This window comes from Isoptericola sp. NPDC057191 (genome assembly GCF_042670225.1).
Classification (GTDB): domain Bacteria; phylum Actinomycetota; class Actinomycetes; order Actinomycetales; family Cellulomonadaceae; genus Isoptericola.
Window position 1 is genome coordinate 1 of record NZ_JBHUWC010000010.1, and the last position, 51,124, is coordinate 51,124.

The window sequence follows — 51,124 nt, forward strand, 5'->3', positions numbered from 1 at the left end:
GGTGGCCGGCGGTGCCGCGGGCGCCGCTCCGCCGAGCAGGCCGCAGCCGCCGTGCAGCAGCGCGGCGGCCGCCACCCCCGCGGTGCCGGCAGCCGCCGGCGTGCCGCGGGCCGTCACAGCCCCACCTTGCGCAGGAACTCGTCGAACGCCGCGTCGACGCCCGCGAGCGCACCCTCGTCGTGCAGCTCGATGACGGCGGTGACGGGCGTGCCGGACATGACGAGGCCGTTCTCCGCGCCCCGGACCAGACCGTCGCTGCGCACCTCGACCGTCGCCTCCGCCTGGTTCCGGGTGTTGCGGACCGCGACCGCGGACACCGTCCCCTCGAGCTCGGCCTGGTCGGGCAGCACGACCGTGACGGGCGCGCCGTCCCGGACGCGGGCGAAGTCGGCGGGGTCGAGCACCAGCCGGGCGTCGACGAAAAGCGAGCCGCGACGCTCCACCGAGGCCAGGACCTCCCCCGCCTGGGCGAAGCCGCCGAGCCCGACTGCGACGTCCGTGACGGTCCCGTCGGCGGGCGCGACGACGGTCATCCTGCCGTCGTCGGTGACCTCGTAGGCGGAGGCCTCCTTGCCGACGAGTCCGACGGCCAGGTCGTGCTGGAGGGTGAGGCTGCGCAGCACCAGCAGCGGGTCGCCGGCGTGCACCTCGTCCCCGGGCTCCACGAAGGACCGGGTGACGGTCCCCGCGTAGTCCGTGCCGACGTCGAGGGTCTCGGCGGCGATCGTCGCGGTCGACGATGTGGCCTGGCCCTCCCGCCGGTTCAGCACCAGCGTGAGCGCCGCGCACAGCAGCACCACCCCGAGCAGGCCCCCGACGAGACGCAGGCGGTTGGTCCAGGTCATGCGGCACCTCCGGTGGCCGGGACGAGCGCGGGAACGAGGCCGGGCGTCGTCGTCCCGGGGGTCGTCTCGGGGGGCGCCGCGGCGTGCCGGGCGGCCACCGCCCCGCGGCGCGCCTGACGAGCCTCGCGGCCCGCCGTGACGACGAACGCGCCGAGGATGAGCGTGTTGGTGACGTTCCACGCGAGCGCGAGGCTCGGCCACGGGTCGCCCCACTCCTTCCACACCCCTACCGCCGAGGTGATGAGCAGGAAGGCGAAGAACAGCACCTGCGGCACCATGAAGTTGAACGGCGACTCGGCCCGCCCGGCCCGGCCCGTGACGTGCCAGGCCTGCTCCTTGCCCGTCAGCGCGTTCCACAGGGCCTTGGTGTAGATCGGGAAGGACACCGACGCGAGCATCAGCACCTCCCAGCGGAACGAGCCGAGCGTGAAGAACGCGATCGCGATCTGCATGGCGTAGAAGCCGGCGTAGTACAGCAGCCACGTGCCCCACGAGATCGTCAGGTCCATCGGCGTGAGGTCCAGGTAGATCTGCAGCGGCGGCACGAGGAGCAGCACGAGCGGCGCGATGCCGGTCAGGTAGTGGGTCGCGGTCACCGTGTACTGCAGGCGCTGGTCCAGGGTGAGCCGCCGCCGGGGGCTGAGCGGGTTGTGCTGCAGCATGATCTCGAACCCGCCCGTGGCCCACCGCAGCTGCTGCTTCGTGTACGCCTCGACGGTCTCCGGGGTGTCACCCAGCGCGAGCACGGTCGGGATGTAGACCGTCCGCCAGCCGCGCTCGTGCAGGAGCAAGGACGTCCACACGTCCTCGGACTTCGAGTCCGTGTACATCCCGCCGACGTCGTCGATCGCCGCCCGCCGGAAGATCACGTTGGTGCCGACGCAGAACGCCGCGTTGAACCGGTTCCGGCCGGGCTGGACGAACCGGTAGAACACCGCCTGCATGTATCCCGCCCCGCGGGAGACGAGGTTGTCGAGGTTGCCGTACGTCTGCGGCGTCTGCACGAACGCGACGTCGTCCTCGGCGAAGAACGGCACGGTCTCGACGAGCAGGTCCGGCCGCGGCACGAAGTCCGCGTCGAGGATGACGAAGTACTCGCCCTTGGCGATCGTGAGCGCGTGGTTGACGTTCCCGGCCTTCGCGCCGTGGCTCGACAGCCGCCGCACGTAGCGCGCGCCGAGCGTGGCGGTCAGGTCGCGCACCGCGTCGGACCTGCCGTCGTCGAGCACCCAGGTGCGGTGCGCGCCCCGCATCGCGACCGCGGCGCGCACCGTGCGCGCGATCGTGTCGAGGCTCTCGCCGTAAGTCGTGATGAAGACGTCCACCGTGACCGGCCGGTCGTGCAGGTACAGCCTCCAGCGGCTCGGGTCGTCCTCCGCCTCGTCCCGGACGATCTCGGGCAGGTCGAACAGGCGGTCCTGGGCGTGGTGGAACGCGAAGCCGCGCGGGTCGTAGCCGCTCGACAGGACGGTCCACATCGCGAGGAGGGCCTGGGCCACGAGGACCGTCTCCGCGGTGATGACCATGACGTACGGCAGCGCGTCGCCACGGTTGGCCGGGTTGAGCAGGAACACCGCGTAGGCGACGACGCCGAGCGTCGCGAGCATCATGATCAGGCCGAGCGACGGGGACCGTGCGGCGGCGTTCTCGTCGCGCGGCGGGGCGGTCGGACGCCGTTCCTCGGTGGGCCCGGTGGGCCGTGGTCGGGACCGGACGTGCTGGGTCCGGCGGGGGGTGACGACGAGACGGTCGAACTCGGAGACGGACATGACGTGTCCTCCGGGCGCAGCAGCGACGGCCCGTGCCGGGCCGTTCGGTCGACCGGGCGCCCGCGTCCTGGTGCGCGACGGCGTGGGGCCGCGCGCCCGGGACCGCCCGGTGTGATCGACCTCGTCGTCGGATGCGTCGTCATGACGTCGTGACGGTGCTGCCCCCTGAGACGGCACGAGGTGCCCCGCTCGAGAGCGGGCCACCTCGTCGTCCGATCGTCAATATAGTCACGGCGCCGAGGCGTGTCACGGGTTGTCGGCGGGCGCGTCCAGCGGCTGAGACCATGGCCTCGGCAGACTGTTGCCGCAGGTCACAGCATCGCGCCACGCTCGGCCAGCCCGGCAAGGCTGGGTCAGTCGCTGGCCGCCGCGGCGCGCTCCTCGACCCTGCGCCAGAACTCGACCATCGTGAGCCCGAGGGCGTCCACGGTCCTGATGAGGACCGGGGTCGGCACCTCGCGGCGGCCGCGCACGTAGCGCGTCATGGACTCCTCGGAGACGCCCACCGCCGCGGCAAGCTGGGCGTTCGTCAGCCCGGACGCCGCGCGCTCAGCGATGAGCGTCTTCACCAGCGCATCTTGCGTCTGTTGCAAATCCACGGGGCCACCTTGCCAGCCTCCGGGCATCCTCTGGTGCGCCACGGCCCGGCAGGTGGGCGACGGCCGAGCTGTTGTCTCGAGCGTGCATTGACGCTATGGCCGGACTACCGTCCGCATGGGAGGCCAACCAGCCATCCCGTCAGATCGGAGGGAACGGGAGAATCGAATGAGAGATCACCTGCCCTGGGGCGTCACCGCACTGACCGCTCTCGGAACCGCGCTGGTTCTGGCCGGCGCGACAACGGTCACCGCCACCCCGGCAATCACAGAGACGCCTCCGACCGGCGTGCCCCCTGCGTCGGCGCCGACCGTCGCGACCACCGGCTACGACGCTGTCATCGACGGCACCCCGCCCGCGGAGGACCCTGACACCATCGGGTTCGCGGTCACGGGCGACACCACGATCGAGGACGTCGTCGACAGCATCGTGAAGCAGGAGGGGAAGCGGGCAGCCGCCGCCTTCTTCGACGAAGCGGCGGACCAGGGCCTCGCGTTCCCGGGCCTGAGCGCGGTGGACAGTACCGACCAGCTCGACGCCATCGCGGACTCCCTGACCAGCGACACCCCGCTCGACTCGGACGTCGCCGACCGGATCGTCGGCCCCGGTTCGGCACCCGTCGACGAGTTCGCGCCCGCGGAGCAGCCGACGGCCGTGGCCGCGACGTTCACCGACGCGCCGTCGTTCCAGTCGGACCCGTACACCTCGGGCGCCGCTACCACCATGGCGATCGGGCCCGGTGTGAAGACGAACCACGCCACCTCGAACGGGTACGCGTGGCTGATGAGGGACTACCTCGCGTACTACACCTGCAAGATCGGGGGCATCCTGTTCTGCACGATGCAGGACCGGATCGACTTCCGGTTCACGATCAACCCGGCAACGAGGACCACCAAGGTGGACGAGAACTTCAGGCGGGTGGGCAACCGGAAGATGAGCCGATACGTCACGGTGAAGGCTCAGGCCTACGCTGTTTCGAAGTTCCGCGGCACCGACTACGACGAGTGGCGCACCCCGGGCGACGCGATCCAGTGGGTCCGCACCTCCAGCAGCATGGGAGGGAAGAAGGTCAAGTTCAAGATGACCTTCACCGGCCTCACGCCTAGCGGCACGATCACCGGCAGCGGGTGGACCAACTACACCAAGCCGTGCAGCAAGAAGAACTGTCGCTGGCCCTCCTAGGATCAAAGCCATGACCCGTGAGGACGACCTGCGTGCCTGGGCGCGCTCCGCCGATATTGAACAGCGGTTCGCGGCCGCAGACGCCGATGACCTTCCTGTCGCGGTCATGCGCGAACTCCTGCACGACCCCGACCCGGAGGGACAAGTAGTGATGTCGCTACTCGCGAACTACGCCGTCCCGCGCGAGGTGCTCGACGAGGCGCGAAATTTGCCCTTGAGCAGCGCGCGCATGGGGCAGATCGCCAACCATCCGAACGCGCCGTTCGACCTCGCCGAAGCGCAACCGCTGTGGAAGCACACCTACCTGTCCATCACCTCATACTGCGAGGGGAAGGGGCTCGGGGAGGACGTACGCGACCGCATCGCGGAGGTGTGGGCCGACCTCGTGCCCGGACAGGGCGGCACCCTCGCGGAGGCGGTCGCCGCCGCGCGCTGACGACACACGCGCGCGCCCCGCCCCCGCCGTTGCAGGGGACGGGGCACGCCCGGCCGGGGCTCGGTGGTCGGTGCTCGGGTCAGAGCTGTGTCGCGACCTCGCGGGCCACCAGGTCCAGGTGGTCGAGGTCGTGCAGGTCCAGCACCTGCAGGTACACCCGCTGGACGCCCTGGTCGCGCAGCGTCCCGAGCCGGTCGACGGCTTCCGCGACCGTGCCGGCGACGCCGTGCTCGCGCAGCTCGGCCGGCTCGCGCCCGATCGCCGCGGCACGACGCGCGAACTCTGCCTCGTCCTGGCCCACCGCCAGCACGAGCGCCACGGACTGCACGATCGAGTCGGGGGTCCGGCCTGCCTCCGCCAGGGCGTCGTCGATCACCGTGATGCGCGTCGCCACGGTGTCGAGCTCGGGGAACGCCTGGTTGTACTCGTCGCCGAACCGTGCCGCGAGCGCCGGCGTCCGGCGGGGACCGCCGCCGCCCACGATGACGGGGATCTTCGCCTGCGCCGGCTTGGGGAGCGCCGGGGAGTCGGTGAGCGTGTAGTGCTCGCCCTCGAAGGAGTACGAGCCGCCCACGGGCGTGCCCCACAGCCCGGTGAGGATCTCCAGCTGCTCCTCCAGCAGGCCGAACCGCTTCGCGGGGAAGGGGATGCCGTACGCCTCGTGCTCGCGGGCGAACCAGCCTGCGCCCAGGCCGAGCTCGACGCGGCCGCCGGACATCTGGTCCACCTGCGCGACCTGGATCGCCAGCACCCCCGGGTGCCGGAACGTCGCGGAGGTGACGAGGGTGCCCAGCCGCACGGTGGACGTGTCGCGGGCGAGGCCGGCGAGCGTCGTCCAGGCGTCGGTCGGGCCGGGCAGGCCGTCGCCGCCCATCGTCAGGTAGTGGTCGGAGCGGAAGAACGCGCTGAAGCCGAGGGTCTCGGTCGCCTGGGCGACGGCGAGCAGGTCGTCGTAGGACGCGCCCTGCTGGGGCTCGGTGAAGACACGCAGGTCGAGGGTCACGGGTTCGCCTCTCGGGTGGAGCGGTGGACGGCGGGGATGGCGCGGCGGGTCAGTCGAAGGTCGGCGAAGAGGTGCGCGAGCGCTTGAGCTCGAAGAAGTCGGGGAACGACGCGAGCGCGACCGCTCCGTCGAAGATCCGCACCGCGTCCTCGCCGCGGGGCACGCGCGTCAGCACGGGGCCGAAGAACGCGACGCCGTCGACGTGGATGGTCGGCGTGCCGACCTCCTCCCCCACGGGCTTCATGCCCTCCTCGTGCGAGACGGCGAGGTCGGCGTCGTAGTCCTCGGACGTCGCAGCGTCGGCGAGCGCGGCGGGGAGCCCGGCCTCCGCCAGCGCCTCCCGGGCGACCCCGTCGAAGTCCGTGCGCCCGCCGGGGTGGATGCGCGTGCCGGCCGCCGTGTAGAACGCGCTGAACGCCTCCGGGCCGTGGTCCGTCTGGACCGCGGCCGCGACGCGGCCGATGCCGCGCGACGCGTCGATCTTGGCCCGGTAGTCCGCCGGGAGGTCCCGGCCCTCGTTGAGCAGGTACAGGCTCATCAGGCGGAACGTGAGGCGCACGTCGCGGTGCTCGGCCACCTCCAGCGCCCAGCGGGACGTGATCCAGGCGAACGGGCACAGCGGGTCGACGTAGACGTCGACGACCGGCACGGTCGACGGGGCGGACGTGGTCTCGGGCGCGGTCTCGGGGGCCGTGGCGGTCGCGGAAGTCACGCCCGCCACCCTACCCACGCCCGCCCACGCCGCCCCGACACCGCCGCCCGGGCACCTGCAGCGGTAGCCTCCCCCCGTGCGCAACGTGCGGTGGGCCAGCGTCTGGACGGTCTTCGGCGCGTGCGTGGTCGCGGTCGCGATGCTCTCGATCGTCCTGCGCGGGCGGCTGTGGGCGTGGATCCCGTTCTTCCTCGCCGTCGGCGTCGCCGTGCGCGAGATCCGGTACCTGCAGCGCTCCCGCCGTCCTGCCGACGCCCGGTTCGACGAGCCGCGGCGCGACCGGCGGGACGACCGCCGCAAGCACGGCTGACGCCCGCGGGCCCGGGGGCGAGCGGACGTCCGCGGGTGGGGACGCGCCGCCGGAGTAACCTCCGTGACATGACCGCCGTCCGGACGCACACCCACGCCCAGGCCGTCGACGCCGCGATCGACCTCTTCTCCCGGCAGGGCTACGAGCAGACCACCGTCGAGGAGATCGCCGACGCGGCACGCGTCAGCCGTGCCACCTTCTTCCGCCGCTTCCGCTCCAAGGAGGACGTGGTCTTCGCCGACCACGAGCTGCTCCTCGAGGAGGTCGTGGTGATGCTCGCCGAGACGCGGCCCGAGGCCCGCGCGAGCGAGGAGTCCGGCCGCGCGCCCGAGCGGGCGTGGGACCCGGCCACCGACCCGTACCTCGAGGTGTGCCGGGCGGCACGGCTCGTCTTCGACCACCACGTGGGCCAGCGCGAGACGTCGATCGCCCGCCACCAGCTCCTGCAGCAGGTGCCCGCGCTGCGCGACCGCGAGCTCGTCACCACCCACCGCTACGAGCGCGCCTTCACCGCCTACCTGCGTGACACGCTGCCCCCGGACCGTTCCACCACGACGATGTCGATCGCGTTCGCCGCGTCCGTCGTCGCGGTGCACAACGCGATCCTGCGGCGCTGGCTGCGCCACCCCCACCTCGACCTGCGCCCCGAGCTGGAGGAGGCCTTCGCCGACCTGCGGCGCGCGGCGATCGCCCCCTTCCCGCACACGGACGAGCAGCTCGCCGCGGCGAGCGAGGTGCGTGCGGGCGAGACGGCCGACGCCGCCGACGCTGCCGACGCTGCGCCCCGCACGTCCGCGACCGGCTCCGACGGACGGCGCGTCGTCGTCACCGTCCTGGAGCCCGGCGCGGGGCCCGACGACGTGGCCCGCGCCGTCCGCGACGCGCTCTCCTGAACACGCCGGAATGACCCTGTGGCATCCTGCGTTGTGCAGGACGCCGCCGGGACCTCCGGCGGTGGAAGACACGCACGTACGTGCTCCGGGGTCGGTGAAATTCCGAGCCGGCGGTGACAGCCCGCGACCCGGCCTCCTTCGGGAGGCCGGCTGACCTGGTGAGATTCCAGGGCCGACGGTCAAAGTCCGGATGGGAGGAAGCACGTGCGGCACGCGCCCGGCCACGGGTGGGTGCCGCCGGGCGTCGTGTCGTCGGCGACGGCCGTGAGCCGTCCTCGGCGAGCGTCAGCCCTCACCCCGGACGCCCGCACGCTCGGACCGGGAGAGTGAACGATGGACGCGATCGACGCGTTCTTCAACGCCACGCTGACCATCGGCGACCAGCAGATGTCGTGGCGAGAGATCGTCGGCAACCTGTTCGGCCTCGCCTCCGCGCTCGGCGGCATGCGCCGCAAGGTGTGGGCGTGGCCCGTCGGCATCGTCGGCAACCTCGTGCTGTTCACCGTCTTCATGGGCTCGTGGTTCGGCGACTCCAGCCGCGCCGACATGCTCGGCCAGGCGGGCCGCCAGGTGATGTTCCTGATCGTGTCGATCTACGGCTGGGTGCAGTGGCGGCGCACCCAGCGCGCCGACCTCGACGTGCGCGCCGACGGCAAGGTCCCCGCCGAGGGCGGCTCGGCGGTGCACCCGCACTGGGCCTCCTGGCGGGCACGCGTGGGGATCGTCGTCGTCATGGTGGGCGGCACCCTGCTCCTCACGCCGCTGTTCCGCGCGCTCGGCTCCTACGAGCCCGTGTGGTCGGACGCCTGGATCTTCATGGGCTCTCTGGTCGCCACGTACGGCATGGCGAAGGGGTGGGTGGAGTTCTGGCTCGTGTGGGTCGCGGTCGACGTCGTCGGCGTGCCGCTGCTCTGGTCGGCGCAGTACTACGCGACCGCGCTGATGTACGTGTTCTACGGCGCGTTCACGCTGACCGGGTTCTTCGTCTGGTGGCGCGTGCACCGTCGCGAGCAGGCCCAGGCCACCGCGGCCGCCGTCGCGCCCTGACCATGATCGGAGCGGCAGTTCGTGTTCCGGGCGGCAGTTCGAACTGCCGCGCTGTGACCGAACTGCCGCTCTGACGCCGTCGGACGCGATACTGCGCGGGTGCGGATCACCCTGCTCCGGCACGCCGAGCCGGAAGTCACCGCGGACGCCCTTCCGGAGGCGTGGCCGCTGACGTGCGCTGGTCGCGAGGCGGCACGCCGCCTCCGGCTCCCGCAGGACGCCCGCGTCGTCGCGAGCCCCGAGCGCAAGGCGGTCGAGACCCTCGCCCTGGCCCTCGGCGTCGCCGACGTCCCCGTCGACCCGCGGTTCGCCGAGGTGCGGCGCCCGGCCGAGCCGGTCGCTCCAGGCTTCCGGACGGTGCGCCAGGCCTGGGTCCAAGGCGCGCACGACGGGCGTCACGACGGCTGGGAGACCACGGCCGAGGCGGCACGGCGGTTCGACGACGGCGTCCGCGACCGGGCGGGCGGGCACGACCTGGTGGTCGCGACGCACGGCATGGTGCTGACCGCCTGGCTCGTGTCGGTGGGCCAGGTGGCGGCGGGCGCTCCGGCTGCCGCGTTCTGGGACGCCCTCGCGCTCCCGGACGTCGTCACGGTCGACCTCGGACCCTGACCTCAGCTGCGCGAGGCGCTGGACATGTCTGCGTATTGAGCCGACGGATGTCGGCCCTGCTCAGCAGCGTGCGGCGCCGGCCGGAGAGCGCTCCCCGCGGATCGCAGCGGCTTGACCGACAACCGCGGCCACCTCCTGGGTGACCGGCCCGGCGACGTCGGCGCTCCGACCTGAGGGCACTGCTGACGCAGGCAGAGTCCGGGTCATCGTTGCGGGGTGGTTCGCGAAGGGTTCAGCGCCCGTCACAGACCCGGCGGCGACGTATGTGGCGCGCACGGTCCCGACGGCCACGACCGCCGCCACGACCGCGATCGCGATGGCCGCTATCGCAGCCGACGTGCGGCGCCGGCGGTCCCCCCTGAGCGCTATAACTCCAGCGGCGAGGATGACGACGAGTCCCGCAAACCAGAACGCGGCCGCGCTGGCGTGGAATGCAGGGACGAAGGCCAGGCTCACCGTCGCCACGGCGAGCAGCATGAGTGCAACTGTCGTCCTGCGTTGCCGGAGATTTGCGCCGGGTCGAGTTGTCTTCATCGTCAACTCTCTTCTCGAAAGGGGAATCCGTGCGGCCTGGCTCACCTCTCGTGGTCCTGCTGTCCAATCGGCTCAGAAGCAACTGAAACACATGCATAAAGCGCTCTATCGCGGCTAGCGCTCGTCGACGTGAGGACGCCTGGCGTGTGCACGACGACGGGGACCCGCGCGGTTGCGCAGGTCCCCGTCGTGGTGCCGGTCGGGTCAGGTCAGGCGAAGGCCGAGACCCCGGTGATGTCGCGGCCGACGATGAGCGCCTGCATCGACTCGGTGCCCTCGTAGGTGTGCAGCGCCTCGAGGTCGGCGAAGTGCCGGGCGACGCGGTTGCCGAGCAGGATGCCGTTGCCGCCGAGCATGTCGCGCGCGATGGAGGCGACCTCGCGCGCCTGCCGCGTCGTCGTGTACTTGGCGAGGGAGGCCTGCTCGCCGGTGAGGGTGCCGGCGTCCGCGAGACGGGTGATCTGCGCGACCAGCAGCTGCATCTGCGTCACGAGCGACAGCATGCGGGTCAGCCGCTCCTGCACCATCTGGTTCTTGGCCAGGGGGCGGCCGAACTGGATGCGCTGCGTGGAGTAGGCGGCTGCGGCCTCGTAGCAGGCGACGGCGTGCCCGACGGCGGACCAGGCGACGGCGAGGCGGGTCGCGAAGAGGACGGCTGCGGTCGCCTTGAACGACGTCGCGCCGGGGAGGGCGGCGTCTGCGGGGACGAACACATCGTCGAGCACGATGTGCGCCTGCCAGATGGCGCGCAGCGACACCTTGCCCTCGATGGTGGTGGCGGTGTACCCGGGGGCGTCCTGCGGCACGATGAAGCCGTGCACCTGGTTGTCGCCGTCGTCCCCGACGAGCCGGGCCCAGACGACGGTGATGTCGCCGCAGGAGCCGAAGCCGATCCACTTCTTCTCGCCGTCCAGGACGTAGCCCTCGACGCCGTCGCGGGTCTCCTTGCGGGCCGTGGTCTCCAGCGAGACCGAGTCGGAGCCGTGGGTGGGCTCCGTGAGCGCGAACGCGCCGAGGATCTCTCCGCGCGCCATCGGCCCCGCGTACCGCTCGACCTGCTCGGGCGAGCCGTGCATGACGATCGAGCGCAGCGCGAGGCCGCCCTGGACGCCGCAGATCGTGGCGACGGAGCCGTCGCCGCGGGACATCTCCATGCTGGCGAGGCCCTCGGCCATGAACGACACGGAGGGGCGGCCGGGCACGTCGACGCCGTCGCGCAGGAAGTCGCGCTCGGCGAGCTTCTTCACGAGGTCGAACGGCACCTCGGCGCGCTCCCAGTAGCCGTCGATGACGGGCAGCACCTCGTCCTGGACGAACTCGCGGACGGCGAGCTGGTGGGCACGCTCCTCGGGCTTGACGTCGGCGAACGCGCCCACGTAGTCGAGGTCCAGCGGCTGCGAGACGTCGTAGTCGGGGGCGGTCACGCCGGGCATGACGGGGGCGGTGCGGGTCATCGACGACCTCTCTCTGCGCGGGGGTCCGTCGTTCCGGGCCCGGGAGAAGGACGACCGGCGCCGCCAAGGCTGGTGGATTGGCGCCGCCGGTCTCCCCCCATCGTGACCCGCGACGGCGTCTCACGTCAAGCGATACTCGGTCTCAGCCTGTCCGGGCGAGGATGCTGAGGGCATGGCGACGACCAGCGCGGGCCTCCTGCTCTACCGGACCACGTCCGACGGAGGGCTCGAGGTGCTGCTCGGGCACATGGGCGGGCCGTTCTGGGCGCGCAAGGACGAGGGCGCGTGGACGGTCCTCAAGGGCGAGCTCGAGCCGGACGAGGAGCCGCACGCCGCCGCCCTGCGCGAGGCGGCCGAGGAGCTCGGCCTGCCGCTCCCCCCGCCGTCGACCCCTGACGTCGACCTCGGGGAGGTGCGCCAGAAGTCCGGCAAGCGCGTCCTCGCGTGGGCGCGCGAGTGGCCCCCGCCCGGGCCGGACCTGGACCAGGTGCGCAGCAACACCGTCGAGATCGAGTGGCCGCCGCGGTCGGGCCGTCGTATCGAGGTGCCGGAGATCGACCGCGTCGCCTGGTTCGGGCCGGACGACGCGCGGCGCCTGGTCGTCAGCGCCCAGGCCGCGCTCGTCGACCGGCTGCAGTCCGCGCTGGAGGGCTGACCACCTCGGCACGGCCCGCACTACCTCGGCACGGTGTGGACTACCTCGGCACGGTGTGGACTACCTCGGCAGGGCTCGCACTACCTCGGCACGGCCCCAACTACCTCGGCAGGGTGGGGACTCCCTCGGCGTCAGGTGGTGAACGTGAGCCAGAGGAGGGCGACGTTGAGCGCGACGATGACGGCCGCGACCGTCCAGGCGGCGGCCTGGGTGGCGACGCCGTTGCGGAACCCGCCGAGCAGGCCGGCGTCGCGGGTGATGCGCACCAGCGGGACCATCGCGAACGGGATGCCGAAGCTCAGCACCACCTGGCTCACCACCAGCAGCCACGTGGGCGAGACTCCCGTCGCGAGCAGGATGATCGCGGGCACCAGGGTGACCAGTCGCCGGGCCAGCAGCGAGACGCGCACCCGCAGCAGGCCGGCCATGATCTCGGCGCCGGCGTACGCCCCGACCGAGGTCGACGCGAGCCCGGACGCGAGCAGCCCCACCCCGAAGAGCACGGCGACGGTCGGGCCGAGCGAGGCCTCGATGGCGGCGTGCGCACCTTCGATGGAGTCGGTGCCGGCACGCCCCGGCAGGTTCGCTGCGGCGAGCAGCAGCATCGCGATGTTCACGCCTCCCGCCAGCACCAGCGCCGCGACGACGTCCCACCGGGTCGCCGTGAGCAGGCGGCGCACGGTCGCCGTCGAGGGCGGGCCGGGCTCGACGGCGTCCCCGTCCGCCGCACCGGCGGCGAGCAGGTGCTGCTGCCGCACGCGCGCGTCGTGCCGCACCCGGTCGCGCGCGAGCGAGGAGTGCAGGTAGATCGCGTGCGGCATCACCGTGGCGCCAAGCATGGAGGCGGCCAGCAGCACCGACTCGGGGCCGTCGAGCCGGGGCACGAGCCCGCCGAGCAGCGCGCCCAGGTCGGGCGGGGCGAAGAAGAGGCCCGCGCAGAACCCGACCGTCAGCACCACGAGCATCGACGTCACGACCGACTCGAAGACGCGCTGGCCGCGCCGCTGCTGCACCGAGAGCACCACCATCGACACGACGCCGGTGATGAGGCCCCCGAGCACCAGCGGCACGCCGAACAGCAGGTGCAGGGCGATGGCGCCGCCGATCACCTCGGCGACGTCGGTGGCCATGGCGACGACCTCCGCCTGCAGCCAATAGGCCACGCGCCCGCGGCGCGAGAGTCGTTCCCCGAGCACCTCGGGCAGCGACCGGCCGGTGACCACGCCCAGCTTGGCGGACAGGTACTGCACCAGCACCGCCATGACGTTCGCGACGACGAGCACCCACACGAGCAGGTACCCGAACCGGGCGCCGGCCGTGAGATTGGCCGCGACGTTCCCCGGGTCCACGTACGCGATGGCGGCGACGAACGCCGGGCCGAGCAGGGCCACCAGCCGCGCGGGACGCACGCCACGGCCCGCACGCCCGGGCGGTGCCGGGACGACGGCGGGGGCGGGCTCGACGGGCGGTCGGGTCACGAGGTCCTCCGGTCAGCAGGTTTCGGGTGTCCGAAACTCTAGACGTCCATCACCGTATCTCGCATCCTCCTCGCCGTTCCGGGGCACCGCCGAGGAGGGTCTGTCACCATGTCGCTCGTGCCACCCACGACGACCGCCTCTGCCCGCCGCGCCCCGGGTCCGCTCGGCGCCGCGCTGCGGTCCCGGTGGCTGCTGGCGCTCGGCTTCGTCGCCGTGCACGTGTGGGTGGTGCACCAGGCGATCCGCTGGGGAAACACGATCTACGGCGACGTCACCCTCTACGAGTGGTGGGCCCGTCACGGCCTCACCACGGGGCAGTGGCCCGTGCTCGACTACGACTGGGTGTACCCCGTCGGCGCGCTCGTCCCCGTCACCCTGCCCGCCCTCGTCTCGGGCGGCCTGCTGGGGTACGAGATCGTCTGGACCGCGATGGTCGTCGTGCTCGACGCCGTCGCCACCGTCGTGCTCGTGCGCGCCGCCCCGCGCGGCGTGCTCGGTGCCTGGTGGTGGCTCGCCTTCCTCGTCGCGCTCGGCCCCATCTTCGTCGGCCGGCTCGACGGCGTCGTCGCGCCGCTCATCCTGATCGCCCTGGTGATCGCCTCCCGGCGTCCCGCGCTCGCTGCCGCCGTCGCCACCGCCGGGGCCTGGATCAAGATCGCACCGGGCGCCGTCGTCGTGGCCCTCGCCGCCACCCGCGCACGATGGCGCGACCTGTGGCGGCAGGTCGTCGTGCCGGGCGCGGTCGTCAGCGCCGTCGTCGTCGGCCTCGCCCTCGCCGGGGGCGCCGGGCAGCGCGCGTTCTCCGTCTTCGGCCAGCAGGAGGCCCGCACCCTGCAGGCCGAGTCGGTGTTCGCCACCTGGTTCAGCGTGGCGCGGCTGTGGGACCCGTCGGTGACGATCGAGTACAACGACGTCATCTACACGTACGAGGTGCAGGGCCAGGCCGCGCAGCACGTGGCCGAGCTGCTGGACGTGCTGCTCCCCGTCGCCGTGCTGCTGCTCGCCGCCCTCACCTGGTGGACGGCGCACCGGCGCCCCGACCACGCCGGCGACATCCTGCTGCTCAGCACCGCAGCCCTGCTGCTCTCGCTCATCGTGTTCAACAAGGTCGGCTCGCCCCAGTTCGTGGCCTGGGTCGGCCCGCCGCTGGCCGCCGCCATCGCCCTCGCCGGCCCGGGCACGCGCCGCATGTGGGCGCCGCCGGCCGTCGGGGCGCTGCTCGCCGCGCTCGGCACGCAGATCGTGTACCCCGTGGCGTACGGGGAGTTCCTCGCAGGAGAGCCCGGCATGATCACCGTCGAGGGGCTGCGCAACCTGACGCTCGTCGTGCTGCTCGCGGGCGCCGTGTGGCGGATCGTGCAGCTCGGCCGCGACGGCGTGCGCGAGCCCGTGCGCGCCGACCCGGCCGCCTGACACCCACACCGCCAGGCGTTCACCGGCAGTCCGGCGCCCGTTCACTCCCGGCTCCCCCGGCGGTCATCCGCCCTCCCTACCGTCACCCCGACGGCGCGCCGCTGCGCGCCCCCGGCCGCCACGGAGGACCTCTTGCGCACCGCCCGCACCCCGCGACCCGCTGCCCCCCACCCCGCACCCGAGCCCGCCCGTCGTCGAGCCGTCGTCGGCACCTGCGCGACGGCGCTCGCCGTCGCGCTGACCGTGCCGGTCGCGCTGACCGCGTCGGCGCACCGTGACGCCCAGCCCGGCGCCGGCGTGGTCGCGCAGCCCGTGGTGCAGTCCGCCGACGGCGCCCGGGTCGCGCTCTCGCCGCTCGGCTCGTACGCCACGGGCGTCTTCGACCAGTCGGCGGCGGAGATCGTCGCCTACCACGCGCGCTCGCAGCGCCTCTTCTCGGTGAACGCGCAGGCCGGCGAGGTCACGGTGCTCGACGTCGCGACGCCGTCCGCCCCGCGCAAGCTCTTCGCCCTCGAGACCACCGGCGTGCGCGCCGCGGACGGCTCCACGGTGCCCGACGGCGCGGTCGCGAACTCCGTCGCCGTCCGCCCGGACGGGCTCGGCGTGGTCGCCGTCGAGTCGCCCGACAAGGTGTCCGACGGCTGGCTCGTGCTGTTCGACGCCGCCGGGAACGGTCAGGCGCTCGGCGCCTGGCGCGTGGGCGCGCTGCCCGACATGGTGACGGTCACGCCCGACGGCCGCAGCGCCGTCGTCGCGAACGAGGGCGAGCCCGCCGACGACTTCAGCGTGGACCCCGAGGGGTCCGTGTCCGTGGTCGCGCTGCCCGACCGTCTCCCCGGGAAGAAGCGGACGCCGGCCGTCCGGCAGTCCGCGGTGCGGACGGCCACCTTCCACGCGTTCGAGGGCGCCGCGCTGCCCGACGGCGTGCGCGTGTTCGGGCCCGACGTCGCCGGTCCGAACGGCTCGCTCGACCACCGCGTGTCGCGCAACCTGGAGCCCGAGTACGTCACGGTGTCGAAGGACTCCCGCACCGCGTACGTCGCACTGCAGGAGGCGAACGCCGTCGCCGAGGTCGACCTGCGCGCCGCCCGCACCACCGACCTGTGGTCGCTCGGCAGCAAGGACCACTCCGTGCCCGGCCAGGGCATCGACCCGTCCGACAAGGACGGGGTCGCCGCCGTCCGCGAGGTCCCGGTCCGGGGGCTGTACATGCCCGACGGGATCGCGTCGTACACGTCGCGCGGGCGGACCTACCTCGTCACCGCGAACGAGGGCGACGCCCGGGAGTGGGGCGACTACGCCGAGCCCGCGCGCGTCAAGGACCTCGGCAAGGGCGGGCTGGCGCCGGTCTGCGCCGGCTCCCCCGCCTCCGGGCTGCGCGGCGACGCGGACCTCGGGCGGCTGAACGTCACCACGGCGTCCGGCCTGCGTGCCGACGGGTCGTGCTACGAGCAGCTCTACGCCTTCGGCGGCCGGTCGTTCTCCGTGTGGACCACCGACGGCGACCTCGTGTTCGACTCGGGCGACACGTTCGAGCAGGTGACCGCCCAGGCCCTCGGCGACGCGTTCAACACCAACCACAGCGCGACGTCGTTCGACGGCCGCAGCGACGACAAGGGCCCGGAGCCGGAGAACGTCACGATCGGCGAGGTCGGCGGCCGCACCTACGCCTTCGTGGGGCTGGAGCGTGCCGGCGGGGTCATGGTCTACGACATCACCCGACCCGAGCGGTCCGAGTTCGTCACCTACGTCTCGAACCGCGACTACTCCGTGTCGGTCGAGGACGCGATCGACGACGGCGCCGACCCGGCCGCCGCACTGTCGGACGCCGGTGACCTCGGACCGGAGGGCCTGACGTTCGTCGCGGCGGCCGACTCCCCGACGCACCGCCCGCTGCTCGCCGTCGCGAACGAGGTCTCCGGCACGACCACCCTCTTCCAGGTCGACCGGCTCACCGGCCGCCGCTGAGCCCCGCCCGGCCGCGTCCTGCGGCGGGAGCGCGAGTACCGTGACCTCATGACGCTCTCTCGGTACCTCGACGAGTGCGCCGTCCGCGCCGCGAGCTCGCTCGACCACGGTGTGGAGGCGAGCGTGAGCCTGCGTGAGCACGGCATCTCGCTGAAGGCCGGGAGCAGCACTCCGGGGGCCGGGCGCTGCGACCAGGCCGAGGCCAGGGCCGACACCGGCCCCTGCATCGACGCGATGCGCCGCAAGACGGTGCTCACGACCGCGATCGCCGACGTCGTGCCCGGGTGGGACGCCTGGCGGGACGCGGCCGCGCACGAGGGGTTCGTCCAGGCCCTCGCCGTGCCGGCCGAGGTGGGACCCGGCGTGGCGGTCGCGATCAACGTGTACAGCCGTCACGCCGGGGACTGGCCGGCCGGGCTCGTGGACGCCGCCGTGGGCCACGCCGCCCTGACGGCCGACGCCGTGCGTCTCCAGCTCCAGTTCGCGGACCTGGGGGACGCCGTCGCCGGCCTGTACCGCACCATGTCGGACCGGGCGGCGGTGCAGCAGGCGGTCGGCGCCATCATGGCGTCCAACGACTGCCCGGAGGACGAGGCCCGGCGCACCCTGCAGGCCGCCGCCGACCGGCGAGGGCTCAGCGAGCGGGACGTCGCCGAGCTCATCGTGCGGACGCTCGTCCTCGGCGACGCGGGCGACACGATCGGTGGTCTGGACCGCTGAGGTTGCCGATCCGGGCACGGCGCCGTGTCGTGCATCGCGTATCGGTGGAAAACTGGCCGGACGCGACAGGACGGAGCGATCGGTGAACACCTCCGAGGTGCTAGGCCTGCTCGCCCGGACCCTGGCAGGCCTCGACGCCAAGTCGTCGGTCGCCGCACGGATGTGCCGCGCCTGCGCCACGATCCTCGGCGCGCAGGGCGGGAGCCTGACGCTCTCGACCACTCAGGGCGAGCGGATGACGGTGACCAGCACCGATGCGACGGCGGCGGGCATCGAGAGCATCCAGGACGTGCTCGGCGAGGGGCCCGGCCGTCGTGCGCTCGACGACGACCGGATCGTCTCCGCCTCCCTCGACGGTGTGCCCGACGACGACCCGTTCCCCGTGTTCTCCCAGCTCGCCGCGAACTCCGGCGCGCACGGGACCTGGTACGCCGTCCCGATGCGGGTCGGTGGCCAGCCGGTGGGCGTGCTGGGCCTCGTCGTCGCGCCCGGGGAGGTGCTGGGGCGGGACCTGGAGGACGCCCAGTTCCTCGCGGACGCGGCCGGGACCGCGCTCCTCGGCGAGATCGACCAGATCGGCTGGACCGCCCGGGCACGGGTGGACCAGGCGACGGGCATGGTGTCCGCGCAACTCCGGCTGCGCCCGGCCGACGCCCTGGCCGTGCTGCGCGCGCACGCGTTCGGGCGCGGCAGCACGCTGGACGAGGTCGCCGAGGACGTCGTGGCGCGGCGGCTCAGCTTCGCGGACGACGCCGGCGCCGTCGAGCCACGGCGGTTCGAGGACGGCTGAGCCGCCCGCCCGTCACGCGGGCGGGCCGCCGAGGAGGCGGGCGGCCGTCGCCTTCCGGTCGATCTCCGGCCGGTGGGCCAGGTCGACGATCTGCCTCGCCAGGTCGCGCACCGCCACGTTGTGGTCGTTCGACGCCTTGCGCATGAGCTCGAAGGCCGGGTCGGTCCCCATGTCGTACAGGACGGCGAGCACGCCCTTCGCCTGCTCGATCACGCCGCGGGTCTCTGCCGCGGCGCGGATGTCCGCGAGCGCGCTCTCGCGCACCCGCTCGGCGACGGCGGACGTGAGGTCCACGAAGTAGCCGACCAGCGCGAGGGGGTCGGAGTCCGAGGTGGCCTTGCGGGGCCGCCCCACGACGGTGACGGTGCGCTCGCGCTCGGTGGCGGTGAGGATCCGGTGCACGCTCGAGAACGGCTTCCCGGCGCGCCCGGCGCGCGACAGCGTCTCGCGGACGGTCTCGCGGTCGTCAGGGTGGGTGTGGGTGAGCACGAGCCCGGTGGTGGGAACGACCTCGTGCGGCTTGAAACCGTGCAGGTCGTACATCTCGTCCGACCACGTCCAGCGGTCCACGGCAGGCTCAAGTCGAAAGCGGCCTACCAGACGGGTCGGCCGGAGCGCCGACGGTTCGTCGACCTCTGGGGCGTCTGCGGACACGGTCGCCTCCGGCAGTTGGAGCAGACCAGCCACTTCTTGACCGGCGCCCACGACAATAGCAAGCACACCGCAGACGTCGACCGCTAGGTTGAGCGGATGTCGAGGCCGACGCCGCCCTCCTCCCCTGTCCTCCTGCGTGCCGTCCCGGGTGTCCTGCTGGCCGTCGCGCTGGTGAGCGTCTCCTCCGGCTGCGGGGTGGTCGACGCGCTCGGGCCGACGGCGTACTGCCGCCCGAACGACCCGGTCGTGACCCCGACGAGCGTCGTGCCGGGCGACGAGCTGGTCATCCAGATCGACGGGGTGGGCCGGCACGAGGAGTGCTCGTCGGACCTGCCCCACGGGGCCCGGTACGGGATCTCGATCCGTTCGCGCGTGGACGGGACGGGCAACAGCGACGACGGCAGCCACTACTACTCGGCCGACCTCGACATCCTCGACCCGGACGACGACGGCGCGGCGCACAGCACCGTGCGCGTCCCGGACGACATGCCGCCCGGGCCCGCGGAGATCTCCGTCGACCTGGAGGGTGCGTCGACCCTGTGCGAGATCGACCCCGCGATGTCGTGCGGCCCGGACCCCTTCGCCCTCATCGAGGTCGGCTGACGCCCCGGGACCGCCACGGCCGGTGACGGCGTCGCTGCTAGGTTGCCCCGGTGCGCAGGGTGTCGGTGGTCGGGGCAGCGGGGTCGGGCAAGTCGACGTTCACCCGGCACCTGGCGACGCACCTCGGAGTGCGGCCGGTCGAGCTGGACGCCCTGTTCTGGGGTCCGGACTGGACGCCGCGGCCGCGGGACGAGTTCCTGGCGGACGCGCGCGCCGAGCTCGCCGGCGACGCCTGGGTGATCGACGGCAACTACTCCGGCCTCCAGGGCGAGATCTGGGCGCGCGCCGACACCGTCGTCTGGCTGGACCTGCCGCGGCCGGTCGTCATCTCGCAGGTGTACCGGCGCACGCTGGCCCGTGTCCTGGACCGGACGGAGCTCTGGCCTGGCACCGGCAACCGGCAGCGGTGGCGCGACGTCCTGCTCCCCTGGGAGAAGGACTCCATCGTCCGGTGGTCGTGGGACCAGCTGCAGCGGCATCCCGAGCGCTACGGCTCCGCGATGGCCGACCCCGCCCATGCGCACCTGGCGTTCCACCGCCTGCGGTCGCGCCGGGAGGTCGCCGCTTTCCTCGCTCGCTGACCCGCGGGGGCCGGTCAGAACGGCGCGAGCGCCTCGAGCAGGACGACGGCGGCCATCGCGCCGATCGACAAGGACACCACGATCGCGGGCGCCTTGCGCCGTCTGCGGAGTGCGCCGACCTCCGCGCCGGCCACCCCGACGAACAACGCCGCCGTCGCCAGGTGCCACACGACCCCGCCCACCGTCGGGGCGTCGACGACGCGCTGGACGTGCCGCCACCACGCGCCGAGGAAGAGCCCCGCGACGCCCGCCTGGATCAGCGCGAGGCCCGCGACCGCCGCCACCCGCAGCAGGCGCTCGGTGGGGTCGTCCGCGCTCGTGCCCGCGAGCTCGTGGCCGTCCGTCACGTGGCGCGTTCCCATCGTCGGTGTCTCCTGGGTCGTCGTGCGGCGCCGACGTACCGGCGCTCGGCCGCCAGTGTCCGGCGGGCCCGCCGGGGAAGTAAACCAGCAGGGGGCGCTGTCCACCGAGCCCGCCCACGACCAGTCGCACACCGCCACAAAGTTCGCCCGCCGCGTCGCACGGCCGGGGCGTTGCGCCGGGCATCTTTGCCGCTACTGTCTGCCTCGTGAGCGACGACGTGGTCGAGTTGAAGGTCCGGGTCCGACGCCGGAGCGCGAGGATCGCGGCCGTGGCCCTGGCGGCGCTGGTCCTCCTCGTCGGGTGGTGGTTCGTCTCCGCGAGCGCCACCGTGGTGACGGGCTCGGCGTCGTCGACCGGCGCGGGGCACACCGACCAGTGCGCCTACCCGGACGACGACATCTGGGCGGTGTTCGCGAAGGACGAGACGCCCGTCGTCGTGCAGACCGTCCGTAACGACGGCCGCTGGCCCGTCGAGGTGATCAGCACCCGCCCGGAGGCGTACCGCTTCGGCCCGCTGGCGGCCGACCGCCGGGACGACGCCACGTTCCCCGACCCGGCGCTCGGCCCTCCCGCGGACGGCGAGACGTCGGACCGGGTGACCATCCCGCCGGGCCGCGAGGTCCCGATGTGGGTCATCGACCCGTTGCGTCCCACGGACCCGCTCCAGGGCAGCGCCGCGCAGGTCGGCTTCAACGCGCGGGACGGTGTGGAGAGCGCGCCGGTGCGGGTCCGGTCGCTCGGCCTCCTGCACGACGCCGACATCCCGCTCTACTCCACCCTCTGGCAGAGCGACCTCACCACCGACTCCCCAGACTTCCAGGACGAGCTCGCACAGCTCTGCGACGCCTGACCCGAGGCCCGATCACGTCGGGCCTTCCCACCTGCCAGCAGAAGGGCGATGCGGACATGGATCTGGTGCTGGGTGGGGTGCGGGTCCGGGCCGACATCTCGGCGGGACCTGAACCGCGCTCCCTCGCCGTCGACATCGCCTGTTTCAAGGACGAGATGTTCGTGGCCGGGGAGGAAGGGCCGACATCGATCGACCTTCCAGCACCGGTGGTGGAGTCGATGTCGGTCGCAGACTTCCCGGCCTACGGCTTCGCCTACGCGTGGGGGCTCTATGCCTCAACCGTCGAGCGGCTCACTGCGTCGCCCCGCTGCACGGTCGGAGCACGTGGGGTCGTGCTCGCGGACGGCGTCGAGTGCCAGGTGTTCGTGGCGCTGGTGCTCGGAGAGGATCTGGCCGAGCGGCGTGCCGCGTCTCTCCGGCTCTGGGAGGCGGGCGCCGTCGTCCAGGAACTCCCGCTGCGCACGTGACGGGAGCCCGATCGCACCCGCAGTGCGAGGGCTCCTCTCGGCCCCGGCCCGGCTCGAACGGGCAGCCACCCTCACCAAGCTGCGGGCAGGACGCGCCAGTACCGGCTTTGGACGCGCCTTGGGCGGAGTGGGTTGAGCGTAGCGGGGCGACGGTCGGCGGACGAGACTTTTCGACGGCCTGCGACGCCACGCCCGCATGACACAGAACAGCCTCTCGGTGCCGCTACTCTCGGCTCGTGAGCGACGATGTGGTCGAGTTCAAGTTCCGGATGCGGCGCCGGAACGTCAGGATCACTGCCGGCGCCATCGCGTTGCTCATCGTCCTCGTCGCGTGGTGGGTCGTCTCCGGGACTGCGTCCGTCGTGACAGGCTCCACCACGTCGGCCGGCGCGGGCCATGGCGACCAGTGCCTCTGGGGCGACGACCACTTCTGGGCGGTGTACGCGAAGGACGAGGCGCCCGTCGCCGTGCAGACGGTGCGGAACGAGTCTCGGTGGCCGGTCGAGGTGATCAGCACCCGTCCGGACGCGTACCGCTTCGAGCCGTCGGCTCTCGCCTTGGACGAATCGATCCCCGACCCGAAGGCGGGCCCACCTCCGGAGAGCGAGACATCGGACCGCGTCACGATCCCGGCCGGCCGGGAGGCGGTCATGTGGATCATCAACCCGTTCCGGGCGGAGGGCTCGACCGAGGCCGACCCACCTATCGGTGACGGGGCACGAGTGGGCGTCAGCGATGCGCCGCTGCGTGTCCGATCCCTCGGCCTCGTACACAACGCCGTCGTCCCGTTCTACGCCACCCTTTGGAAGAGCGGACTTCCCAGCGACTCGCCGGAGTTCCAGGCCCGGCTCGCAGAGCTCTGCGAGACCTGACCTGCCCGCGTCGCAAAAACACCGATCAGTGGGCTGAGACCGAGAAACTCATCATCTCCCGGTTGCTACGGCCCTCGTATCCCTCGACGCGGTACTTTTCCCGGATGAAGAGGCCGATGGTGCCCGTGGTGGTCCCCGTCCTGCTGATGAGCCTTTCAGCGTGTGCCGGCAGCCCGTCGGACGCGGAGGACGAGGCCTGCAACTCCATCGATGCGTGACAGCGCGGATTCGGATCGGGCGGCCGTCGTCGAGGACTTCCTCGCGCAGTGCAGCGACCTGGGTTGGGAACCCGCCGAGGGGTAGCAAGGAAGCATGCGCCCCCGTCCAGTAGGACCTGCAAGCGACGGAGGGCACGCCGGAAGACAAGGGCGGCGTCAGCCCCTTGCCGCCACCTCGCGCTTCAAGGTGGGGACTCCTTGGTCGGCAATCATCGCCAGGAGGTGCTCGATCGTGGCGACCTCATCCGTGCCGTCCGCGGACAGATGCCACCTGTAGTCACCTACACCGGCGACGATGCTCAGTCGCTCCCAGAAGCGGACCTGGAGCATTGCGCCTAAGTTCGGCTTGGGCTTCGCTCCGGCCCAGGGGTGCGTTTCGACGGCGCTCGCCCAAGCCACCCTGCTCACGACGCTGAGATTGACAGTGAACTCCACCGCGTCGCGGTTGCTCCACGAGAACCGCTGGAGGCCAAGCTGTGCCCAGCATGTGTCGCTCGGAAGCGTGTAGCTCTGCCCGGAGCCGCGCAGCCCCATCACGCGCAATTGGGGTGCGAGCCGATCCCGGACAGCGACGCGGAAGCGCTCCTGAGCGGTGATCACGCGGGGATCCTACAGAGGATCGCACCAACAGCGTGGTAGAGCGGCGGCGGTACCAAGGTTGCGGGTCGGCACTGAGGACGGTCTAGAAGAGCCCGAACCCCTCAAGGAGTACCGCGAAGACCAGCCCTCCGGTCGCAATGGCAGCGACGCGAACGGAGCGCATGCGGCGACGGACCAGCATGACTGCTTCAGTCACGACGATGCCGACGACGAGTGCCGCGGTGAACGCTCGGGTGATCACGGGGAACGCGGTGGGTGCTTCGGCGATGTTGCTGACATGCCAGGACCACAACTCTAGGAAGAGCCCAGTGATGGCCGTCTGGATGAACAGCAGGAAGCACACAGCGACGACCTGCAGGGTGCCCTTGGTGGATCGCGAGTCAGTCGGTGCCGCAACGTGCCGATAGGGGTCTTCCAGATCGTTCAGCTCCACTCGGCTCGCCTCTCAGGGTGCTCGTGGTGGTTCGTCGGACGGACCCGACTTCACTGAGCAAATTCTGACGGGCGCGAACAGCTCTCCGCGCCGTCACGGACACCAGACGACAAGTTCACCCACACACCCGACCATGGGGTGCCGCGTCACCTGCCTGCGCGTCGCGCTTCAGCACCTCGGTCAAGGGATGCGACCTCCGGTGGCGATGGCGGCTTGAGAACGCCGCGTTGGCCTGCTCTGCCTACCCGGACCCTCATGACATCTGCCCCGGGCCCAGGGGCGCTGCCCGTTGGAACGCCTCGCACCTTCGGGCACTGACTCGGCGAGCAATCGGAGGCAAACCGGCGGCTTCCCGGCACCGTTCGTGCGAGCATTCGGTTCCACTGCGAGGAATGGGGATCGGTCATGGACGTGAAGCAGGAGCGGTGGGCCACCGTGGGAACGGGTGCGGTCATCGTCGCAGTGATGGCCGCAACGTGGTTGATGTGCGAGAACGTCCTTGCCTGGCGCGACACCTTTCGCCTTGAGGACCTCACCTACGCCCGCAACCAGATTGACGACTTCGAGGCGTACCGGTCGGGTGGCGTATTCGAGTCGGGGATGGCGTGGGGCGCCCTGGTCGTAGCCCTGATCGCCATGGTGCTTGCGGCTGTCGCGGGTGTATGCGCCGGCCGATGGCGTCCAACGTTCGCAGCCGTCGGCGCCGCATGCCTCATGGCCTGCGTGGCCGCGGGGACGTTGCTGCCGCTTGGTCCGTTGGTCCTACTGATCGGCGCACTTCCCGCCACGGTCGCCGTTCGCAGTTTGTCGCGGTCGTCGAGCGAGCAGAGCGGCGCCGAGGCCGGGATACGTGGCCTGTAGCTGCTTCGGAGTCCGGACCCCGCCGAGGACAGGTGAACTTGCAGCCTGCGGTCGTGTCGGTCACCTCCTTCCTCCAACCGCGGCGCACTTGTCCGGACGACGACGCCCCAACTGGCTGCCGATGCTCCCGGACGACGCCGCGATCATGACCGCGGCCATGATCGTCACCCTGTTCGCAACGGCCGTGGCGACCGCCGGAGCGACGAGCCAGAACCGCATCTACTAGTGACGCCACCCTGGCGCGTGAGTGACTGAACGACGGTCGGCGTCGCGGGGAGACCGCCGGGACCACCGCAGGAACGGGTGCACATCGAGGCGTCGCATCGATTGCGGAGCACAAGAGTCGTCGGAGTTCCGGGTCCAGGGTGGCCGCAGGCCATCGCGCAGCAACACCGCTGGCGCCCTTAACCCGGCCCGGAGTCGGCCGGATGCTCGGCGGTCGGTCCGGGGACCGGACGATGAGGGATGGACGCACCTTGCACCGCCCTCTAGCATCGCGCCATGCACACCTCCACGAAGGGAAATGCCGCGTAGGCGCCCATCACAGCTGCGCATCGAAGCGCTAGCGAGAACACATCAAGATGCCGACCATCTGAGGCCCCGCCTCGGCGGAGGGCGGCTGTCAGGCACAGCCCGCAGCGCAGTCCTGCGCTACGAACGGTTGTCCGGGCACTGGCGCGGTGATCAACTTGCGGCGCTGGATGCCTGGCTCAGTGCCACTCAAGTTGCTGTCGATCCTGACCCGAACTCCACCGATCTGCCGTGCTGTCCCAGGACGACCTACAGCCCCGACCCCGAGACACGCGAGGGAATCGAGCGACTCCTTCGCTGGGCCCCTCAGAAGGCGGGCCACGAGCTGCGCAAGCTCGTGCGTGCGGCCGACGCCAGGATGGTCGGAACAGTCGACGGGTTCTGGTGGCGGGGCCCGCAGTACGAGCCATAGACCAACGGAATTACAGGATGAGGCGGCCTCTGGAAAGACCCGGGGCAGCCTTCGCCTTGCGTAGGCGGCCTGGTGGGGTGCGCGGAACGAGCGAAGCGTGGGGCCCTGACCGGTCGACTCGCGAGCGCGGCGGAGCCGCGCCCTGAACCAGGGGGAAGGTTCTCACACAACTACCTGCAGGGGTCGAGGTCGTTCAGCAGCGCGAGCACATAGCAACTGCTCCCGGCGATTGACGCTCGACGCCGGGCCCGCAATGATCCCCAGGCAGTGCACGCCACCGGAGACACGCAAGTTCCTCTTTCGAACTGCACACGCGGTGTCCTGGACCCGGAACAAAGGTTGACAGAAGACATGGAGCAAGCTCGTCCCGAACCGAGGTCGGCGAACCTCGGTGCCGCCGGAGGCGTGGAGCTCGCCGACAGAGACGTGTCTATCGGGTGTCACCTGGCCTCCGGGTGGGCTCAGCTGTGCTCGCGCCGCTGTGGATACTCATGCTCCTCGCCCTCACCACGCTCCCCCGTCACCCCGATGACACGCTCGGCAGCACTCTGTTCGGGTACGCCCTCGTCGGGGGCGGCGGTGTCTTCGCCCTCCTGATCGGTCGCGGATGGATCCGTGTCTCTGATGAGGGGATCAGCGCCCGCAACATCTTGACGTCGACGTGGGTCCCGTGGAACGAGGTCGAGGCGCTCGAGGCGCTCGAGGCGCTCGAGGCGCTCGAGGCGCTCGAGGCCGGATCGAAGGTCGGCATCGTCAAGCGCGACGGTCAGACGTGGTGGTGCTGGGCGGTCCAGCGAGCGAACATCTCCGGAATGCTCAATCGGCGCTCCCGGGTCGACCGTGTCGTCAGTGAAATCGAGCTCCGTCATGCCAAGGCCACCTCGGTCGCGGTCCCCGAACCTGGCGACGACATCTCCCGCAGGTCGCTGGTACGACCTGCGTGGTGGGAATGGATCGTCATCGCCGGGTACGTGGCCACGGCCATCGCGGGGCTCGCCGGCGCTTAGGGTGCGGGCCACGCGCGGGCGCGGTTCGACGCGGGCGGGTGCTAGGCGGACGCGACGCGCTGTGACCGCACGCGACGTACGGCGAGCAACCACGGCGGAACCACGGACGCGACCCTCGCAAGTAGCGCCAGGCCGCGTCCTTCCTGTGAGGTACGCCGGCCGCCGCGCATGCCGCGCCTTGAAGTCAGTAAGGAGACTTCTCGCTACGCGGCGTCGAACCCTGCCCAAGCGGGATTCACAGACGGGCTCGATTGGACCAGCCGTGCCGCTAGAATGCGCCCGTGCCCGACTCCGTCTTTTCCCCCTCGACAGCCGTCGAACGACGGCGGTTGTTGCGGGATGCCTGGCATTCGTCGCGATCGGTGTTCTGATATTCAGACTTGCGCTCGACGGCGAAATTTCTCCGGTGGGCCTAGCCGTTGGGCCGCTCGCCGTGATCTTCTTTGGCGGTGGCTTTGTGGCGCTACTTGCTGTCCTCGCGCGTCGAGGTCCCGCAGGACTGCGTGTCGACGCATCGGGGTTCGATGACGCCAGCGGTCCTGCGGCTGCAGGGCGTGTTCGCTGGTCTGAAGTGACGGGGTGGTCGGTTCGAGAGGTCAGCGGGCAGCGATTTCTGTGTGTCTCGGTCTGGAACCCAGAGGCGGTCATCGATCGCCGACGCTTCATGCGGCACCTCGCTCGGGCCAATCAGCGTATGGTCGGGACCCCTGTAACCATCGCCGTGAACAGCCTGAAGGGTGGCGAGCAAGCCATCCTTGCGGCGTTCGAACGTTACCGCGGACTCTCTGACAGCGAGCCCGAAGACAGCACGGCCTGAGGGCCCTTGCGTGGCGTCTCATCTCGCTGGGGAAGCCTCAAGCACCTCGCGACACAGATCCGTCAAGAAGGTCCCGCTTCAAGACACGGGGCGTCGAATCTGCGGGGATCGACTGACAAGAAGCAAGTTCGAACGGGACTCGAATCTGGCGCAAAACTAAACCGCACCGACCTTCCAGGAGTCGTCCCTGCGCTCGATGAGTGTCTGGCGCTGCGGGAGGCGGACCTCGACCTCGACGCCGAGGTGCCGACACTCACCAGTGCCACACCGCGCTCTCCGAGCCAGGTCCACGACGCCCAAGCCGCCATCGGCACCAGGGTCATGCCGTACGACTTCCGCCGTATCGTCGCCACCCAGGTCGCCACTCGACCACCATCGCCAACGCGACCGCGCTGCTCGGCCACGCGGACGAGGGCACCACCATGCGGCACTCCGGTGAAGCGCACCCAGATGGCGCCGGATCTGCAGGTCGTCACCGACCAGCTGCTCACTCAGGCGACAGCGGCAAGGTTGAGGCCCTCCGCCCGCGCCAATTCAATCGGGGCGAGGCGCGGTGAATAGGCTCGATACTGGCGCCATGACTCACATGAGTGCTGCTCAGCTCGCCGACGTCGAAGACCCTGCGTGGCCGAGACTCCTGGAACGGATCAATGCTGTGCCCGGCGCGACACCTCTGCCCATCTCGCCCGCCCAGGGGCTGCGCACGCTGGAGTCTCTGCAGGTCACGGCTCGTTCAACTCTCGGCGCCCTCGCTCTCAACTGCGCTGCGCTCATTGCCGACCACGGGTGGTTCCGTCTCCTGGGCGGCGGTGGAGACGGCCTGCCGGACCTGGCTAGCAGCAACCGACTGAGCTCCGACACGCACCCGCAGTCACCCCCGTTCCTGCTCATCGGGTGGGACGCGCTGGGCGGCCGATTCGCCATCGACGGGGGCGGTCTGGGTGTGGCGCCCGGCGAGGTTTGCTACTTCGGTCCCGACACTCTGCAGTGGGACGGACTCGGGGGCGGACACTCTGCGTTCGTCGAAGCCGTGCTCAGCGGAGCGATGGGCGAGACGTTCGCCGACCTTCGTTGGAGCACGTGGCAGAGCGACGTCGAGACCATGTCACTCGACCAGGGGTTCAGCACCTGGCCGCCGCCGTTCAGCGAAGAGGGCCGCGATCTGGACCACGTCTCACGCCGGCCAGTGCCCCTCTCGGAACTCTTCTACTTCTACGACGAAGCCGCGGCACGTCTCGGACTCTCCGGCGAGTCACCCGAGCCTCAGCTCGCACCACCCTCGAAGCGGTCGGCCGGCAAGACGGAGTGACAACGGAGCACGGGAAACGACGAAGGGCCCCACGTCCGCAATGCTGCGGGTGGGGCCCTTCGGGTGGCGGTAGCGGTGGGATTTGAACCCACGGTGGACTTTCACCCACACACGCTTTCGAGGCGTGCTCCTTAGGCCGCTCGGACACGCTACCTCGCCGGTCGGACCGGCCCACCGAGGATACCCAATGGAGCGGCAGACCTGAAATCGGGCTCAGGTGCCGTCGTTGCCGGGGTCGAAGACGCGCTCGTAGACCGCGGCCGCCTCGTCCACGACGGCGGGGTCCATCGACGCGACGGGGGCGAACGCGCCCAGCAGGGGTTCGCAGTCCGGCCCGCGGCCTGCCAGCTCGCCGGTCAGCACCCACGGGAACCGGTCGGGCGTCATGAGGTGGGCGTACTGGCACAGCTGCCGCGCCACCCAGTGCTCGGCCGGGCGGTCCCACCACGGCTCAGGATCCAGCGGGTTCACGCTGAGACCCGGGAGCACGCACCCGCTCTCGTGGTCGCGGCTCTCGGCGGCCGCGTCCGCGACGGGGCCTGCGCTAAACCGCACGTAGAGCGGCCCGACGACACCGAGCAGCCCGACGACGTCCCCCAACGTGCGCAGTCGGGGGACGTCGTCGAGCGTGGCCGGCGCGCCCGGCAGGTGCAGCATGTCGCCCCTCCGGTCCCGAAGGTGTCAGAACACCGGCTTGCCGCCCGTGACGCCGAGCACCGTGCCGGAGACGTAGCTCGCGTCCCGCGGGGACGCGAGGAAGACGAACGCGCCCGCGAGCTCGGCCGGCTGCCCGGCCCGCCCCAGCGGGGTGTCCTTCCCGAACTTCTCGATCTTCTCCTCCGGCTGGGTCGCCGGCTGCAGCGGGGTCCAGATCGGGCCCGGCGCGACGGCGTTCACGCGGATGCCGCGCGGGCCGAGCTCGGCCGCCAGGTTCACCGTGAGGTTGTTGATGGCGGCCTTCGTCGACGCGTAGTCGAGCAGCGACGTCGACGGCTGGAACGCCTGGATGGACGAGTTGTTGATGATGCTCGAACCCTCGCCGAGGTGCTTCAGCGCGGACTGCGTGATCCACATAAGCGCATACAGGTTCGTCTTGAGGACCCGGTCGAGCTCGTCGGTCGTGACGTCCTCGATCGACTCACGGCGCGCCATCTGGAACCCGGCGTTGTTCACCAGGACGTCGAGCCCACCCAGCTCCTGCGCGGCACGCTCCGGGAGCGCCCGGGCCGTCGCCTCGTCGGTGATGTCGCCCGGCAGCAGCGCCGCTTTCCGACCCGCCTCGCGCACCCAGCGCGCCGTCTCCTGCGCGTCGTCCTCCTCCTCGGGCAGGTACCCGATGGCGACGTCGGCGCCCTCGCGCGCGAACGCGATCGCCACGGCCCGGCCGATGCCGGAGTCGCCGCCCGTCACCAGGGCGCGCAGCCCGTCGAGCCGCCCCGACCCGCGGTAGCTCTCCTCGCCGTGGTCGGGCGTGGGCGTCATCTCACCGGTCAGCCCGGGCGGCTCCTGCTGCTGGGCGGGGAACGACTTCTGGTCGTCGGTCATGCGGACCTCCTCCGTCGTGCGGTGTACGTCTGGCACGACCCCAGAGCACGGGGTCAGGTCAGGTCGGTCAGGTCGATCGGGTCAGGCGGCACGACGGCGCGCGAGCTGCGCCTCGTGCACGTGCGGACGCTTCGCGGGCTTCACCGCGGCCAGCGCCTCCTGCACGGCCTCGCGGGCGTCGGGGCCGAAGCCGTCGCCGGCCGAGAGGTGCGCCATCATCTGCGTGGCGGCCTCGCGGAGCGTCGCGCCGGACGCGCCCGCAGCCTCCGTCAGCATGCTCTCCGCCGCGGCGTCGTCCACGCCGTGCAGGGCCATGAGCACGCCCTTGGCCCGCTCGATGGCGGCGGCGGAGACGAAGGCGCTGTCGAGCGCGCGGCGCACGTCCCGCTGCACGGCCTCGCGCTGCACGGGCGTGACGTCGACGACGTAGCCGGCCACCTCGGGCGGGCCGTCGTCGCGGGAACGGCGCGCCTGGGCGGTGACGAGCAGGGTGCGCGTGCGGCCGTGGGCGTCGACGACGCGGCGCGCCGTCACGACGGGACCGCCGGTCGCCAGGGCGCGGGCGGCGCCGTGCACGGCACGGTCGCGGTCGTCCGGGTGCAGCCTCGCCTCGAGGGCCTCCGGGCCCGGCTCGACAGCGCCGGGCTGCTGGCCGAGCATCACGTCCACCTCGTCGGACCACCACCAGCGGCCCGTCGCCTCGGCCCGGTAGGACCCGGTGAGCAGGTGGGTGCCGACGGCGAGCGCCGAGGTGAGGTGATCGGTGTCGGCGGGAGTCGTGGTCGTCATCGTGACCTCCGAGTAAGGAGGGGGCGGAGCCGCTTCCTGACGCCGGACCTTCACGCTAGCGCGCCCGGCGACGAGGGGCCACCTGGGTCGCCGGGCACGTCGACGCGCGCCCGGGAGGAGGTCTCCCGGGCACGCGTCGGCGACGTCTGCGCGGCCTGTCACCCGGCCTGTCACCCGGCGTCGAAGCGGTCCTCGCCCTCCTCGTCGGGGTCGTCCTTCGGCGCCTCGCCGGGGACGGTCTCGACGTCGGCGGACTCGCCGTCGTGCACGGCCCGCTCCCGCTCCGCCTGGTGGCGGGGGTCGTCCTCGTCGGCTCGCTCGCGGTCGGTGGGGATCTCGCTCATCGGTGCTCTCCTCAGCTCTCGGGGAACGGGGGTACGGGGTGCGCCCGCAGGGCGGTGGCCGCGGCGTGCAGGTTGTGCGCCATGAGCCGGCCGGTGCGGTGGGACCACTCGTGGCCGTGGTCGGTGTCGGGGTACTCGTCGCCGGGGCCGGGGCCTTGGTTCCAGTACGTCCATGCCTGGCCGGGGATGGTGTACCCGATGTCGGCCAGGCCGCCGCTGATCTCGGAGATGACGTGGTGCGCGCCGTCCTCGTTCCCGGTGACGACGACGCCCGCCACCCGGTTGTACGCCACCGGCGTGCCGTCCTCGGCGGTCTCGGACAGCATCGCGTCCATCCGCTCCAGCATCCGCTGGGCGAGGGACGACGGCCGGCCCACCCACGTCGGGGTGACGACCACGAGGATCTCGGCGTCGAGCAGCCGGTCGTGCACCATCGGCCACCGGTCGCCGCCGCCGAGGTCGGTCACGACCCCGGGCGGGACGTCGAGGTCGGCGAGCCGGACGTGTCCGACGTCGACCCCGCGCTCCTCCAACGCGCTGGCGACCACCTGGGCGAGCAGCTCGGTGTTGGACTTCTCGGGCGACTTCTTGAGGGTGCAGCTGACGAACAGTGCTCTCATCGATCTCTCCGCGTCGGCGGTGCGGCCCGATGCTGGACCGACCGCTGCCAACCTAACGCGCGTCGACGCTCCTCACCCGGGCGGGCGAAGGGCGGCGGCGTGCCCCGGCGAGCAGGCCGCGACGGCCCTACGGTCGAGGGTGCGGCGTCGAGACGTGGCGCCCGACGACGCCCTGAGGAGGCACGATGCCCGCCCAGCCCGCACCCTCGTCCCCTGACCTGCCGCTGCCGCACGTCGCCGCGCGGCTGGAGCAGGAGGAGCGCCTCGACCGTCTAGCCGGCCTGTACGAGCGGATCTCGAGCACCGTCGTCCCGTCGTCGGGCCCCGTGCGTGACGAGCTGCGCGGCCGGTCCGTCGGGCACCCCGTGCACAGCGTCCTCACCGACCTGCCGATCGGCCTGTGGGCCAGCGCCGTCGCGCTCGACCTCACGCGCCCGGACGGCCACGCCGACTCCGCCCGCCGCCTCGTCGGCCTGGGCCTGCTCGCCGCGCCGCCGACCGCCCTCACCGGGCTCGCCGACTTCCGGGCGCTCAGCCCCCGCGGCCGCCGGGTGGCCGCCGTGCACGCCACCTGCAACGGCGTGGGGACGCTGCTGGCGCTCGCGTCGTGGCGCGCCCGCCGCAGCGGGCGGCACGGGCTCGGCACGCTCCTCAGCCTGGTCGGCATGGGGGCGGTGGGCGCGGGCGGCTATCTCGGCGGTCACCTCGCGCAGGCGATGCGCGAGCCCCGGCAGGTCCCGGGCCAGGACGAGGCGACCGACTAGCCGCGCCCTGACCGGGACCGGCCGCGCCTAGCTCAGCCCGTCCGACGTGCCGGAGCGGAGCGTGAGCAGGTCTGCCAGCGCGCCGGCGACCAGCCGCATGTCGCCGTTGCTGCGCGCGGCGAGCTCGACGACTCGCGCGGACACCTCGCGCAGCGGCACGTTGGCGTGGTTCGACGCCTGGCGGAGCCAGCCGAACGCGCCCTCGATGTCGGTCCGGACGGCGCACATGACGATCGCCTTCGCCTGCTCGATCGTGGCCCGGTTGGCGGCGGACGCCCGGATGCTGGCCGTCGCCCGCGCGTCGGCGATGCGTGCCACCGCGGGCGTGACGTCGGTGAAGAACCCGACGAGCTCGGTCACCGCGCCCGCGTCGTCCGTGCGCCCCTCGCCCACCACCGCGAGCGTCCGCTCGTCGCCGTGGGCGTCCATGATGCGGTGCACGCTGCTGAAGGGCTCCCCCGTCACGCACGCCTGGTGCAGCACCTGGCTGACGCGGTCCCGGTCGTCGGGGTGCTTGTGCGCGAGGATCAGCTCGGTGGTCGGGACGACGTCGCCCGGCTCGAAGCCGTGGATGCGATACGTCTCGTCCGACCACCACCACCGGCCGGTGGCGAGGTCGTGCCTGTAGCGACCCACAGGGTGGCTCGCGCCGAGGGCGAGCGTGCCCTCGATATCCCCAACTGTCGTGTCGGTCATGTGGTTCCTCTCTTCGTGACGCACGTCATCCAAACCGTTCGCCCCCTGGAGATGAGCCGCCTCATGACTCCCCTCGACCGTAGCCCTCTTCGGTCCGAGGGGACAGTTGCCCGCTGTCCTTCCAGGTCACGCGCCCGCCCGCCTCGCCGCGGGAGCGCCGGGTGGCGACCATGCGAGAGCCCTGGGCACCATCGACGTGCGGCGCCCGCCTCGCGGCCGTCGCGGGCCGGACGTCCAGCAGCGCGGCGGCCGGTTCCCCCAGGAAGGACGAGCGGTGCGAGCACTCACGTGGCAGGGCAAGGAACGGGTCAGCGTCGAGGACGTTCCGGACCCGCACGTCCAGGAGCCGACCGACGCCGTCATCCGGGTCACGTCCACGGCCATCTGCGGGTCCGACCTGCACCTTTACGGCGTGCTGGGCATGTTCCTCGACGCCGGGGACGTGCTCGGGCACGAGGCGATGGGCGTCGTCGAGGAGGTCGGGGACGACGTCGGGAACCTCGCCGTCGGCGACCGCGTCGTCGTCCCCTTCGGCATCGCCTGCGGGCACTGCTGGATGTGCACGCGCGGGCTGCAGAGCCAGTGCGAGACCACGCAGGTCCACAGCCAGGACAAGGGTGCGGCGCTGTTCGGGTACACCCGCCTGTACGGGCAGGTGCCGGGTGGCCAGGCCCAGTACCTGCGTGTCCCGCAGGCGCAGTACGGGCCCGTCGTCGTCCCTGCGGACGACACCCCGGACGAGCGCTGGCTGTACCTGTCCGACGTGCTGCCCACCGCGTGGCAGGCCGTGGAGTACGCCGACGTGCCCGACGGCGGCAGCGTCGTCGTGCTGGGGCTCGGGCCGATCGGTCAGATGGCGGCCCGCATCGCCCGGCACCGTGGGGCGGGCACGGTCATCGGCCTCGACCCGGTCCCCGAGCGCCGGCTCATGGCCCAGCGGCACGACGTCATCGCCTTCGACCCCACGGCGTCGGACACGCGCGACGCCGTGCGCGAGCTGACCGACGGTCGCGGGGCCGACGCCGTGATCGACGCCGTCGGCATGGAGGCGCACGGCTCGCCCCTGGCGCACACCACGCAGAAGCTGGTGGGCCTGCTCCCCGACGCGGTCGCGGCGCCACTCACCGAGAAGGGCGGGGCGGACCGGCTCGCCGCGCTCCTCGCCGCGTTCGCGCTCGTGCGCCGCGGCGGCACCGTCTCCCTCTCGGGGGTCTACGGCGGGGCGAAGGACCCGCTGCCGATGATGCAGCTCTTCGACAAGCAGCTCACCCTGCGCATGGGCCAGGCGAACGTGCGTCGCTGGACGGACGACCTGCTCCCCCTGGCGCAGGACCCGCGCGACCCGCTGGGCGTGCTGGACCTGCGCACGCACCGCATGTCGCTCGAGGACGCCCCCGAGGCGTACCGCACGTTCCAGCGCAAGGAGGACGGCTGCATCAAGGTCGTCCTCGACCCCTGGGCCGCCCAGGCGTAACGGGTCAGCAGCCGCTCAGTCCGCCGTGCGGAACGCGCGTCGGCGCGCGTGCTCGTGCAGCCGGTCCAGGGTCGCGAGCTGGTCCTCGGCCAGGACGCCGAGCTCGTGGAACTGGGCCGGGTCGAGGCCGAGCTCCGCGGCGTGCTCCTCCAGGGTCCGCCAGCCGCCGATCTTGCCGACGACGGCGGAGCGCATCAGCTCCGTCTCCAGCACGACGGACATGGGCGACCGGGAGACCACCCGCCCGTTGAGCTTGAGCCGCCCGAACCGCTCGCCCACGGCCGCGACGAGCTGCCGGTACGGGCGGCGGGGCAGGCCGAGGTCCCGCATCAGCCGGCGGTACAGCTCCCGCTCGCCGCGGATCTGCTCCGCCACCTCGGCCAGCTCGGGGTGCAGCGGCAGGTCCTGGTAGTCGGCGACCATGCGCTCGATGCGGCCGAGCCCCGCGGTGGCCCCGGACAGGTGGTCGGAGAGGTACAGGCCCAGCAGGTAGCGGTCCACGCCCGGCGGGACGGCGGCCTGCTCCGCCCCGCGCGGTGCGGGCGAGAGCACGGGCGGTCGCGTCGGGGACGGGCGCATCGGCGCCGAGCCGACCCCGTCGCCCTCGGACATGCCGCGCACGACGTCGAGCAGCGCCTGCGCCGCGGTGCGGCGCGCCGCCCAGCCCAGCTCGGCCTCGACGCGACCGGTGTCCATCAGCGGGGCGCCCATCGCCATGTCCACCCACCCGGGGTCGGCCGCGACCAGGCGCGCCTGGTACGCGAGCGCCACCGCCGCGCGGACGGCGAGGGGCGGCACCTCCACCAGGCGTCCGTGGTCGACGAGCCGCGCGAGGTCCTCGCCGCGCAGCACGTCCGGCGCCGCCACGTTGAACGCACCGCCCGCGCGACGCAGCAGCACGCGGACGTACGCGTCGGCGGCGTCGTCGGCGTGCACCGCCTGCAGGCGCAGCCCGGCGGGCAGCGGGAGCAGCGGCGGTCGGCCGTACCGCAGCAGCCGCACCGGCAGCAGCCGGCCCACGAAGTACCGGGTCACCTCCGCCCCGGCGTCCTCCTGGAACACCAGCGCGGTGCGGAGCCGGGCGACCACGACCTCCGGGTGGTCGCGTTCGAGCTCGTCGAGCACGTCCTCCTGGGCGGCCTTGTCCACGCTGTAGTGCGACGTGGGCATCCCGTCAGCGGGCCAGTCCTCGGCGCGGGGGACGTCGTCGTCGACCGGCGCGTACGCCCCGACGGAGGACGCGACGACGAGATGCCCCACTCCCGCGGCGACGACGGCGCGGGCGACGCGCCGCGTGCCCTCGACGTTGACGGTGCGCAGCAGGGTGCGGTCGCGGTTGGGCTGGATCAGCCAGGCGAGGTGCACGACGGCGTCGGCGTCCCGGAACAGGTCGGTGAGCCGCTCCACGACCTCCGCCTCGTCGCCCGCGAGGTCCGCCGCCGCCCACTCGGCGTCCCGGTACGGCTCCGCGTTGCGGTCCGGCAGCCGCCGGGCGACGCCCAGCACCGACGTCACCTCCGACTCGGCCACCAGGGCGCGCAGCAGCGCCGTCCCGACGTTCCCGGTCTGTCCCACCACGACGACTCGCATGCCCCTCACCGTGGCACCGGCCGCGGATGCCCGCAGGCGGGCCGCGTCAGTCGAGCGCCGGTGGCCGCTCGGTGTAGCCGGGGGCGAGGCGCACATACCGCGCCGCGTCGTCGTCGCCCGCCGACGCGATCTCGGCCGTGGCGACGTCCTCCCAGCCCACCAGGAACGTCCCGCGGTGGCGCCGCCGCACGAGCTGCGGGATCGGCCACGGCGACCGCACGTCCTTGCGCTCGTAGCCGTGGAAGGAACCAGCGCCGCGGGGGCCCACGAGCAGCCCCACCAGGCGGGCGCGGCCGACGGCGTCGCGGCGCGCCTGCGCGCTCAGGGGCGGCTCGTGCTCGGCCTCCTCCCGGTCCTCCCCCTGGCCGGGACCGCCCTCGGGCTCGTCGACCACCTCGAGCGCCAGGCGCACGTCGACGACGACGCCGAGCACGGCGCCGTCGGGCCCGAGCACCCGCACGTCGAGGAGGTCGCCGACGTTCATCCCTCGGCCTCCGGGTCGTGCCGGCCGCCCGGGATGCGGCCGATCAGGCGGTCCCGCAGCCAGTGCTCCACCCAGTCAGCGTCGAGCCGGTCCGAGGACACCGTGAGCTCGACCGCGGTGCCGACGTGCCCGACGTCGTCCCAGGCGATGCGCGGCAGCCGCGACGCCGGGACGCGCCCGCCGAAGAGCCGTGCCGCGAGCGCGGAGCCGACCAGGATCGCGGCGACGTGCGCCTCCTGGCCCGCCTCGGCCGGGCCGCCGTCCGGGCCGGCCAGCTCCAGGTCGTCCACCGTGAGGACGGGCTCGCCGTCGTCGTCCAGCACCTGGCGGCTGAGCAGGTGCAGGCGGGCGTCCACGAGGCGTTCGGTCATGACCCCGCTCCCGTCGCGATCATCAGGGGGATCGCCGCGACGGCCGCGACGACCACGATCACCAGGTACACCGTGCCCAGCGCATTCGTGACGCGCCCGTTGACGTGCTCGCCCATGTACTCCGGGTCGTTGGCGACGACGAGGATCGGCACGTACGTCAGGGGCAGCGCGACGGCGGAGAAGACCACGGACATCTCGGTCACCGCCACCGGGTCCACGCTCGTCATGAGGATCCCGACGGCCATCAGCAGCGCCACGATCATCGTGAGGTGGAAGCGCGCGGCCCGGGCGGGGCGGCGGAACTTGCCCCACGACCACCCGAGGTACTGGGCCAGCGAGTACCCGCTGGAGAGGGCGGTCTCGAGCGCGGCACCGAAGGTGGCGGCCACGATCCCGACGATGACGATCGCGAGCAGCAGCACCCCGCCGGCCTGCGCCACGGGCAGCACGATCTGCGACAGCGTGGACACCTCGATGCCGGCGGGCAGCAGCACGACGGCCGCGCAGCCGGCGATCGCGAGCGACAGGAGGCCACCGAGCGGGAACCCGATCAGCACGTTGGTGCGGTTGGTCGACAGGTCCTTCGCCGTCCACCGCTCCTCGATCGCGCCGGAGGAGAAGAAGAACACCTCGTACGGCGTCATCGCGGCGCCGAACAGCGCCACCGCGTAGTACCAGTACGACGCCGGGGACTCGGTGCCCGGCGGCGACGGCGGCACCGCCTGGCGCAGCAGCTCGCCCCAGTCCGGGCCGAGCAGGAACAGCGCGACGGCGAACCCGACGAGGAGCAGGCCCAGCAGGCCCGCGACGTTCTCCAGGATCTGGAACTTCACGCGCCACAGCACGAGCCACACCGCGAGCGCCGCGACCGGGATCCACAGCCGGGGCTCGACGCTGCTCGCCAGGCTCAGGGCGAGCGCGATGCCCCCGACCTCCGCGGTGAGCGTCAGCAGGTTGATCGCGAACGACGCGACGAGGTTCGCGCCGGCGGCGCGCGGTCCGAGGCGCTCGCGCACGATCTCGAACGTCGCGCGCCCGCTCACCGCCGCGACCCGGCCGGCCATGCTCGCGAACAGGCAGATGCCGACGATGCCGAGCAGCACGACCCACGCGAGCGACATGCCGAACCGGGACCCGACGACGGCGTTGGTGACGAGGTCACCGATGTCGACGAACCCGCCGATGGCGGTGAGGATGCCGAGGGCGGCGGCGAGCAGCTTGTTCATGGTCCGCCCGCCTCGGCCAGGACGGCGTCCGTCTTGTCGGTGGCGGCCGCGAGGTCGGCCTGCAGCTCGTCGGCCGACGTCGGCACGTCCTGCGCGCCCGCGAGGTTCCCGCCGGACCGGGCCGCCACCCAGGCGCGCGCCGCGACGAGGGCGTCCGACACGTCGCCCATGGCCTTCAGTCCCGCCGTCCGGTGGTCCGAGGACGCCGTGTCGGGCGGCACGAGGGTGGTGAGCGCGGACTCGGCGTCGTCGAGGACGCGCAGCTGGTCCAGCAGGGCCGTGTCGGCGACCGGCCCGGTGATCCGTCCCTGGTCGAGCAGGCTGACGGTGAGGCTGGCCGTCTCGCCGACCGAGCCCGCCTGGGCGAGCGCGTCGGCGACGGCCGCCGTCGCCTGACCCGGTTCCTGCCGGCTCGCGACGCATCCCGCGCACGACGCGGCGACGAGGATCGCGGCGACGGCGACCGCTGTCCCGCGCGCGCCCGTCCGTCGTCCTGTCACGTGCCGATGTTGACCACGGGACGGCGTGTTCGCACGTCGGAGGCGCGCGCGCCTCTCAGCAGGCCTTCACGGCTCGCAGCGCATTCCCAGGTCTCCCCCAGTGGACGCCGGAGGCGGCGGTGTCCACTGGGCGACGTCCCCACCAACGGACCGGGAACGGTCCATCCACGACCCCGGAGCCCCCATGCCCCCCGTCGCCCTGTACGCCGTCGACCTCGTCGCCGTCGCGATCCTGACGTTCGCGCTCTACTTCCCCCGGCACCGCCGCCGCGACCTCGTGGTCGCCTACCTCGGTGTCAACGTCGGCGTCCTGGCCGTCTCGGCCGTGCTGTCGTCGAGCACCATCGCCGCCGGACTCGGCCTGGGGCTGTTCGGCGTGCTGTCGATCATCCGGCTGCGTTCCGACGAGCTGTCGCAGCGCGAGGTCGCGTACTACTTCGCGGCGCTCGCGCTGGGCCTGCTCGGCGGCATGGGCACGTCGACCGGGTGGCTCGGCCTCGCCGGGTCCGCCCTGATCCTGGTGGTGATGGCCGTGGCCGACCATCCCCGTCTGCTGGCCCGGCACGCGGCCCAGACGATCGTGCTCGACCGCGCCGTCGTCGACCGCGACGAGCTCACCGCGCACCTGGAGGCCCTGCTGGGCGCCCGCGTGCACTCCGTGAGCGTGCAGTCGATCGACCTCGCGAACGACACGACGCGCGTCGAGGTCCGCTACGAGCTGCCCCGCCCCGGTGCCCGGCAGGTCGCGCCCACCGGCGCGCACGACCACCTGACGGTGACCCGATGACGGCGGCGGCCGTGGGCGCGACGGCGCAGGACGTCGTCACCCGCGGGCTGGCCGACGCCCGCCCGGTCACGCTGGAGGAGGTCGACGCGACCGCCGCGCTCCAGACCCGGGTGGACCGCAAGTACGTGCTCACCCCGGCCGAGGTCGCGGCCCTGCTGGCGACGCTCGCCGCGCAGGCCGAGCCCCGCGTGCTGGAGATCGGCGGCGACCGCGCCTTCACGTACGCCTCCACCTACTACGACACGGCCGACCTGCTCACGTTCCGACAGGCCGCGCGCCGCCGGCGCCGCCGGTTCAAGGTGCGCACCCGCACCTACGTCGACACCGGCAACACGACGTTCCTCGAGGTCAAGACGCGCGCCGCGCGCGGCGTCACCGTCAAGGAACGCTGCCCGTGGGAGCTGTCCGCCCCGCTCGGGGGCGCCGGCCTGGAGTTCGTCGACGACCGGCTCGCCGCCGCCCGCCTCGACGCACCGCCGTCGGCCGACCTCGCCCCCGTGCTCCGCTCGGTGTACCGGCGCACCACGGTGCTGCTGCCCGACGCCCGCATGACCCTCGACTCCGGGCTGCGCTGGCGGCTCGCCGGCCCCGAGACCCTGCACGGCGACCGCACGGCCGACGTCGGCGACCTCGTGGTCGTGGAGACCAAGGCCGGCACCGCGCCGTCGTCCGCCGACCGCGCCCTGTGGCGTGCCGGCCACCGCCCCGACCGCATCTCCAAGTACGCGACCGGGCTCGCCACCCTGCGACCCGACCTGCCCGACCATCCCTGGCGCCGCCTGCGGCGCGAGCGGCTGGGCGTCGTCTGACCTCCCTGCACCCTGTCCCCTGAGAGGACCCACCATGCGCATCCCCCGCCCCCGCACGCTCTGGACCCGGACCCTGGCCGTCGCGGCCGCCGGCACCCTCGCCGTCGGCGCGCTCGCCGCCTGCGACGCCACGTCCGCCACGTCCGCCGCGACCGAGGACGCCGGCACGACCGCCGCCGAGATCTCCGCGACGGACAACTCCGGCCGGTCCGCGCAGGACGTCCTCGCCGCGAACCTGTCCCCCGACGACACCGCGGCCCTGGCCGACGACACCTGGGACACGGCAGACGAGGTCGCGGTCTCCCTCGACGGCGACACCGCCTCCGCCTCCGGGGACGGCGTCACCGTCGACGGCTCGACCGTCACGATCACGCAGCCCGGCACGTACCGGGTCTCCGGCACGCTCGACGACGGCCAGGTCGTGGTCGACTCGTCCGCCGACGGGGTGGTGCGCCTCGTGCTCGACGACGCGGACGTCACCAGCTCCACCGGTGCCGCCGTCGACGTCCAGGACGCCGACCAGGTGTCGGTGGTCCTCGCCGACGGCTCCACGAACCGCCTCGAGGACGCGCAGGAGTACGCGGACACGACGTCCGACAACGCGGCCAACGCCGCCCTGTACTCGACGGCGGACCTGGCGATCTCCGGCACCGGTGCGCTCGAGGTGGTCGGCAACGCGAACGACGGCATCACGGGCAAGGACGGGCTCGTCATCGCGGGCGGGGACATCTCCGTCACCGCCGCGGACGACGCGGTCCGCGGCAAGGACTACCTCGTCGTGTCCGGCGGCACGGTCGACGTCCAGGCCGGCGGCGACGGGCTCAAGTCCGACGCCGACGACGACGCGACGGCCGGGTACGTCGCCCTCACCGGCGGAGACGTCACCGTCGACGCCGCGTCCGACGGCGTGCAGGGCTTCACCGACGTCGCCATCACCGGCGGCACCCTCACCGTGACCCGTTCCGAGGAGGGCATCGAGGCCGCGACCATCGCCGTCTCCGGCGGCGACACCGCCATCACGTCCACCGACGACGGGCTCAACGCGACCGTGAAGGAGGCGGAGGACTCGACGTCCGACACGACCGACACGACCGACGACACGGCGACCGACGACCAGCAGGCCCCGCCGCAGGCACCCGCGGACGGAGAGGCGCCCGCGGACGGGGGCCAACCGCCCGCGGACGGCGAGATGCCGCAGGGCGGCGGCGGCATGGACGCGGTGCAGGAGGGCGCGTCGCTCACGATCACGGACGGCACGCTGCACGTGGACGCCGAGGGAGACGGGCTGGACTCCAACGGCGTGGCGGCGATCAGCGGCGGCGACGTCGTCGTCGAGGGGCCGACGAACGGCGGCAACGGCGCGCTCGACTCCGCCGGCGGTCTCACCGCCACGGGCGGCACGCTGCTCGCCGTCGGCTCGTCGGGCATGGCCGAGGCGCCCGAGACGGACTCGACGCAGGGCTGGGTGGCGCTGACCGCCGACTCGACGCTGGAGGCCGGCACCGAGGTGGCGGTCGTGGACGCCGACGGCGCGCAGGTCGCCACGATCACGCTCACCAAGAGCGCCCAGTCCGTCGTCTTCAGCGGCCCGGAGATCACCGACGGCGCCACGTACACCCTCACCGCCGACGGCGCCGAGGTCGGCACCGCCACCGCCGGCGACGCCCCCGCCGGTGGCATGGGCGGCCCGGGCGGCGGCCAGCCGGGCCAGGGCAACCAGACCGACCAGTCGTCGTCGAGCACCACCACGAGCTGACCGCGAGGTAGTCCAGGACCAGCCGAGGTAGTTCCGAACATGCCGAGGTAGTTCAGATCCAGCCGAGGTAGTTCACAACGTGCCGAGGTAGTGGACCAGTCCACTACCTCGGCACGTTCGCCACTACTTCGCGGAGCCGAGGACTACCTCGCGAAGCCCGCAACTACCTCGCGAAGCCCGCAACTACCTCGCGAAGCCCGCAACTACCTCGCGGAGCCCGCAACTACCTCGCGGAGCTGGGAACTACCTCGGCAGGTGGGTGGCGCGCGTGGGCCGGCGCTCCGCGTCGTACGCTCGAAGGCGTGCAACCCGTTCCCCGGCCGCTCGCCCCGACGTACCAGGACCGGCGCTGGGAGCTCCCGCCGGACGCGGTGGTGCACCACGGCACGGTGGACGACGCGGTCCGGCTGCTCCACGGCCGCACGATCACGGCGCTGACGGGCGCGGGCGTCTCCACGGACTCCGGCATCCCGGACTACCGCAGCCCTGACTCGCCGAAGCGCGCGCCGATGACGTACCAGCAGTTCGTCGCCGACGAGGCGTTCCGCCGTCACTACTGGGCCCGCAACCACGTGGGCTGGCAGGTGGTGCACCGGACGGAACCGAACGCCGGGCACCGCGCGCTCGCCACGCTGGAGGGCCGGGGCGTGGTGCGCGGCGTCATCACGCAGAACGTGGACCTCCTGCACGAGGACGCGGGCTCCCGGCACGTCATCGACCTGCACGGCCGCTACGACCGCGTGATCTGCCTGCAGTGCGGGCGCGTCATCAGCCGTGCGCACCTGGCGGAGCGGCTGGACGCGCTCAACCCGGGCTTCGTCGAGTCGGTGCTCGACGACGGTGCGACGGTGGCGGACATCGAGACCGCCCCGGACGCGGACGCCGTCATCGAGCAGACCAGCCACTTCGTGCCCGCCGCGTGCGAGTTCTGCGGCGGGGTGCTCAAGCCGGAGATCGTGTACTTCGGGGAGAACGTGCCCCGGGAGCGGGTGGAGCGCGCCTACGCGCTGGTGGACGACGCCGACGCGCTCCTGGTGGCAGGCACGTCGCTCACCGTGATGAGCGGGCTGCGGTTCGTGCGGCACGCGGCCAAGGCGGGCAAGCCGGTCGTCATCGTCAACCGCGGCGAGACGCGCGGTGACCCGCTGGCCACGCTCAAGGTGGACGACGGCGTCACCGAGACGCTCGTCACGCTGGCCGAGCACCTCTGACGGTTGGGCGAGGGAGGCATCGTGCTGGACGCGGTCGTGGTCGGGTCGGGCCCCAACGGGCTCGCGGCCGCCGTCACGCTCGCTCGCGCCGGGCTGTCCGTGACGGTGCTGGAGGCGAACGCGACGGTCGGCGGCGGTGCCCGCACCCTCGCCCCCGGGGACGACGGCGACCTGCTCGCCGGCCTGCCGGAGGGCGTCGTGCACGACGTGTGCTCCGCCTGCCACCCGATGGCCTGGGCGTCGCCCTTCTTCCGCGCCTTCGACCTCGCCGCGCACGGCGTCGAGCTGCTCACGCCGGCGGTGTCGTACGCCCAGCCGCTGCCGGACGGCCCGGCGGGGGTCGCCTACCGCGACCTCGACCGCACAGTCGACCGTCTCGGCCCGGACGGACCCGCGTGGCGCGCGCTGATGGGGCCGCTCGCCGCGCAGTGGGAGGCCGTCGTCGCCCTCGCGATGGGCGACCACCGGTCGGTGCCGCCCGGGGTGCTCGACGCCGCCGACCCGGCGCGTGCCGTCCTCGCCGCCGCCCGGTTCGGCCTCGGGCTGGCCGAGCAGGGCACGTACGCCTGGGACGCGCGGTTCACCCAGGAGGCGGCCCCGGCCCTGCTCACCGGCATCGCCGCGCACACGATCGTGCCGCTGCCGTCCCTCTCCGGCGCGGGCACCTCGCTGCTGCTGGGGACGCTGGCGCACGCGACGCCACGCCGGTCGGGTCCAGGGTCGGGTGCAGGGTCACAGGCGGGCTCCGCCGGGCTCGCGTTCGACGGCGGGTGGGCGATCCCGCGCGGCGGGTCGGGCGCGATCACGGCCGCTCTCGTCGCGGACCTGGAGGCGCACGGCGGCACGGTCCTGACGGGCCACCGGGTGCGCACCCCGGCCGACGTGCCCGCGGCGCGCGTCGTGCTGTTCGACACCTCGCCCCGCACGCTGCTCGACGTCGTCGGCGCCGCGGTCCCCCCGGGCCTGCGCCGCGCGCTCGAGGCCTACCGGTACGGCAACGCCGCCGCCAAGGTCGACTTCGTGCTCTCGGGGCCGGTCCCGTGGGCGGACCCGGAGGTGGGCCGCGCGGGCACGGTGCACGTGGGCGGCACGCGCGCCGAGCTGGCGCAGGCGGAGGGCGAGGTCGCGGCTGGGCGGCACGCCCCCCGGCCGGTGTGCCTGGTCAGCGACCCGACCGTCGTCGACGCCTCCCGGCGCGTGTCCACGTCCGGCGGCGAGCTGCGCCCCCTGTGGACGTACACGCACGTGCCCGCAGGCTCCGACGTGGACGTCACCGAGACCGTCACCGCGCAGATCGAACGGTTCGCCCCCGGCTTCCGCGACGTCGTCGTCGCGTCCCGGGGTGTCCCCGCCGCCGAGATGGCGGCCCACAACGCGAACTACGTGGGCGGCGACATCTCCGCCGGCGCCGCCACGATGTGGCAGATGGTCGCGCGCCCCGCCCTGCGCGCGGAACCGTACCGTGTCGCCGGCGGCGTCTACCTCTGCTCGGCGTCCGCCCCGCCCGGCCCGGGCGTGCACGGGATGGGCGGCTGGCACGCCGCCCGCCGCGCGCTGCGCGACGTCTTCGGCATCCGGGTTGCCGCGCTGTGACGACCGTCAGCCCGCGGCCCAGCGGGTGCTGCGCTCGCGCAAGTCGGTGACGCCGACCCGACCCGTGGGCGAGAGCGTCGCGACGCGTCCCCGCGGGCCGAGCCCCGACCGGTAGCGCTCCGCGAGAGCCGCCTCCGCGTCGGCGTCGCCGGCGTCGGCGGCCACGAGCAGCGCGGCGAGGGCGTCGGTGAGCGCGTCCCACGCGTCGTCCGACAGCGGCACCGCGGGCACGTACCCGGACGGCGAGGCGGCGGCGAGCGCCGTCAGGCCCGGGTGGTCGGGCAGCGCGCCCCAGAGGTCCCACAGCAGCACCTCCTCGCGCATCCGGTGGGCGAGCTCGAGCAGCACGTAGCCGCGCACGAAGTCCTTGCCGCCCAGCTCGGGCAGCTCCGGGGCGACGCCGTACGACGCCGGGTCCACGTCGCCGGCGCGGATGGCGCGCCACACCTCGGCGGCGGTGGGGAACGGTGACGACGGGCCGGTCGGCATGTCGTGCACGTCGAAGCCCCAGGACCCGTCCGGCGTGAGCTCCGGGTCCCAGCGCACCCAGCGTCCCCCGCCGTCGTCGGTGGCCTCCCAGTGCTCGACGACCACGTGGTCGTGGAAGAACGGCGGGTTGAAGTACCCGGCGAAGCCGATGCGCGAGCGTGCCGGCACGCCGTGCCGGCGCAGCACGCCGAGCGAGAACAGCGTGTGGTCGCGGCAGCACCCGGCGACGAGCTCTCCCGGCTCACGCCCCTGCGTCAGGGGTCCGGGGCGGCGCTCGACGGCGGCGTCGAGCGTCGACTCCAGCCACCGGCGGTCGATGTCGGCGCGCTGGTCGTCGCGCAGCGGCACCCCGTCGGCGCGGTAGTGCACGATCGTCGCGCACGCGGCCCGCCCGACGTCGGCAGGCACGGGCGGCACGGCGGCGAGCAGGTCGCCGTGCGGGCCGGGGTCGGAGTAAGGGCTCTGCCGGGCGTAGTCGGCGAGGGTGGGGGCAGCGGTGTCCATCCTGGTATGACCTCCGTCGGCGGCGAGAGTCGTCGCCGTCAGCGGCGGGACTCGAAGAAGTCTCGCAGGATCCGCCCGCACTCCTCCTCGCGCACGCCGCCGACGACCTCGACGGCGTGGTTGGCGCGCTGGTCGCGCACCAGGTCCCAGACAGACCCGGTGGCGCCGGCCTTCGGGTCCCACGCGCCGAGGACGACGCGGCGCACCCGCGCCGCGACGAGCGCCCCGGCGCACATCACGCACGGCTCCAGCGTGACGACGAGGGTGCAGCCCTCCAGCCGCCACTCGCCGCGGGTCGCCGCCGCCTGCCGCAGCGCGAGCACCTCGGCGTGCGCCGTCGGGTCGCCGGTCTCCTCGCGGCGGTTGCGCCCGAGCCCGACGAGCCGCCCGTCCGCGTCGAGGACCAGCGCACCGACGGGGACGTCGTCGCTGGCGAGCGCGTGCGACGCCTCGTGCAGCGCCAGGCCCATGAGCGCGTCCCACACGGCGCGCCGCCCGCTGACCGTCTGCGGGGGGAACTCGCCGTCGGCCCAGGGCAGCGCGAGACCGCGCGGCCCGCGCCCAGCGCCGTCGTCGGCCATGTCCCTCCCCCGTTGTCAGACCCACGCCAGCGTATAGAGCGACGTGGGTCTGACAACTCCCGGGCGCGAGAGGCTGTCAGACCCACGGCGTGCCATAGGGCGACGTCGGTCTGACAACTCCCGGTACCGTGGGGCCCATGCGCCTGCACGTCGCCGACCACCCGCTGGTGGACCACAAGCTCACCGTCCTGCGTGACGAGAACACCCCGTCGGCGACGTTCCGTCTCCTCGTCGACGAGCTCGTGACCCTGCTCGCCTACGAGGCGACGCGCCACGTGCGCACCGAACCCAAGGAGATCCGCACCCCGGTCACCACGACGACGGGCGTGCGTCTGAGCGACCCGAGCCCCATCGTCGTGCCGATCCTGCGCGCCGGGCTCGGGATGCTCGAGGGCATGACGCGCATGATCCCGACGGCGGAGGTCGGCTTCCTCGGCCTGCAGCGCGACGAGTCCACCTACGAGGCCGTCACCTACGCGAACCGCCTGCCCGACGACCTCACCGACCGGCAGGTCTTCCTGCTCGACCCGATGCTCGCCACCGGCGGCACGCTTGTCGCGGCGATCGATTACGTGCTGGAGCGCGGGGCGCGCGACGTCACCGCCGTCTGCCTCCTGGCCACGCCCGAGGGCCTCCAGGTGCTCGAGAACGCCGTCGGCTCGCGCGTCGACGTGCAGATCGTGGTGGCCGCGGTGGACGAGCGCCTCAACGAGCAGAAGTACATCGTGCCTGGCCTCGGCGACGCCGGGGACCGGCTGTACGGCATCGTCTGACCGGTTCGGAAGATCAGGACCGGGCGGTCAGGACCATGCGGTCAGGACCAGGCGGTCAGGACCAGGCGGTCAGGACCGGGCAGGATCAGGCGGGCCCGCTCAGCGGTACTCGCAGTCCCCGATCCGCTCCCACCTGGCGTGGTACCCGCTGCTGCCGGCCCAGCGCCCGGCAGCCTGGTTCCCCTGGGAGTCCTGACCGTTGCCGTTCCCGTTGCCGTTCCCGTTGCCGTTCCCGTTCGCGCTGTTGCCGTTCGCGCCGTTGCCGTTGCCCTGGTTCCCCTTGCTGCCGGTGTCGGCAGCGGCCGCGTCGCCGGCACCCTGGCCACCCTCCCCACCGTTGGCCTGCGCGCCCACGTAGCGGTAGTTGCCACCGCGCCAGGACGCGACGTCGCCCACCTCGTGACCGGCGCCCCAGCGGTGCGGTGCGGCGCACCAGCCCGAGGTGCCGGTGAACGGGTCGACGACGAGGTCGGAGGACCAGTCGCCGGAGCTCACGGTGAACGTCGCCCCGCGGGGGCCGTCGACGGTCCCGGCGTCCGCGCGCACGCTCTGCCGGGCGGGCACCGTCGTCGTCACGCGGGCTCCGTTGGTGCCTTCCACGACGAAGTCCTGCGGGACGGACGAGCCCGTGTTGTCGAGCACGACGGAGACGGAGCGGGTCGACGCCGACCGCCAGCCGTTCTTCGTGACCTGGACGTCGCCCGGCTCCTGCCGGGCCTGCGGAGCGACGACGACGCACGACACGGCGTCGTAGGCGACGGTCCGCTCGACGACGAGGTCACGTTCCTCGACGGTCCGCGTCAGCCGCACGGTCGCCGAGCCGGCGTCGGCGTTCAGGCCCCCGGCGGACGTGGTGAGCGTGGCGGCAGACCCCGCAGGGACGCGCGACGGGTCGCCGTCCCCGAGCCGCGCCCTCCACCCGACCGCTCCCCGGTTGCGCACGGCCACGGCCACCTGTGCCTGGTCGTCGACGCACTGGGTCGCGACGCTCAGGTCGACCGCGTCGTCGGGCCACGTCGCGGTGGCGCAGCTCTCGAACGCCGGCACGTCCACGCTGGTCAGGCCGCGCCCGTCGGCGGTCACCGCGACCTTCTTCGTGTTCCACGGGACCGACACCTGGAGCTGGCCCTTCGCGCCGGCCGCGAGGACGGCCGCGCGGCCCTCCCCGGTGCCGTCGGTCACGGCGAACCGCACGGGGAACGTGGAGCCCGAGTTGTCCACGGGGATGGTCACCGTGCGCCACGAGGTGTCGGCCGAGGAGTCGAACCTGCACTCGGCCGCGGTGAGCGCCGCAGGACCGCCCACGGCCGGGGCGAGCGACGCCGCCTCGTACCGCTTGACCGGCGCCACGGCGGGCACCACGCCCTGCGCGGGCTCGTCGCCGTCGGAGTCCGCCACCCAGCGGTACAGCTGGAACTCGGCGGTGCCCGCGTCGAGCGCCGTGCGGTCGGTCGGCACGACGAACGTCGCGGTCTCCCCCGGCGCGAGGCGCTTCTGCTCGGTGACCCCGCCGGCGGCGGACATGCCCGCCCGCATCGGCTCGTCGCTGATGTTGGTCAGCGTGCCGCGCACCTGCATGCGGCCGTCGTCGTCCGAGACCACGGCGGTGCTCGAGACGTCCCAGCGCGGGTCGTAGCAGTCGACGGCCTGGTGCGGGCCGCCCGGCACGGTGGTGCGGTAGGTCTGGCCGCCCAGCGTGGTGGACACGGCCCACGACGCCGCACCCGACGGCACGCGCAGCCCGTCCGGCACGTCCGCGGTGACCGACTCTCCCGGCGCGAGCTCCCTGGACGTCGGGCCGGAGCTCCCTGCCGCGTCGAGCCGCACGGTCACCACCTGGTCCGTGAGGTTGACGTACGTGCCGCGGACCGCGGCGTTCGCCATGCCCACGCCGCCGGACGCGAGGCAGAGCGCCTGGACGGACCGTGCCCCGCCGGCGGCCCCCGCCCACGGCTGGGCCACCGTGACGGCGGCAGCCCCGGACAACGTGTGGGTCGAACCCGGCAGCTGAGGCGCGGCGGCGACCGTCACCGCTCCCGGCGTGGCGGTCCCGTCCGCGATGACGCGCAGCCGCACCGACCGCTGCTCGCCCGGTCCCAGCGGCGCGGCGTCCGCGGCGGCGACGCAGGTCCAGACCGTGCCGTCCGCCGTCGTCCCGTCCGTCGGGGGCAGGCACGTCAGGTCGCCGTCGGAGGCGACGGGCCGCAGGCCCGGCGGCACGGTCAGCGCGACGGACCAGCCGACGGCCGCCTGGTCGCCCGTGTTCCGCACCGAGACCGGCACCCAGGCGGAGCCCGGGTTCGACACAGGGACGACGTCGCCCGTGGACGCCGTGAGCTCGGCGCCGTAGGGCAGCACCGTGGTGGGCGGCAGCGTGAGCGCCTCGGGCGCGACGCCGGCGGCCCACACCGACCCGCCGATCACGTAGGCCCCGCCCGCGCTCGCGCGCACCGGCACCGACCCGGTGACGGACCCGCCCGCCGGGATCGTGCCGAGCGTGCAGCGCGCCGTGCGGCCGGTCGCGTCGGTGGGGTTGCAGGCCAGGGCGTCGGCGGCGATCGTCCCGACCGTGGTCGCCCCGACGGACGCGACGGGCAGCGCCAGGTCGACCCCGGCGGGCAGCGCGACCTCGACCACCGCCTCGTCGGCGTCGGCGCCGCCCGTGTTCGCGACCGTGAGGACCAGGGGCTGGCTGGTGCGCGGCTGGAGCGGCGTGGCCGCCGCAGAGACGGCGAGGTCGGCGACCGGCGGGAACGGCGTGGTGGGGAGCAGGTTCACGGGGTTCGTCGGGTCCGTGCTGGGGTCGTCGGTGTCGCCCGGCTCGTCCGTCCTGACCTCGCCGGGCTCGACCGCGACGTCCGTCGTGTCGCCGGGCGCGGCCCACGGCCGGCCCTCGACCGTCACGGGGGCGGTCGGGGCCGCCGCCGGGGGCTCGTGGCTGGTGCCGATCGCGTTGAGGACGGTCACGACGCCGACCGTCGCGACGGCGACGGCGCTCGCTGCGGCCGCCACCCCCGCCGTCGTGCCCATGACGGCGCCCGCGGCCGCCGCGGTGCCCGCCGTGGCCGCGGTGGCCGCCGACCCGGTGGCGACGCTCGCCGTGGCCGCGCCGGCCAGGGACGCCGCGCCACCCGTGGCACCGCTGGCGGCGGCCGCCGTCGAGCCTGCCGCCGCCCCGGTCGAGATGCTCGCCGCGCCGCCGGCGCCCGTGGCGCCGACGGT

54 protein-coding genes, 1 tRNA gene, 1 pseudogene and 1 riboswitch are annotated in these 51,124 nt (G+C 73.1%); of the genes and pseudogenes, 29 read left to right on the plus strand and 27 right to left on the minus strand.

The genetic code is table 11. From position 1 onward, the window contains the following. Positions 1 to 113: 113 nt before the first annotated feature. The 3 genes from ACFT55_RS03260 to ACFT55_RS03270 all read right to left on the minus strand — a co-directional run bounded on the left by ACFT55_RS03260 (position 114) and on the right by ACFT55_RS03270 (position 3,183). Positions 114 to 845, minus strand: coding sequence for an HlyD family efflux transporter periplasmic adaptor subunit (locus ACFT55_RS03260; protein WP_380241421.1), 732 nt, complete (start codon positions 843 to 845; stop codon positions 114 to 116). Then, entirely contained in the window at positions 842 to 2,614 is a 1,773-nt protein-coding gene (locus tag ACFT55_RS03265) for a glycosyltransferase family 2 protein (protein ID WP_380241424.1), read from the minus strand. The genes ACFT55_RS03260 and ACFT55_RS03265 overlap by 4 nt, the downstream gene beginning before the upstream one ends. Positions 2,615 to 2,967: 353 nt before the next feature. After that, positions 2,968 to 3,183 (minus strand): helix-turn-helix domain-containing protein, encoded by a 216-nt coding sequence (locus ACFT55_RS03270; RefSeq protein ID WP_380241426.1) that lies wholly within the window; start codon positions 3,181 to 3,183, stop codon positions 2,968 to 2,970. Positions 3,184 to 3,499: 316 nt separating this feature from the next. Between ACFT55_RS03270 and ACFT55_RS03275 the strand changes: the two genes are divergently transcribed. Further along, positions 3,500 to 4,393, plus strand: coding sequence for a hypothetical protein (locus ACFT55_RS03275; protein WP_380241428.1), 894 nt, complete (start codon positions 3,500 to 3,502; stop codon positions 4,391 to 4,393). A 10-nt stretch (positions 4,394 to 4,403) separates the two neighbouring features. Then, positions 4,404 to 4,829, plus strand: coding sequence for a hypothetical protein (locus ACFT55_RS03280; protein ID WP_380241430.1), 426 nt, complete (start codon positions 4,404 to 4,406; stop codon positions 4,827 to 4,829). Between the two features lie 79 nt (positions 4,830 to 4,908). Here ACFT55_RS03280 and ACFT55_RS03285 read toward each other — a convergent pair whose 3' ends face one another. Together ACFT55_RS03285 and ACFT55_RS03290 are read right to left on the minus strand one after the other, a co-directional pair. Beyond that, the gene (locus ACFT55_RS03285) at positions 4,909 to 5,832 is read right to left on the minus strand and encodes an LLM class F420-dependent oxidoreductase (RefSeq protein ID WP_380241432.1); all 924 of its coding nucleotides are present in this window, start codon (positions 5,830 to 5,832) and stop codon (positions 4,909 to 4,911) included. 49 nt (positions 5,833 to 5,881) lie between these two features. Continuing rightward, the gene (locus tag ACFT55_RS03290) at positions 5,882 to 6,481 is read right to left on the minus strand and encodes a disulfide bond formation protein DsbA (RefSeq protein WP_380241532.1); all 600 of its coding nucleotides are present in this window, start codon (positions 6,479 to 6,481) and stop codon (positions 5,882 to 5,884) included. A gap of 139 nt (positions 6,482 to 6,620) precedes the next feature. Between ACFT55_RS03290 and ACFT55_RS03295 the strand changes: the two genes are divergently transcribed. The 4 genes from ACFT55_RS03295 (at position 6,621) to ACFT55_RS03310 (ending at position 9,406) form a co-directional block, all read left to right on the plus strand. Continuing rightward, on the plus strand, positions 6,621 to 6,854 hold the full coding sequence (locus ACFT55_RS03295; RefSeq protein ID WP_380241434.1) for a hypothetical protein: 234 nt from the start codon (positions 6,621 to 6,623) through the stop codon (positions 6,852 to 6,854). A 68-nt stretch (positions 6,855 to 6,922) separates the two neighbouring features. Then, positions 6,923 to 7,747: a TetR family transcriptional regulator gene (locus tag ACFT55_RS03300; protein WP_380241436.1), complete on the plus strand. Its 825-nt coding sequence runs from the start codon at positions 6,923 to 6,925 to the stop codon at positions 7,745 to 7,747. Between the two features lie 76 nt (positions 7,748 to 7,823). Further along, a riboswitch (FMN riboswitch) is annotated at positions 7,824 to 7,955 on the plus strand. Between the two features lie 125 nt (positions 7,956 to 8,080). After that, a complete protein-coding gene (gene pnuC / locus ACFT55_RS03305) occupies positions 8,081 to 8,794 on the plus strand; it encodes a nicotinamide riboside transporter PnuC (RefSeq protein ID WP_380241438.1) in 714 nt (237 codons plus the stop codon). 99 nt (positions 8,795 to 8,893) lie between these two features. Next, positions 8,894 to 9,406 carry a histidine phosphatase family protein gene (locus tag ACFT55_RS03310; protein ID WP_380241440.1) on the plus strand — a complete coding sequence of 171 codons (513 nt, stop codon included), beginning with the start codon at positions 8,894 to 8,896 and terminating at the stop codon, positions 9,404 to 9,406. A gap of 60 nt (positions 9,407 to 9,466) precedes the next feature. Here the strand turns inward: ACFT55_RS03310 and ACFT55_RS03315 are convergent, their stop codons facing one another. Together ACFT55_RS03315 and ACFT55_RS03320 are read right to left on the minus strand one after the other, a co-directional pair. Further along, positions 9,467 to 9,883 carry a hypothetical protein gene (locus ACFT55_RS03315; RefSeq protein ID WP_380241442.1) on the minus strand — a complete coding sequence of 139 codons (417 nt, stop codon included), beginning with the start codon at positions 9,881 to 9,883 and terminating at the stop codon, positions 9,467 to 9,469. A 266-nt stretch (positions 9,884 to 10,149) separates the two neighbouring features. Further along, the gene (locus ACFT55_RS03320) at positions 10,150 to 11,394 is read right to left on the minus strand and encodes an acyl-CoA dehydrogenase family protein (protein ID WP_380241444.1); all 1,245 of its coding nucleotides are present in this window, start codon (positions 11,392 to 11,394) and stop codon (positions 10,150 to 10,152) included. Positions 11,395 to 11,566: 172 nt separating this feature from the next. Here ACFT55_RS03320 and ACFT55_RS03325 point away from each other — a divergent pair, with 172 nt between their 5' ends. Then, positions 11,567 to 12,049 (plus strand): NUDIX domain-containing protein, encoded by a 483-nt coding sequence (locus ACFT55_RS03325; protein ID WP_380241445.1) that lies wholly within the window; start codon positions 11,567 to 11,569, stop codon positions 12,047 to 12,049. 131 nt (positions 12,050 to 12,180) lie between these two features. On the opposite strand, the gene ACFT55_RS03330 is transcribed toward ACFT55_RS03325, so the two are convergent. Then, positions 12,181 to 13,527: an Nramp family divalent metal transporter gene (locus tag ACFT55_RS03330; protein ID WP_380241447.1), complete on the minus strand. Its 1,347-nt coding sequence runs from the start codon at positions 13,525 to 13,527 to the stop codon at positions 12,181 to 12,183. Between the two features lie 117 nt (positions 13,528 to 13,644). On the opposite strand from ACFT55_RS03330, the gene ACFT55_RS03335 reads away from it, so the two are divergent. The 4 genes from ACFT55_RS03335 to ACFT55_RS03350 all read left to right on the plus strand — a co-directional run bounded on the left by ACFT55_RS03335 (position 13,645) and on the right by ACFT55_RS03350 (position 18,418). Beyond that, on the plus strand, positions 13,645 to 14,940 hold the full coding sequence (locus tag ACFT55_RS03335; RefSeq protein WP_380241451.1) for a glycosyltransferase 87 family protein: 1,296 nt from the start codon (positions 13,645 to 13,647) through the stop codon (positions 14,938 to 14,940). 132 nt (positions 14,941 to 15,072) lie between these two features. After that, positions 15,073 to 16,908 (plus strand): choice-of-anchor I family protein, encoded by a 1,836-nt coding sequence (locus tag ACFT55_RS03340; RefSeq protein ID WP_380241453.1) that lies wholly within the window; start codon positions 15,073 to 15,075, stop codon positions 16,906 to 16,908. Positions 16,909 to 16,956: 48 nt separating this feature from the next. Next, the gene (locus ACFT55_RS03345; RefSeq protein ID WP_380241455.1) at positions 16,957 to 17,628 is read left to right on the plus strand and encodes an ANTAR domain-containing protein; all 672 of its coding nucleotides are present in this window, start codon (positions 16,957 to 16,959) and stop codon (positions 17,626 to 17,628) included. Between the two features lie 82 nt (positions 17,629 to 17,710). Beyond that, a complete protein-coding gene (locus ACFT55_RS03350) occupies positions 17,711 to 18,418 on the plus strand; it encodes a GAF and ANTAR domain-containing protein (protein WP_380241457.1) in 708 nt (235 codons plus the stop codon). A gap of 12 nt (positions 18,419 to 18,430) precedes the next feature. Here the strand turns inward: ACFT55_RS03350 and ACFT55_RS03355 are convergent, their stop codons facing one another. Further along, the gene (locus tag ACFT55_RS03355) at positions 18,431 to 18,988 is read right to left on the minus strand and encodes a PAS and ANTAR domain-containing protein (protein ID WP_380241459.1); all 558 of its coding nucleotides are present in this window, start codon (positions 18,986 to 18,988) and stop codon (positions 18,431 to 18,433) included. A 180-nt stretch (positions 18,989 to 19,168) separates the two neighbouring features. Here ACFT55_RS03355 and ACFT55_RS03360 point away from each other — a divergent pair, with 180 nt between their 5' ends. Together ACFT55_RS03360 and ACFT55_RS03365 are read left to right on the plus strand one after the other, a co-directional pair. Beyond that, the gene (locus tag ACFT55_RS03360) at positions 19,169 to 19,675 is read left to right on the plus strand and encodes a hypothetical protein (RefSeq protein ID WP_380241461.1); all 507 of its coding nucleotides are present in this window, start codon (positions 19,169 to 19,171) and stop codon (positions 19,673 to 19,675) included. 50 nt (positions 19,676 to 19,725) lie between these two features. Beyond that, positions 19,726 to 20,256 carry a toxin gene (locus ACFT55_RS03365; RefSeq protein WP_380241463.1) on the plus strand — a complete coding sequence of 177 codons (531 nt, stop codon included), beginning with the start codon at positions 19,726 to 19,728 and terminating at the stop codon, positions 20,254 to 20,256. Positions 20,257 to 20,270: 14 nt separating this feature from the next. Here the strand turns inward: ACFT55_RS03365 and ACFT55_RS03370 are convergent, their stop codons facing one another. Then, entirely contained in the window at positions 20,271 to 20,618 is a 348-nt protein-coding gene (locus ACFT55_RS03370; RefSeq protein ID WP_380241465.1) for a hypothetical protein, read from the minus strand. Positions 20,619 to 20,824: 206 nt separating this feature from the next. On the opposite strand from ACFT55_RS03370, the gene ACFT55_RS03375 reads away from it, so the two are divergent. The 3 genes from ACFT55_RS03375 to ACFT55_RS03385 all read left to right on the plus strand — a co-directional run bounded on the left by ACFT55_RS03375 (position 20,825) and on the right by ACFT55_RS03385 (position 22,808). Then, positions 20,825 to 21,469, plus strand: coding sequence for a hypothetical protein (locus ACFT55_RS03375; protein WP_380241467.1), 645 nt, complete (start codon positions 20,825 to 20,827; stop codon positions 21,467 to 21,469). Positions 21,470 to 21,525: 56 nt separating this feature from the next. Further along, positions 21,526 to 21,936, plus strand: coding sequence for a hypothetical protein (locus ACFT55_RS03380; RefSeq protein WP_380241469.1), 411 nt, complete (start codon positions 21,526 to 21,528; stop codon positions 21,934 to 21,936). 236 nt (positions 21,937 to 22,172) lie between these two features. Continuing rightward, entirely contained in the window at positions 22,173 to 22,808 is a 636-nt protein-coding gene (locus tag ACFT55_RS03385) for a hypothetical protein (RefSeq protein WP_380241471.1), read from the plus strand. A gap of 374 nt (positions 22,809 to 23,182) precedes the next feature. On the opposite strand, the gene ACFT55_RS03390 is transcribed toward ACFT55_RS03385, so the two are convergent. Both ACFT55_RS03390 and ACFT55_RS03395 read right to left on the minus strand, forming a co-directional pair. Next, positions 23,183 to 23,626 (minus strand): DUF4304 domain-containing protein, encoded by a 444-nt coding sequence (locus ACFT55_RS03390; protein ID WP_380241473.1) that lies wholly within the window; start codon positions 23,624 to 23,626, stop codon positions 23,183 to 23,185. An 82-nt stretch (positions 23,627 to 23,708) separates the two neighbouring features. Further along, positions 23,709 to 24,059, minus strand: a complete 351-nt coding sequence (locus ACFT55_RS03395; RefSeq protein ID WP_380241475.1) for a hypothetical protein — start codon at positions 24,057 to 24,059, stop codon at positions 23,709 to 23,711. 405 nt (positions 24,060 to 24,464) lie between these two features. On the opposite strand from ACFT55_RS03395, the gene ACFT55_RS03400 reads away from it, so the two are divergent. The 5 genes from ACFT55_RS03400 (at position 24,465) to ACFT55_RS03420 (ending at position 28,996) form a co-directional block, all read left to right on the plus strand. Then, positions 24,465 to 24,920 (plus strand): hypothetical protein, encoded by a 456-nt coding sequence (locus ACFT55_RS03400; protein WP_380241477.1) that lies wholly within the window; start codon positions 24,465 to 24,467, stop codon positions 24,918 to 24,920. 88 nt (positions 24,921 to 25,008) lie between these two features. Next, a complete protein-coding gene (locus tag ACFT55_RS03405) occupies positions 25,009 to 25,146 on the plus strand; it encodes a hypothetical protein (RefSeq protein WP_380241479.1) in 138 nt (45 codons plus the stop codon). Between the two features lie 1,184 nt (positions 25,147 to 26,330). Continuing rightward, positions 26,331 to 26,870 carry a hypothetical protein gene (locus ACFT55_RS03410; protein ID WP_380241481.1) on the plus strand — a complete coding sequence of 180 codons (540 nt, stop codon included), beginning with the start codon at positions 26,331 to 26,333 and terminating at the stop codon, positions 26,868 to 26,870. Positions 26,871 to 27,132: 262 nt separating this feature from the next. Then, positions 27,133 to 27,687, plus strand: coding sequence for an STM3941 family protein (locus tag ACFT55_RS03415; protein WP_380241483.1), 555 nt, complete (start codon positions 27,133 to 27,135; stop codon positions 27,685 to 27,687). A 577-nt stretch (positions 27,688 to 28,264) separates the two neighbouring features. Then, positions 28,265 to 28,996 carry a DUF2625 family protein gene (locus ACFT55_RS03420; protein ID WP_380241486.1) on the plus strand — a complete coding sequence of 244 codons (732 nt, stop codon included), beginning with the start codon at positions 28,265 to 28,267 and terminating at the stop codon, positions 28,994 to 28,996. A gap of 64 nt (positions 28,997 to 29,060) precedes the next feature. On the opposite strand, the gene ACFT55_RS03425 is transcribed toward ACFT55_RS03420, so the two are convergent. The 6 genes from ACFT55_RS03425 to ACFT55_RS03450 all read right to left on the minus strand — a co-directional run bounded on the left by ACFT55_RS03425 (position 29,061) and on the right by ACFT55_RS03450 (position 32,294). Then, positions 29,061 to 29,150 (minus strand) — tRNA-Ser (locus tag ACFT55_RS03425). 59 nt (positions 29,151 to 29,209) lie between these two features. Next, positions 29,210 to 29,653 (minus strand): DUF6098 family protein, encoded by a 444-nt coding sequence (locus tag ACFT55_RS03430; RefSeq protein WP_380241488.1) that lies wholly within the window; start codon positions 29,651 to 29,653, stop codon positions 29,210 to 29,212. A gap of 24 nt (positions 29,654 to 29,677) precedes the next feature. Continuing rightward, the gene (locus tag ACFT55_RS03435) at positions 29,678 to 30,541 is read right to left on the minus strand and encodes an SDR family oxidoreductase (protein ID WP_380241490.1); all 864 of its coding nucleotides are present in this window, start codon (positions 30,539 to 30,541) and stop codon (positions 29,678 to 29,680) included. A gap of 81 nt (positions 30,542 to 30,622) precedes the next feature. Continuing rightward, on the minus strand, positions 30,623 to 31,330 hold the full coding sequence (locus ACFT55_RS03440; protein ID WP_380241492.1) for a PAS and ANTAR domain-containing protein: 708 nt from the start codon (positions 31,328 to 31,330) through the stop codon (positions 30,623 to 30,625). Positions 31,331 to 31,500: 170 nt separating this feature from the next. Continuing rightward, the gene (locus ACFT55_RS03445) at positions 31,501 to 31,674 is read right to left on the minus strand and encodes a hypothetical protein (RefSeq protein WP_380241495.1); all 174 of its coding nucleotides are present in this window, start codon (positions 31,672 to 31,674) and stop codon (positions 31,501 to 31,503) included. Positions 31,675 to 31,685: 11 nt separating this feature from the next. Next, positions 31,686 to 32,294, minus strand: coding sequence for a flavodoxin family protein (locus tag ACFT55_RS03450; protein ID WP_380241497.1), 609 nt, complete (start codon positions 32,292 to 32,294; stop codon positions 31,686 to 31,688). Positions 32,295 to 32,479: 185 nt separating this feature from the next. Between ACFT55_RS03450 and ACFT55_RS03455 the strand changes: the two genes are divergently transcribed. Further along, positions 32,480 to 33,058, plus strand: a complete 579-nt coding sequence (locus ACFT55_RS03455) for a DUF2231 domain-containing protein (protein WP_380241499.1) — start codon at positions 32,480 to 32,482, stop codon at positions 33,056 to 33,058. Positions 33,059 to 33,085: 27 nt separating this feature from the next. Here ACFT55_RS03455 and ACFT55_RS03460 read toward each other — a convergent pair whose 3' ends face one another. Beyond that, positions 33,086 to 33,754 (minus strand): PAS and ANTAR domain-containing protein, encoded by a 669-nt coding sequence (locus ACFT55_RS03460; RefSeq protein ID WP_380241501.1) that lies wholly within the window; start codon positions 33,752 to 33,754, stop codon positions 33,086 to 33,088. A 274-nt stretch (positions 33,755 to 34,028) separates the two neighbouring features. On the opposite strand from ACFT55_RS03460, the gene ACFT55_RS03465 reads away from it, so the two are divergent. Next, on the plus strand, positions 34,029 to 35,228 hold the full coding sequence (locus ACFT55_RS03465) for a zinc-dependent alcohol dehydrogenase (RefSeq protein WP_380241503.1): 1,200 nt from the start codon (positions 34,029 to 34,031) through the stop codon (positions 35,226 to 35,228). A gap of 15 nt (positions 35,229 to 35,243) precedes the next feature. On the opposite strand, the gene ACFT55_RS03470 is transcribed toward ACFT55_RS03465, so the two are convergent. Genes ACFT55_RS03470 through ACFT55_RS03490 form a run of 5 tightly spaced genes read right to left on the minus strand, consistent with a single transcriptional unit; the run spans position 35,244 to position 39,399 of the window. Beyond that, on the minus strand, positions 35,244 to 36,818 hold the full coding sequence (locus ACFT55_RS03470) for an NAD-dependent epimerase/dehydratase family protein (RefSeq protein ID WP_380241506.1): 1,575 nt from the start codon (positions 36,816 to 36,818) through the stop codon (positions 35,244 to 35,246). A gap of 46 nt (positions 36,819 to 36,864) precedes the next feature. Next, positions 36,865 to 37,302, minus strand: a complete 438-nt coding sequence (locus ACFT55_RS03475; RefSeq protein WP_380241508.1) for a PRC-barrel domain containing protein — start codon at positions 37,300 to 37,302, stop codon at positions 36,865 to 36,867. After that, a complete protein-coding gene (locus ACFT55_RS03480) occupies positions 37,299 to 37,673 on the minus strand; it encodes a hypothetical protein (protein WP_380241510.1) in 375 nt (124 codons plus the stop codon). Before ACFT55_RS03480 ends, ACFT55_RS03475 begins: the two co-directional genes overlap by 4 nt. After that, the gene (locus ACFT55_RS03485) at positions 37,670 to 38,899 is read right to left on the minus strand and encodes an NRAMP family divalent metal transporter (protein ID WP_380241512.1); all 1,230 of its coding nucleotides are present in this window, start codon (positions 38,897 to 38,899) and stop codon (positions 37,670 to 37,672) included. The genes ACFT55_RS03480 and ACFT55_RS03485 overlap by 4 nt, the downstream gene beginning before the upstream one ends. Further along, on the minus strand, positions 38,896 to 39,399 hold the full coding sequence (locus tag ACFT55_RS03490) for a hypothetical protein (protein WP_380241514.1): 504 nt from the start codon (positions 39,397 to 39,399) through the stop codon (positions 38,896 to 38,898). The genes ACFT55_RS03485 and ACFT55_RS03490 overlap by 4 nt, the downstream gene beginning before the upstream one ends. A gap of 184 nt (positions 39,400 to 39,583) precedes the next feature. Here ACFT55_RS03490 and ACFT55_RS03495 point away from each other — a divergent pair, with 184 nt between their 5' ends. The 5 genes from ACFT55_RS03495 (at position 39,584) to ACFT55_RS03515 (ending at position 45,555) form a co-directional block, all read left to right on the plus strand. Beyond that, positions 39,584 to 40,186, plus strand: a complete 603-nt coding sequence (locus tag ACFT55_RS03495) for a DUF4956 domain-containing protein (protein ID WP_380241516.1) — start codon at positions 39,584 to 39,586, stop codon at positions 40,184 to 40,186. Further along, on the plus strand, positions 40,183 to 40,995 hold the full coding sequence (locus ACFT55_RS03500) for a VTC domain-containing protein (protein ID WP_380241519.1): 813 nt from the start codon (positions 40,183 to 40,185) through the stop codon (positions 40,993 to 40,995). Before ACFT55_RS03495 ends, ACFT55_RS03500 begins: the two co-directional genes overlap by 4 nt. Before the next feature lie 34 nt (positions 40,996 to 41,029). After that, a complete protein-coding gene (locus ACFT55_RS03505) occupies positions 41,030 to 42,751 on the plus strand; it encodes a carbohydrate-binding domain-containing protein (protein WP_380241521.1) in 1,722 nt (573 codons plus the stop codon). A 302-nt stretch (positions 42,752 to 43,053) separates the two neighbouring features. Further along, a complete protein-coding gene (locus ACFT55_RS03510; protein WP_380241523.1) occupies positions 43,054 to 43,962 on the plus strand; it encodes an NAD-dependent protein deacetylase in 909 nt (302 codons plus the stop codon). 21 nt (positions 43,963 to 43,983) lie between these two features. After that, entirely contained in the window at positions 43,984 to 45,555 is a 1,572-nt protein-coding gene (locus tag ACFT55_RS03515; RefSeq protein ID WP_380241525.1) for a phytoene desaturase family protein, read from the plus strand. Positions 45,556 to 45,561: 6 nt separating this feature from the next. On the opposite strand, the gene ACFT55_RS03520 is transcribed toward ACFT55_RS03515, so the two are convergent. Together ACFT55_RS03520 and ACFT55_RS03525 are read right to left on the minus strand one after the other, a co-directional pair. Then, a complete protein-coding gene (locus tag ACFT55_RS03520; protein ID WP_380241527.1) occupies positions 45,562 to 46,548 on the minus strand; it encodes a hypothetical protein in 987 nt (328 codons plus the stop codon). A 38-nt stretch (positions 46,549 to 46,586) separates the two neighbouring features. Continuing rightward, positions 46,587 to 47,018 (minus strand): nucleoside deaminase, encoded by a 432-nt coding sequence (locus tag ACFT55_RS03525; protein ID WP_380241534.1) that lies wholly within the window; start codon positions 47,016 to 47,018, stop codon positions 46,587 to 46,589. A gap of 248 nt (positions 47,019 to 47,266) precedes the next feature. On the opposite strand from ACFT55_RS03525, the gene upp reads away from it, so the two are divergent. Next, entirely contained in the window at positions 47,267 to 47,902 is a 636-nt protein-coding gene (gene upp / locus ACFT55_RS03530) for a uracil phosphoribosyltransferase (RefSeq protein WP_380241530.1), read from the plus strand. Positions 47,903 to 48,001: 99 nt separating this feature from the next. Here the strand turns inward: upp and ACFT55_RS03535 are convergent. Beyond that, positions 48,002 to 51,124 (minus strand): annotated as a pseudogene (locus ACFT55_RS03535) (hypothetical protein); the annotation flags it as partial.

Bases quoted from the DNA above. Each gene is read 5' to 3' on its own strand.
- ACFT55_RS03440 (WP_380241492.1), bottom strand. From the start codon at position 31,330: ATGACGACCACGACTCCCGCCGACACCGATCACCTCACCTCGGCGCTC.
- ACFT55_RS03370 (WP_380241465.1), bottom strand. From the start codon at position 20,618: ATGGGAACGCGCCACGTGACGGACGGCCACGAGCTCGCGGGCACGAGC.
- ACFT55_RS03260 (WP_380241421.1), bottom strand. From the start codon at position 845: ATGACCTGGACCAACCGCCTGCGTCTCGTCGGGGGCCTGCTCGGGGTG.
- ACFT55_RS03280 (WP_380241430.1), top strand. From the start codon at position 4,404: ATGACCCGTGAGGACGACCTGCGTGCCTGGGCGCGCTCCGCCGATATT.
- ACFT55_RS03495 (WP_380241516.1), top strand. From the start codon at position 39,584: ATGCCCCCCGTCGCCCTGTACGCCGTCGACCTCGTCGCCGTCGCGATC.
- ACFT55_RS03430 (WP_380241488.1), bottom strand. From the start codon at position 29,653: ATGCTGCACCTGCCGGGCGCGCCGGCCACGCTCGACGACGTCCCCCGA.
- ACFT55_RS03360 (WP_380241461.1), top strand. From the start codon at position 19,169: ATGTCGAGGCCGACGCCGCCCTCCTCCCCTGTCCTCCTGCGTGCCGTC.
- ACFT55_RS03420 (WP_380241486.1), top strand. From the start codon at position 28,265: ATGACTCACATGAGTGCTGCTCAGCTCGCCGACGTCGAAGACCCTGCG.
- pnuC (WP_380241438.1), top strand. From the start codon at position 8,081: ATGGACGCGATCGACGCGTTCTTCAACGCCACGCTGACCATCGGCGAC.
- ACFT55_RS03460 (WP_380241501.1), bottom strand. From the start codon at position 33,754: ATGACCGACACGACAGTTGGGGATATCGAGGGCACGCTCGCCCTCGGC.
- ACFT55_RS03470 (WP_380241506.1), bottom strand. From the start codon at position 36,818: ATGCGAGTCGTCGTGGTGGGACAGACCGGGAACGTCGGGACGGCGCTG.
- ACFT55_RS03505 (WP_380241521.1), top strand. From the start codon at position 41,030: ATGCGCATCCCCCGCCCCCGCACGCTCTGGACCCGGACCCTGGCCGTC.
- ACFT55_RS03450 (WP_380241497.1), bottom strand. From the start codon at position 32,294: ATGAGAGCACTGTTCGTCAGCTGCACCCTCAAGAAGTCGCCCGAGAAG.
- ACFT55_RS03315 (WP_380241442.1), bottom strand. From the start codon at position 9,883: ATGCTGCTCGCCGTGGCGACGGTGAGCCTGGCCTTCGTCCCTGCATTC.
- ACFT55_RS03265 (WP_380241424.1), bottom strand. From the start codon at position 2,614: ATGTCCGTCTCCGAGTTCGACCGTCTCGTCGTCACCCCCCGCCGGACC.
- ACFT55_RS03300 (WP_380241436.1), top strand. From the start codon at position 6,923: ATGACCGCCGTCCGGACGCACACCCACGCCCAGGCCGTCGACGCCGCG.
- ACFT55_RS03500 (WP_380241519.1), top strand. From the start codon at position 40,183: ATGACGGCGGCGGCCGTGGGCGCGACGGCGCAGGACGTCGTCACCCGC.
- ACFT55_RS03520 (WP_380241527.1), bottom strand. From the start codon at position 46,548: ATGGACACCGCTGCCCCCACCCTCGCCGACTACGCCCGGCAGAGCCCT.
- ACFT55_RS03435 (WP_380241490.1), bottom strand. From the start codon at position 30,541: ATGACCGACGACCAGAAGTCGTTCCCCGCCCAGCAGCAGGAGCCGCCC.
- ACFT55_RS03525 (WP_380241534.1), bottom strand. From the start codon at position 47,018: ATGGGCCTGGCGCTGCACGAGGCGTCGCACGCGCTCGCCAGCGACGAC.
- ACFT55_RS03480 (WP_380241510.1), bottom strand. From the start codon at position 37,673: ATGACCGAACGCCTCGTGGACGCCCGCCTGCACCTGCTCAGCCGCCAG.
- ACFT55_RS03320 (WP_380241444.1), bottom strand. From the start codon at position 11,394: ATGACCCGCACCGCCCCCGTCATGCCCGGCGTGACCGCCCCCGACTAC.
- ACFT55_RS03380 (WP_380241469.1), top strand. From the start codon at position 21,526: ATGGATCTGGTGCTGGGTGGGGTGCGGGTCCGGGCCGACATCTCGGCG.
- ACFT55_RS03325 (WP_380241445.1), top strand. From the start codon at position 11,567: ATGGCGACGACCAGCGCGGGCCTCCTGCTCTACCGGACCACGTCCGAC.
- ACFT55_RS03400 (WP_380241477.1), top strand. From the start codon at position 24,465: ATGGACGTGAAGCAGGAGCGGTGGGCCACCGTGGGAACGGGTGCGGTC.
- ACFT55_RS03345 (WP_380241455.1), top strand. From the start codon at position 16,957: ATGACGCTCTCTCGGTACCTCGACGAGTGCGCCGTCCGCGCCGCGAGC.
- ACFT55_RS03475 (WP_380241508.1), bottom strand. From the start codon at position 37,302: ATGAACGTCGGCGACCTCCTCGACGTGCGGGTGCTCGGGCCCGACGGC.
- ACFT55_RS03445 (WP_380241495.1), bottom strand. From the start codon at position 31,674: ATGAGCGAGATCCCCACCGACCGCGAGCGAGCCGACGAGGACGACCCC.
- ACFT55_RS03485 (WP_380241512.1), bottom strand. From the start codon at position 38,899: ATGAACAAGCTGCTCGCCGCCGCCCTCGGCATCCTCACCGCCATCGGC.
- upp (WP_380241530.1), top strand. From the start codon at position 47,267: ATGCGCCTGCACGTCGCCGACCACCCGCTGGTGGACCACAAGCTCACC.
- ACFT55_RS03455 (WP_380241499.1), top strand. From the start codon at position 32,480: ATGCCCGCCCAGCCCGCACCCTCGTCCCCTGACCTGCCGCTGCCGCAC.